This is a genomic window from Reyranella sp., from assembly GCF_017305915.1.
GTDB lineage: Bacteria > Pseudomonadota > Alphaproteobacteria > Reyranellales > Reyranellaceae > Reyranella.
The window spans coordinates 1-56,773 of sequence record NZ_JAFKJN010000014.1 but is presented as its reverse complement, the minus strand read 5'-3'; the positions used below and the strand labels follow the sequence as shown (position 1 = coordinate 56,773).

Annotated in this window: 49 protein-coding genes and 3 pseudogenes (1 of these 52 cut by a window edge); 23 read left to right on the top strand and 29 right to left on the bottom strand. The window is 68.7% G+C overall.

The window, feature by feature from the left end; genetic code table 11:
- The 4 genes from J0J01_RS12685 to J0J01_RS12670 all read left to right on the top strand — a co-directional run.
- Nucleotides 1-1,144: the 3' portion of a flavin-dependent oxidoreductase gene (locus J0J01_RS12685; RefSeq protein ID WP_296381063.1), read on the top strand. Its footprint begins 110 nt before the window's first position; the window shows 1,144 of its 1,254 coding nt (coding positions 111-1,254); the start codon falls outside the window, past its left edge; it ends in the stop codon at nt 1,142-1,144.
- Between the two features lie 194 nt (nt 1,145-1,338).
- A complete protein-coding gene (locus J0J01_RS12680) occupies nt 1,339-2,517 on the top strand; it encodes an acyl-CoA dehydrogenase family protein (protein WP_296381062.1) in 1,179 nt (392 codons plus the stop codon).
- Nucleotides 2,518-2,521: 4 nt separating this feature from the next.
- Nucleotides 2,522-3,523, top strand: coding sequence for a TIGR03619 family F420-dependent LLM class oxidoreductase (locus J0J01_RS12675; protein ID WP_296381061.1), 1,002 nt, complete (start codon nt 2,522-2,524; stop codon nt 3,521-3,523).
- A 195-nt stretch (nt 3,524-3,718) separates the two neighbouring features.
- Entirely contained in the window at nt 3,719-4,591 is an 873-nt protein-coding gene (locus J0J01_RS12670; protein WP_296381060.1) for a FadR/GntR family transcriptional regulator, read from the top strand.
- Here J0J01_RS12670 and J0J01_RS12665 read toward each other — a convergent pair.
- Together J0J01_RS12665 and J0J01_RS12660 are read right to left on the bottom strand one after the other, a co-directional pair.
- Entirely contained in the window at nt 4,512-6,179 is a 1,668-nt protein-coding gene (locus tag J0J01_RS12665) for an AMP-binding protein (RefSeq protein ID WP_296381059.1), read from the bottom strand. The genes J0J01_RS12670 and J0J01_RS12665 overlap by 80 nt on opposite strands.
- A 7-nt stretch (nt 6,180-6,186) precedes the next feature.
- A complete protein-coding gene (locus tag J0J01_RS12660; protein WP_296381057.1) occupies nt 6,187-7,173 on the bottom strand; it encodes a tripartite tricarboxylate transporter substrate binding protein in 987 nt (328 codons plus the stop codon).
- 167 nt (nt 7,174-7,340) lie between these two features.
- On the opposite strand from J0J01_RS12660, the gene J0J01_RS12655 reads away from it, so the two are divergent.
- Both J0J01_RS12655 and J0J01_RS12650 read left to right on the top strand, forming a co-directional pair.
- Nucleotides 7,341-8,165 carry an alpha/beta hydrolase gene (locus tag J0J01_RS12655; protein ID WP_296381055.1) on the top strand — a complete coding sequence of 275 codons (825 nt, stop codon included), beginning with the start codon at nt 7,341-7,343 and terminating at the stop codon, nt 8,163-8,165.
- A complete protein-coding gene (locus J0J01_RS12650; protein ID WP_296381053.1) occupies nt 8,131-8,997 on the top strand; it encodes a TauD/TfdA family dioxygenase in 867 nt (288 codons plus the stop codon). The genes J0J01_RS12655 and J0J01_RS12650 overlap by 35 nt, the downstream gene beginning before the upstream one ends.
- 362 nt (nt 8,998-9,359) lie before the next feature.
- Here the strand turns inward: J0J01_RS12650 and J0J01_RS12645 are convergent, their stop codons facing one another.
- The 14 genes from J0J01_RS12645 to J0J01_RS12580 form a co-directional block, all read right to left on the bottom strand.
- Nucleotides 9,360-10,313, bottom strand: coding sequence for an oligopeptide/dipeptide ABC transporter ATP-binding protein (locus tag J0J01_RS12645; protein WP_296381052.1), 954 nt, complete (start codon nt 10,311-10,313; stop codon nt 9,360-9,362).
- Nucleotides 10,310-11,266 (bottom strand): ABC transporter ATP-binding protein, encoded by a 957-nt coding sequence (locus tag J0J01_RS12640; protein WP_296381050.1) that lies wholly within the window; start codon nt 11,264-11,266, stop codon nt 10,310-10,312. Before J0J01_RS12640 ends, J0J01_RS12645 begins: the two co-directional genes overlap by 4 nt.
- 25 nt (nt 11,267-11,291) lie before the next feature.
- Nucleotides 11,292-12,176 (bottom strand): ABC transporter permease, encoded by an 885-nt coding sequence (locus J0J01_RS12635; protein WP_296381049.1) that lies wholly within the window; start codon nt 12,174-12,176, stop codon nt 11,292-11,294.
- Nucleotides 12,163-13,113: an ABC transporter permease gene (locus J0J01_RS12630; RefSeq protein WP_296381047.1), complete on the bottom strand. Its 951-nt coding sequence runs from the start codon at nt 13,111-13,113 to the stop codon at nt 12,163-12,165. Before J0J01_RS12630 ends, J0J01_RS12635 begins: the two co-directional genes overlap by 14 nt.
- A 127-nt stretch (nt 13,114-13,240) precedes the next feature.
- On the bottom strand, nt 13,241-14,764 hold the full coding sequence (locus J0J01_RS12625) for an ABC transporter substrate-binding protein (RefSeq protein WP_296381046.1): 1,524 nt from the start codon (nt 14,762-14,764) through the stop codon (nt 13,241-13,243).
- A gap of 28 nt (nt 14,765-14,792) precedes the next feature.
- Nucleotides 14,793-15,785, bottom strand: a complete 993-nt coding sequence (locus J0J01_RS12620; protein WP_296381045.1) for an oligopeptide/dipeptide ABC transporter ATP-binding protein — start codon at nt 15,783-15,785, stop codon at nt 14,793-14,795.
- Nucleotides 15,766-16,749, bottom strand: coding sequence for an ABC transporter ATP-binding protein (locus J0J01_RS12615; RefSeq protein WP_296381043.1), 984 nt, complete (start codon nt 16,747-16,749; stop codon nt 15,766-15,768). The genes J0J01_RS12620 and J0J01_RS12615 overlap by 20 nt, the downstream gene beginning before the upstream one ends.
- Before the next feature lie 124 nt (nt 16,750-16,873).
- Nucleotides 16,874-18,562: an ABC transporter substrate-binding protein gene (locus J0J01_RS12610; protein ID WP_296381041.1), complete on the bottom strand. Its 1,689-nt coding sequence runs from the start codon at nt 18,560-18,562 to the stop codon at nt 16,874-16,876.
- A gap of 17 nt (nt 18,563-18,579) precedes the next feature.
- Nucleotides 18,580-19,485: an ABC transporter permease gene (locus tag J0J01_RS12605; RefSeq protein WP_296381039.1), complete on the bottom strand. Its 906-nt coding sequence runs from the start codon at nt 19,483-19,485 to the stop codon at nt 18,580-18,582.
- Nucleotides 19,485-20,441 (bottom strand): ABC transporter permease, encoded by a 957-nt coding sequence (locus J0J01_RS12600; RefSeq protein ID WP_296381037.1) that lies wholly within the window; start codon nt 20,439-20,441, stop codon nt 19,485-19,487. Before J0J01_RS12600 ends, J0J01_RS12605 begins: the two co-directional genes overlap by 1 nt.
- A gap of 1 nt (nt 20,442) precedes the next feature.
- Nucleotides 20,443-21,162, bottom strand: coding sequence for a GntR family transcriptional regulator (locus J0J01_RS12595; protein WP_296381035.1), 720 nt, complete (start codon nt 21,160-21,162; stop codon nt 20,443-20,445).
- A gap of 96 nt (nt 21,163-21,258) precedes the next feature.
- On the bottom strand, nt 21,259-23,031 hold the full coding sequence (locus tag J0J01_RS12590; RefSeq protein ID WP_296381032.1) for an AMP-binding protein: 1,773 nt from the start codon (nt 23,029-23,031) through the stop codon (nt 21,259-21,261).
- Nucleotides 23,032-23,057: 26 nt separating this feature from the next.
- Nucleotides 23,058-24,218, bottom strand: a complete 1,161-nt coding sequence (locus J0J01_RS12585; protein ID WP_296381030.1) for a hypothetical protein — start codon at nt 24,216-24,218, stop codon at nt 23,058-23,060.
- A 33-nt stretch (nt 24,219-24,251) separates the two neighbouring features.
- A complete protein-coding gene (locus J0J01_RS12580; protein WP_296381028.1) occupies nt 24,252-25,451 on the bottom strand; it encodes an LLM class flavin-dependent oxidoreductase in 1,200 nt (399 codons plus the stop codon).
- A 23-nt stretch (nt 25,452-25,474) separates the two neighbouring features.
- On the opposite strand from J0J01_RS12580, the gene J0J01_RS12575 reads away from it, so the two are divergent.
- Entirely contained in the window at nt 25,475-25,834 is a 360-nt protein-coding gene (locus J0J01_RS12575; protein ID WP_296381027.1) for a GFA family protein, read from the top strand.
- Between the two features lie 68 nt (nt 25,835-25,902).
- Here J0J01_RS12575 and J0J01_RS12570 read toward each other — a convergent pair whose 3' ends face one another.
- Nucleotides 25,903-26,082 carry a hypothetical protein gene (locus J0J01_RS12570; RefSeq protein ID WP_296381025.1) on the bottom strand — a complete coding sequence of 60 codons (180 nt, stop codon included), beginning with the start codon at nt 26,080-26,082 and terminating at the stop codon, nt 25,903-25,905.
- Between the two features lie 95 nt (nt 26,083-26,177).
- On the opposite strand from J0J01_RS12570, the gene J0J01_RS12565 reads away from it, so the two are divergent.
- Nucleotides 26,178-27,329 (top strand): LLM class flavin-dependent oxidoreductase, encoded by a 1,152-nt coding sequence (locus J0J01_RS12565; RefSeq protein WP_296381023.1) that lies wholly within the window; start codon nt 26,178-26,180, stop codon nt 27,327-27,329.
- A gap of 105 nt (nt 27,330-27,434) precedes the next feature.
- Nucleotides 27,435-30,176, top strand: coding sequence for an autotransporter outer membrane beta-barrel domain-containing protein (locus J0J01_RS12560; RefSeq protein ID WP_296381021.1), 2,742 nt, complete (start codon nt 27,435-27,437; stop codon nt 30,174-30,176).
- Between the two features lie 4 nt (nt 30,177-30,180).
- On the opposite strand, the gene J0J01_RS12555 is transcribed toward J0J01_RS12560, so the two are convergent.
- The 4 genes from J0J01_RS12555 to J0J01_RS12540 form a co-directional block, all read right to left on the bottom strand.
- Nucleotides 30,181-30,360 carry a hypothetical protein gene (locus J0J01_RS12555; RefSeq protein WP_296381019.1) on the bottom strand — a complete coding sequence of 60 codons (180 nt, stop codon included), beginning with the start codon at nt 30,358-30,360 and terminating at the stop codon, nt 30,181-30,183.
- A gap of 139 nt (nt 30,361-30,499) precedes the next feature.
- Nucleotides 30,500-30,919 carry a GFA family protein gene (locus J0J01_RS12550; protein WP_296381017.1) on the bottom strand — a complete coding sequence of 140 codons (420 nt, stop codon included), beginning with the start codon at nt 30,917-30,919 and terminating at the stop codon, nt 30,500-30,502.
- A gap of 104 nt (nt 30,920-31,023) precedes the next feature.
- Nucleotides 31,024-33,609, bottom strand: a complete 2,586-nt coding sequence (locus J0J01_RS12545; protein ID WP_296381016.1) for an AAA family ATPase — start codon at nt 33,607-33,609, stop codon at nt 31,024-31,026.
- 149 nt (nt 33,610-33,758) lie between these two features.
- Nucleotides 33,759-34,472, bottom strand: coding sequence for an MgtC/SapB family protein (locus J0J01_RS12540; RefSeq protein WP_296381014.1), 714 nt, complete (start codon nt 34,470-34,472; stop codon nt 33,759-33,761).
- 103 nt (nt 34,473-34,575) lie between these two features.
- Between J0J01_RS12540 and J0J01_RS12535 the strand changes: the two genes are divergently transcribed.
- Nucleotides 34,576-34,872: a ribbon-helix-helix protein, CopG family gene (locus J0J01_RS12535; protein ID WP_296381012.1), complete on the top strand. Its 297-nt coding sequence runs from the start codon at nt 34,576-34,578 to the stop codon at nt 34,870-34,872.
- On the top strand, nt 34,860-35,159 hold the full coding sequence (locus J0J01_RS12530) for a type II toxin-antitoxin system RelE/ParE family toxin (protein WP_296381010.1): 300 nt from the start codon (nt 34,860-34,862) through the stop codon (nt 35,157-35,159). Before J0J01_RS12535 ends, J0J01_RS12530 begins: the two co-directional genes overlap by 13 nt.
- On the opposite strand, the gene J0J01_RS12525 is transcribed toward J0J01_RS12530, so the two are convergent.
- Together J0J01_RS12525 and argC are read right to left on the bottom strand one after the other, a co-directional pair.
- Complete coding sequence (locus J0J01_RS12525) at nt 35,141-35,614, bottom strand: GNAT family N-acetyltransferase (protein ID WP_296381009.1); 474 nt, start codon at nt 35,612-35,614, stop codon at nt 35,141-35,143. The genes J0J01_RS12530 and J0J01_RS12525 overlap by 19 nt on opposite strands.
- Nucleotides 35,615-35,617: 3 nt before the next feature.
- Nucleotides 35,618-36,601: an N-acetyl-gamma-glutamyl-phosphate reductase gene (gene argC / locus J0J01_RS12520; RefSeq protein ID WP_296381007.1), complete on the bottom strand. Its 984-nt coding sequence runs from the start codon at nt 36,599-36,601 to the stop codon at nt 35,618-35,620.
- 254 nt (nt 36,602-36,855) lie between these two features.
- On the opposite strand from argC, the gene J0J01_RS12515 reads away from it, so the two are divergent.
- Entirely contained in the window at nt 36,856-37,338 is a 483-nt protein-coding gene (locus tag J0J01_RS12515; protein WP_296381005.1) for an L-2-amino-thiazoline-4-carboxylic acid hydrolase, read from the top strand.
- A 77-nt stretch (nt 37,339-37,415) separates the two neighbouring features.
- Here J0J01_RS12515 and J0J01_RS12510 read toward each other — a convergent pair whose 3' ends face one another.
- Complete coding sequence (locus J0J01_RS12510; protein ID WP_296381004.1) at nt 37,416-38,777, bottom strand: alpha/beta fold hydrolase; 1,362 nt, start codon at nt 38,775-38,777, stop codon at nt 37,416-37,418.
- A gap of 63 nt (nt 38,778-38,840) precedes the next feature.
- Between J0J01_RS12510 and J0J01_RS12505 the strand changes: the two genes are divergently transcribed.
- The 6 genes and pseudogenes from J0J01_RS12505 to J0J01_RS12480 all read left to right on the top strand — a co-directional run bounded on the left by J0J01_RS12505 (nt 38,841) and on the right by J0J01_RS12480 (nt 45,125).
- Nucleotides 38,841-39,311: a methylated-DNA--[protein]-cysteine S-methyltransferase gene (locus tag J0J01_RS12505; RefSeq protein ID WP_296381002.1), complete on the top strand. Its 471-nt coding sequence runs from the start codon at nt 38,841-38,843 to the stop codon at nt 39,309-39,311.
- Between the two features lie 11 nt (nt 39,312-39,322).
- Nucleotides 39,323-41,203 carry a uroporphyrinogen-III synthase gene (locus J0J01_RS12500; RefSeq protein ID WP_296381000.1) on the top strand — a complete coding sequence of 627 codons (1,881 nt, stop codon included), beginning with the start codon at nt 39,323-39,325 and terminating at the stop codon, nt 41,201-41,203.
- 3 nt (nt 41,204-41,206) lie between these two features.
- Nucleotides 41,207-42,574: a heme biosynthesis HemY N-terminal domain-containing protein gene (locus tag J0J01_RS12495; RefSeq protein ID WP_296380997.1), complete on the top strand. Its 1,368-nt coding sequence runs from the start codon at nt 41,207-41,209 to the stop codon at nt 42,572-42,574.
- Between the two features lies 1 nt (nt 42,575).
- Nucleotides 42,576-43,587 (top strand): annotated as a pseudogene (locus tag J0J01_RS12490) (methionine synthase).
- A 13-nt stretch (nt 43,588-43,600) separates the two neighbouring features.
- A complete protein-coding gene (locus J0J01_RS12485; RefSeq protein WP_296380996.1) occupies nt 43,601-44,446 on the top strand; it encodes a hypothetical protein in 846 nt (281 codons plus the stop codon).
- Between the two features lie 40 nt (nt 44,447-44,486).
- A complete protein-coding gene (locus tag J0J01_RS12480) occupies nt 44,487-45,125 on the top strand; it encodes an alkaline phosphatase family protein (RefSeq protein WP_296380994.1) in 639 nt (212 codons plus the stop codon).
- 80 nt (nt 45,126-45,205) lie between these two features.
- Here the strand turns inward: J0J01_RS12480 and mutS are convergent, their stop codons facing one another.
- Nucleotides 45,206-47,899 carry a DNA mismatch repair protein MutS gene (gene mutS, locus J0J01_RS12475; protein ID WP_296380991.1) on the bottom strand — a complete coding sequence of 898 codons (2,694 nt, stop codon included), beginning with the start codon at nt 47,897-47,899 and terminating at the stop codon, nt 45,206-45,208.
- Nucleotides 47,893-48,756 (bottom strand): nucleotidyltransferase domain-containing protein, encoded by an 864-nt coding sequence (locus J0J01_RS12470; protein WP_296380989.1) that lies wholly within the window; start codon nt 48,754-48,756, stop codon nt 47,893-47,895. The genes mutS and J0J01_RS12470 overlap by 7 nt, the downstream gene beginning before the upstream one ends.
- A 34-nt stretch (nt 48,757-48,790) precedes the next feature.
- On the opposite strand from J0J01_RS12470, the gene J0J01_RS12465 reads away from it, so the two are divergent.
- Both J0J01_RS12465 and J0J01_RS12460 read left to right on the top strand, forming a co-directional pair.
- Complete coding sequence (locus J0J01_RS12465; RefSeq protein ID WP_296380987.1) at nt 48,791-49,264, top strand: TRAP transporter small permease subunit; 474 nt, start codon at nt 48,791-48,793, stop codon at nt 49,262-49,264.
- Entirely contained in the window at nt 49,264-50,577 is a 1,314-nt protein-coding gene (locus J0J01_RS12460; RefSeq protein WP_296380986.1) for a TRAP transporter large permease subunit, read from the top strand. Before J0J01_RS12465 ends, J0J01_RS12460 begins: the two co-directional genes overlap by 1 nt.
- 10 nt (nt 50,578-50,587) lie before the next feature.
- Here the strand turns inward: J0J01_RS12460 and J0J01_RS12455 are convergent, their stop codons facing one another.
- A complete protein-coding gene (locus tag J0J01_RS12455) occupies nt 50,588-51,019 on the bottom strand; it encodes a hypothetical protein (RefSeq protein ID WP_296380984.1) in 432 nt (143 codons plus the stop codon).
- Nucleotides 51,020-51,280: 261 nt separating this feature from the next.
- Between J0J01_RS12455 and J0J01_RS12450 the strand changes: the two are divergent.
- A pseudogene (locus J0J01_RS12450) lies at nt 51,281-51,691 on the top strand (adenylate/guanylate cyclase domain-containing protein); the annotation flags it as partial.
- 106 nt (nt 51,692-51,797) lie between these two features.
- Here the strand turns inward: J0J01_RS12450 and J0J01_RS12445 are convergent.
- Nucleotides 51,798-52,478, bottom strand: coding sequence for a hypothetical protein (locus J0J01_RS12445; RefSeq protein ID WP_296380982.1), 681 nt, complete (start codon nt 52,476-52,478; stop codon nt 51,798-51,800).
- 149 nt (nt 52,479-52,627) lie between these two features.
- Between J0J01_RS12445 and J0J01_RS12440 the strand changes: the two genes are divergently transcribed.
- Complete coding sequence (locus J0J01_RS12440) at nt 52,628-54,889, top strand: NADP-dependent malic enzyme (RefSeq protein WP_296381335.1); 2,262 nt, start codon at nt 52,628-52,630, stop codon at nt 54,887-54,889.
- A 3-nt stretch (nt 54,890-54,892) separates the two neighbouring features.
- A complete protein-coding gene (locus tag J0J01_RS12435; protein WP_296380980.1) occupies nt 54,893-56,611 on the top strand; it encodes an amidohydrolase family protein in 1,719 nt (572 codons plus the stop codon).
- 46 nt (nt 56,612-56,657) lie between these two features.
- Here the strand turns inward: J0J01_RS12435 and J0J01_RS12430 are convergent.
- Nucleotides 56,658-56,773 (bottom strand): annotated as a pseudogene (locus J0J01_RS12430) (IS110 family transposase); the annotation flags it as partial.

The following is a 56,773-nucleotide window of genomic DNA, read 5'->3' as shown; positions in this document are numbered from 1 at the left end:
GGCGCCGGAGATCCATCCGCTGGGCGTCGGCATCAACCTCCTGCCGCACGGCATGCGCGAGCTGAGCGAACTCGGCCTCGCCGACAGGCTCGCCGCCAAAGCGATCGAGACTCGCACGCTCTCCTACTACAGCCGCTACGGCCAACCCATCATCAGCGACCTGCGCGGCCGCTATGCCGGCTACGACTGGCCGCAGCTCTCGATCCATAGGGCCGACCTCCACAAAGTCCTGCTCGATACCGTGCGCGAGCGGCTGGGCAGCGACGCCGTGCGGCTCGGCCACAAGGTCACGCGCCTCGACCAGAATGCCGGCCGCGTGACGCTGCATTTCGACAACGGCCACTTCACCCACGGCGCGCTGGCGATCGGCTGCGACGGCATCCATTCGGCGGTGCGCCGCCAGCTCTTCCCCGACGAGGGCCCGCCCAAGTATTCGGGCGTCAACATGTGGCGCGGCGCGGTGCGGTGGCCCGCCTTCCTGGGCGGCGACACCATGCTGTCGTCGGGCTGGATGACGGTCGGCAAGACCGTGATCTACCCGATCCGCCCCGGCACGCCGGAGACCGGCGGCAAGCCGCTGATCAACTGGGTGGCCGAGCTGGAGCGGCCGGACGCCGTGCGCCAGGACTGGACCGGCCGCGGGCGGCTTTCGGACATGATGCCGGCCTTCGCGAACCTCAAGTTCGACTTCCTCGACATCACCGGCATGATCGAGGCGACCGAGGAGATCCTCGAATACCCGATGGTCGACCGCGACCCGCTCGACCGCTGGAGCTTCGGCCGCATCACCCTGCTGGGCGACGCCGCCCACCCGATGTATCCCCGCGGCTCCAACGGCGCGGGCCAGGCGATCGTCGATGCCCGCTTCCTGACCGGCTGCATCAGGAAGCTCGGCGCCACGGCGGCGGCGCTCACCGCCTACGAGGCGGTGCGCGGTCCCGCCACGGCGAAAGTCGTGCTGACCAATCGCAGCGATCCGCCCGACGCCATCCTGCGCGAGGTCTGGACTCGCTCGGGCGGCAAGCCGTTCGCCCGCATCGAGGACGTGGTGCCGACCGCCGAGCTCGAAGGCATCCTCGACCGCTACAAGAAGGTGGCGGGCTTCGACCGCGAGACCCTGCGCAACCGGCCGAGCTTCGTCTGAAAAACGGGGATGCCGCCCAAAACGGAAGAAACGGTCGAAAACCGCCGAAAACGGCGCTCGCGTGCCGGCCGATGAGATTCCCGAAATCAAATGTAAGTTTACGTACATCGATTATTAGTATACCGCAACACGAGAGAACCGGCAAGGCGCCAGCTCTGCACTCTTGCAGGGCCGGCGCGTGCTAGCGTCGGACCATGGACATCAACTTCGCCCCTCCCAAAGAACTCGTCGAGCTCGCCGAGAAGACCAAGGCCTTCGTCGTCGACAAGGTCATCCCCTACGAGAAGGACCCGCGCTGGACGGCGCACGGCCCGACCGACGCGCTGCGCATCGAATTGAACGCGCTCGCCAAGGCCGCCGGCGTGTTCGCGCCGCACGTGCCCCAGGAATATGGCGGCCGGGCCTTGAGCCAGATCGGCCGGGCGCTGGTGTTCGAGGCGGCGGGCTATTCGATCCTGGGGCCGACGGCGATCCATTGCGCCTCGCCGGACGAGGGCAACATCCATCTGCTCGACGTCGTGGCGCGGCCCGACCAGCGCGACCATTTCCTGAAGCCGCTGGCCGAAGGCAAGCTGCGCTCCTGCTTCTGCATGACCGAGCCCGGCGGCGCCGGCTCCGATCCCGGCCTGCTCAAGACCACGGCGCGCCAGGACGGCAACGAATGGGTGATCTCCGGCCGCAAGTGGCTGATCACCGGCGCCGACAATGCCGGCTGGGCGATCATCATGGCCAAGATGGAGGGCGGGCCGATGCACGGCCACGCGACGCTGTTCCTGGCCGACCTGCCCAACCCCAGGATCAGGATCGAGCGCACCCTCGACACCATCGATTCCTCCTTCACCGGCGGCCACGCGGTGATGTCGTTCGACGAGCTGCGCCTGCCGGCCGACGCCGTGCTGGGCGAGATCGGCAAGGGCTTCCGTTACGCCCAGGTGCGGCTGGCGCCGGCGCGGCTCAGCCATTGCATGCGCTGGCTGGGCTCGGCCAACCGGGCGCAGGACATCGCGACGGACTATGCCCGCACGCGCGAGGCCTTCGGCAAGAAGCTCGGCGAGCACGAGGGCGTCAGCTTCATGCTGGCCGACAACATGATGGACATTCACCAGGCGCGGCTGTCGATCTGGCACACCGCCTGGCTGCTCGACCAGGGCAACCGTGCCTCCAACGAAAGCTCGATGAGCAAGGTGATCTGCTCCGAGGCGATCGCCCGCGTCGCCGACCGTTCGCTGCAGATCCTGGGCGGCATGGGCATCACCCGCGACACCGTGGTCGAGCGCATCTTCCGCGACACCCGCGCCTTCCGCATCTACGACGGCCCGTCCGAGGTCCATCGCTGGGCGCTGGGCGCGCGCATCGTCGGAGGCAAGATGTAACCCCATGAGCAATTCCGGCCTCCCCGTCGAGGATCGCCTGCGGATCGGCATTCAAACCATCCATCGTCGCAGCGAGCCGGCGGCCGGCGCCTGGCTGCCGACGATCGACGAGATGTGCACGCTGGTCGAGCTGGTCGATCGCAGCGGTTACGACTCGCTGTGGGTCGGCGACCATATCTCCTTTCACATCTCCATATTCGATCCGCTGCTGCAGCTCGCCCAGGCTGCGGTGATCAGCCGGCGGCTGGTCTTCGGCACGGGTGTCTACCTCGTGCCGCTGCGCCATCCCACGCCGGTGGCCAAGCAGGTTTCGACCCTCGATCACCTGACGGAGGGCAGGTTCATCTTCGGGGTCGGCGTGGGCGGTGAATTCCACAAGGAGTTCGAAGCCTGTGGTGTCCCGGTCGCCGAACGCGGCGCACGGCTGGATGAAAGCCTTACGGTGATGCGCAAGCTGTGGAGCGGGACGCCGGCCACCCATGACGGCCGCTTCTTCAAGTTCGAGGGCGTGACGATGCAGCCGCCGCCGCGCCAGGCGGGCGGTCCCCCGATCTGGTGCGGCGGCCGCTCGGACGCCGCTCTCCGCCGCATCGGCCGCATGACCGACGGTTGGATGTCGTACGTCATCACGCCGGAGATGTTTCGCCAGGGGCTGGAGAAGATCGCCGCCGCCGCCGCGGCGGCCGGTCGGGTCTTCGACCGAGACTTCGGGACGGCCCATCTGCTGTTCACGCGCATTGATGACACCTACGAAAAGGCGCTCGATGCCGCGACCGTTACCCTCAGCCAGCGCTATGGGATGGACTTCCGCAAGGCTGCCGAGCGCTATTGCGCGCTCGGCCCGCCGCAACGCGTCGCGGAAAGCATCGTGCGTTTCCACGACGCGGGGGTCCGCCACGTCATTCTCGATTTCGTCGGACCGTACGAAGAGCGCGACCGTCAGATCGAGCGCTTCGCTTCGGAAGCGCTGCCGCTGCTGGCCGGGCTGCGCGCCGCCGCGGGCTGATCGCCGCCAAATGCCGGTGCGGATTGCCCGACCAACCGGCGTAAGGCCGGGAGACGGCGCTTCGCGCAGCCCTCGGACACCGTCGTCGATCTTCCGAAAGTGGGGCTTGCGACTTCCAGGGCAGCCGTACTCTATGGAGAGTGTCTGACCGGCCGTACTTCAAGGCGCTTGGTTCAGAGGTCTGCGAGTGGAACGATGAACCCACGGAAATCGACCCATGTCCCCGCGCCGCCGTCGGACACGCTTGCCGGGCAGTACGGCATCGAGCCGATCAGCGCCCAGCGCATCTACCAGGAGGTGGCCAGCCGGCTGCGCCGCTCGATCTCCGAAGGCCGGCTGCGGCCCGGCGACAAGCTGCCGCCCGAGCGTAGCCTCGCGGCGATGTTCGGCGTCAGCCGGAACACGGTGCGCGACGCCCTGCGCGCGCTCGAGCTGAGCGGCCTGATCGAGCTCAAGCTCGGCGCGACGGGCGGCGCCTTCGTGCTGCCGGGCAGCTCGAACGCCGTGGTCAACGGCATGCGCGATCTCTACTTCCTCGGCGCCATCACGCCCGATCATCTCAGCGAGGCGCGGCTCGCGCTCAGCGCCGAGGTCATCCGGCTCGCCTGCAAGCGCCTCACCGCGGAGGACCTCGCGCTCCTCGAGGCGAACGTCGCGCGGGCGGCGGACATGCACAGGGCCGGGAACTTCGAGGAGCGCACCAAGTACCACCAGGCCTTCCACGTCCTGCTGGCCAAGACCACGCGCAATCCGATCCTGATCGCCGCCACAGAAGGCGTCATGGAAGTGACGCGCCAGTTCGTGAAGGCGATCGGTCCGACCGACGACCAGAACTACACGCTGCCGTCCCGCCGGCGCCTGCTGGCCCATCTGCGCCACCGCGACGTCGAGAAGGCGGTCGAGGAGATGGCCCGGACGCTGTCGCGGCTGCACCAGAGCTACATGATCAAAGCGCGCGCCGTGCCGCCGGGACAGAAGCTGGCGACCGTTACCGCGCCAGCACCAGGCCCGACGCCTCGCGATCCCAGACCGAGGACAGGTCGCGCTCGAAGTCGGCCCGCAGCCTGAACTTCTCGACCTTCTGGCTGACCGTCGTCGGCAGTGCGTCGCGGAACTGGATGTAACGCGGCACCATGAAGTAGGCCATGTTGCCCTGGCAGTGCTCGATCAGCTCCTTCTCGCCGATCGTCATGTCCGGCCGGCGGACGACCACGACGCCCACTTCCTCGTCGTTCTGCGGGGTCGCCACGGGAAAGGCCGCGACGGTGGCGACGGCCGGATGGAGGGCGATCAGCTGCTCGACCTCGAAGGCGGAGATGTTCTCGCCGCGCCGGCGGATGCAATCCTTCTTGCGGTCGACGAACCAGAAGTAGCCGTCCGCATCGCGCATGCCGCGATCGCCGGTGTGGAACCACTGATTGCGATTTGCGGCCAGGGTGGCTTCCGGCATCTTGTAGTAGCCGTTGGTAGCCCGCCACGGATCCTCGCATTGCGCCACGATCTCGCCGATCTCGCCGTCCGGCCGCTCGAAATCGTCGTCGTCGACGATCTTCACCCGCCAGCCGGGACGCGGCCGGCCGATCGACCCGAGCTTCTCCCGGGGATCGTGCTGGGTGAACGACGTCACCATGCCGAAGTCGGACAGGCCGTAATTGTTCATCGCCCGCAGCCCGAAGCGCTTCTCGAACTCAGCGGCGTATTTCGGCGTCGGCGCCATGCTGACCAGGCGAAGGTCGTTCTCGGCATCCCGCGGCGACGGCGGCTGGCTCCACAGGAAGCTCGACATGGCGCCCAGGAAGTTGGTGATGGTCGCATGATGGTCGCGAATCTCGCCGAGGAATCGCGTGACCGAGAAGCGGCGCGACAGGACCGCAGAGGCACCGCAGACCAGCGCGGCGCCGGTCGCGGCCAGCAGCCCGTTGTTGTGAAACAGCGGCAGGCAGACATAAAAGATGTCCGACTCGCGATAGCCCTGCACCTCGGCGGCGTCGGTGCCGTAGCTGAGGGCCGCGGCGTGCGACAGCATGCTGCCCTTGGACGGGCCGGTGGTGCCCGACGTGTAGGCGAGCATCAGCAGGTCCGAGCATCTGACGTGCTGGCCGCGCGGCGCGTCGCTCGCCGCGGCGACCGCCGGCTCGAAGTGGCTGACCGCATAGGCCGCGCAGCTCGCGAGCGACGTCGACGCGCGGTCCGGCGAGGGAACGAGCATGACGCTCCGGATGTTCGGCAGTTGCGGCAGCACCTCCCGCAGGCGATCGGCCAGCACGTCCTCGACGATGACGGCTTCGCAGTCGGATTGCGCCAGGTAGTAGCGCAGCAGCTCGCCCCGGGCGGCGGTGTTCACCGGGACCGCGACCGCCCCCAGCTTGCCGATGCCGAAATAGACCGCGAGGTGCTCGGCCGAGTTGCCCATGAAGATGCCGGCGTGGCGGCCCTTGGCGATTCCCATGCCGGCCAGCGCGTCGGCGACCTTGTTCGTCCAGGCATCGAAGGTGCGATAGGTGAAGGTTCGCCTGGTGGCGATCTCGGTCAGGAAGACCTTGTCGCCGCGCTCCTTCACCTGGCGCCGCAGCACCTTGGGAAAGGTGAGATCGCGCAGCGCATAAGTATCGCGCTCGACGGCGTTGCGATGGACCTGGGCCTTGATCTGCGTCATGGCGCGCTCAGTTGGACGTGATGTTGTTGCGTTCGATGATGGCGAGCCACTGGCGGTTATGCCGCTCCAGCAAGCTGGCGAACGCCTCGGGCGTGCTACCGGTCGGGCGGATGCCTGCCTTGTCCATGGCCTCGCGGTACGACGGATCGTCGACGGCGCGCACCAGCGCCGCGGAAAGCCTGTCGACGATCGACCGCGGCGTGCCGGCCGGCGCCAGGAGCCCGAAGAAGATCTCGAAGGTCAGCTCGGGCACGCCGGCCTCCTTGACCGTGGGGGTTTCCGGCACGGCCGGATCGCGCGTCGGCGTCGTCACCGCGAGCCCCTTCACCTTGCCGGACCTCATCAGCGACGAGGAGGTCGACGTCGCCCCCATCATCATGTCGACCTGGTCGGCCGCGATCGCGTTCATGCCGTCGATCTCGCCTTTGTAGGGCACATGCAGCATGTCGATGCCGGCGGCGGCCTTGAACACCTCGACCATAAGGTGGGTGGCACTTCCGGTGCCGGCGGACGCGAAGGTGAGCCTGCCGGGCTGCGCCTTGGCGAGCGCGATCAGCTCGGCCACGCTGGAGGCGGGCAGGCCGGGCCGGACCACCATGACCCACGACGAGATCGCCGCGAGACCGATCGGCGCGAAGGCCTTCAGCGGATCGTAGGGCGGGTTCCTCATCAGGTGCGGCGCCACGGACATCGGGCTGTTGCCGCCCCATCCCAGCGTGTAGCCGTCGGGCGCAGCGGTGGCGACGCTCGCCATCCCGATCATGCCGCTCGCCCCGGCGCGGTTCATCACCACGAACGGCTGGCCGAGCTCCTTGGACAGAAGCTGGGCGATGACCCGGGCCGACAGGTCGGTCGCACCGCCCGCCGTGAACGGAACGACAATGGTGACCGGCTTGCCGGGATAGTCCTGCGCCGACGCGCCGTGGGCCGGAAGCAGGCCGGAAACGATCAGGCCGAGCAGTCCGGCGAGCCGGCGGCGATTAAAGCGGGTCATGGAATGCGCTTCTTCTCTGGTCTTTATTGGTCCATCCATTAAACAATTAGACGGATCGCCTGCGCAAGCCCCGCGGCGGATCCCAACAAGGACCGCATCGTGATCGGTCGAGTTCAAAATGAACGCGGTACTCGAATAAGCTGGTCCTGGTCGTTCGGGAGATTTCGATGCCCTTTTGTCAAAATGGCGACGTTCGTATTCGCTATGAGGAGATCGGCTCCGGCTTCCCGCTGCTGGTCACCCCCGGCAGCGGCTTGAACTCGCGCGTCAGCAACTGGCCGACCGCCGTCATCAATGCGATGGAAGAGTTCAAGCACGACTTCCGCTGCATCACCATGGACCAGCGCAATGCCAATGGCGGCGATTCCGCCGGTCCGGTGCCGGTCGAGAACGCGTGGGACGCGTTCGCCGACGACCAGCTTGGCCTGATGGACCATCTCGGGATCGGCGAATTCTTCTACATGGGCTACTGCATCGGCGGCTGCTTCGCCAGCAAGCTGCTGCAGCGCGCGCCTCAACGCGTCGTTGCCGCCGTGTTCTGCCAGACCGTAGGCCACAGGCCCGAAGACCCGGACGTCATGGTTCGACACAGCCGGCAGAATTGGCTCGCGGATTTCCGCGCACGACGACCCGAGGTGTCGGCCGAGACGATCGAGAAATACCTCCACAGCCTGTGGCGCGTGCAGCCCGATTTCCTCTACAGCGTGCCGCGCGAGTTCATCGGCAACTGCCGGACGCCGATCCTGGTCCTGCCGGACGACACGCCGTCGCATCCGCTGCCGACATCGATCGACGTCGCGTCGCTGGCGCCCAATGCCGAGATCACGGTGTTCCCGTGGCGCGAACCGCCGGAACTCAAGGCACGCACGATCGACCGCGTGCGCACGTTCCTCAAGTCGCACATTCCGATGTGCAGCGCAGTGCAGCGCAGTAGCGCATCACGGAGATTCACTCGCCATGTCCCAGCTCCGATACGAAAAGCTGCATCCTGAGTTCGGCGCCAGCCTCCGCGGCATCGATCTTGGCAAGCCGCTCACGCCTGACGTGATCCAGGCGATCGACGCAGCGATCGATCGGTATTCGTTCGTCTGCTTCCCCGATCAGTCGATGGATGACGACCGCCAGCTCGCCCTCACGCGCCAATTCGGCAACCCCGAGCCGAGCCACACCAGTGTCGGCAAGATCGAGTATTTCGGCACCATCGGCAACGTCCAGAAGGACGGCACGGTGCTGGGCAGCTCGCACAAGAAGACCATCTTCCTCACCGGCAACAACATGTGGCACTCGGATGCTTCGTTCAAACCGGTGCCGGCGTTCCTCTCGATCATGTGCGCCTACGAAACGCCGGCCGAGGGCGGCACGACGATGTTCGTCTCGCTGCGCGCCGCCTACGATCGCCTCTCGCCTGAGCGCAAGGCCGAGCTCCATCCCCTGATCGCGATCCACGATTATGTCTATTCGCGCTCGAAGGTCGCCCCCGATGCCGTATCGCCCGAGTTGGCGGCCTCGCTGCCGCCCGTGCGCCAGCGGCTCGTCCGGACCAATCCGGCGACCGGTGCCAGGAACCTGTTCCTCGGCTCCCACGTCCGGGAGATCGAGGGCATGAGTCGGGCCGCCGGCCGCGTCCTGATCGACCAACTGACCGAAGCAGCGATCCAGCCCGAACACATCTACGTCCACGCCTGGCAACCGGGCGACGTCGTCCTCTGGGACAACCGCTGCCTCCTCCACGCCGGAAGCGGCTACGACGCCGACCGTCACCGCCGCTACATGCGCCAGACCCGCGTCAGCGGAACGTGCTCGACGTTGGAGGAGGTTGGTTAGTTGGCTGCATCGCCGAGCGCTCGTGGCGGCCGGAGCAACAACAACCCCGTGCTCTAACATCTAGTTGTGAGCTTGATCCCGGGCGGCGCCCACGCGCCTTCCATCACCGATACGCATCCTCCGGCTCCCTTCCTTGCGCGTTCGGGCTCGTCGCCCAAGCAACCGTTCGGGTTCAGGAAGACACCGGGCCTGTTCCTCGCTCCGTCTCAGAATGCCAACTGCGGGGTCAACGGACTCAGGCCTGGCGGCGGAACGCCATTTAGATCGCCTTCCGCTCCGCCATTCTGCCGGAGATCCAACACACAAGGAGTCATAAGCCCCAGTGACCCCCTCCCCATATGAATGGGGAAGGTTCCGATGCGCTAGTTCGTCAGCGGGTGATGGCAGGCCACGAACTGGCCGGCGTTTATCTCACGCAGCTTCGGGACCTCGGACGCACATCGTGCGTCGGCGCGCGGGCAGCGGGTGCGGAAGCGGCAGCCGGAGGGCGGGTCGAGCGGCGACGGCGGTTCGCCGACCACGAGGTTGGCCGCGGGCCGCACCGTCGGGTCGGGCACCGGGATCGCTTCCAGCAGCAGCGCCGTGTAGGGGTGCGCGGGCCGGCGGAAGAGCTGCTCGGAGGGCGCCACCTCGCAGAGCTTGCCGAGATACATCACGGCGATGCGGTCGCTCACCGCCTTCACCACCGCGAGGTCGTGGGCGATGAACAGCAGGGTGAGGCCGTAGCGCCGCTTCATGTCCTCGAGCAGGTTGAGGATCTGGGCGCGGATCGAGACGTCGAGCGCCGACACCGGCTCGTCGCAGATCACGAATTGCGGCTCGAGGATCAGCGCCCGGGCGATGCTGATGCGCTGGCATTGGCCGCCCGAGAATTCGTGCGGCAGCCGGCCGGTCACCAGGTCGGCGTCGAGGCCGACCGCGGTCAGCACCTCGCGCACCCGGGCAGCCCGCTCGGCCTTGTCCTTGATGCCGGCGATGATCAGCGGCTCGGCGACGATGTCGCCGACGCACCGTCTGGGATTGAGCGAGGCGATCGGGTCCTGGAAGATCAACTGCAGACGGCGGCGCATCCGGCGCATCGCCTCGCCGTCGATCCCGGTGAGCTCGGTGCCGTCGAAGGTGACCTTGCCCGCCGTCGGCCGGCGCAACTGCAGCACGGCGCGGCCGAGCGTGGACTTGCCGCAGCCCGATTCGCCCACCAGCCCCAAGGTCTCGCCGCGGCCGACCTGCAGGCTGACACCGCTCACCGCCGACAGGGTCTTGCCGCCGATCGCGTACTCGACGGTGAGGTTCTCGATCGAAAGCAGCGCGGTCATAGGGGATGCCAGCAGGCGTAGAGGGCGCCGGCGCGCTCGGGATCGGCGAGCGGCGGCTTGGCGCCCTGGCACCGGTCGTCGGCATAGCGGCAGCGCGGGGCGAAGGAGCAGCCGGGCAAGGGCCGCGTCGGATCGGGCGGCCGGCCGGCGATCGCCGGCAGGGTGGTGTGCGGCGGCGCATCGAGCTTGGGGATCGCGGCCAGCAGCGCCTCGGTATAGGGCATGCGCATATGGGCGAAGAGCTGCGGCGTCGGCGCGCGCTCGACGACGCGGCCGGCATACATCACGGCGACCTCGTCGGTGCGGCCGGCGACGACGCCGAGATCGTGGGTGATGATGATCATCGCCATGTGCCGGCGCCTCTGCTCGCGCGCCAGCAGGTCGAGGATCTGCGCCTGCACCGTGACGTCGAGCGCCGTGGTCGGCTCGTCGGCTATGAGAAGTTTGGGCTCGCAGGATAAAGCGATGGCGATCGCCACGCGCTGGCGCATGCCGCCGGAGAGCTGGTGCGGATACTGGCGCAGCCGCTGCTCGGGCGCCGGGATGCCGACCTCGGCCAGCAGCTCGGCGCCGCGTTTGGCTGCGGCGGCCGAGTCGAGGCCGAGATGGGCCTGCATGGTCTCGACGAGCTGCGTGCCGATGGTGAGCACCGGATTGAGCGAGGTCATCGGGTCCTGGAAGACCACGGCGAGCTCGGGCCCGCGCAGTCGGCGCAGCGCCTCGGGCTGGAGCGCGGCGAGGTCGCGGCCGTTGAACATCACGCGGCCATCGAGCTTCGCGCGCTTGGGCAGGAGCTGCAGGATGGCGCGCGACAGCATGGTCTTGCCGCAGCCCGATTCGCCGACGACGCCCAGGGTGCGGCCGGGCGCCAGGCTGAGATCGACCGCATCGACCGCCTTGAGCGGCCCGCGCGGCGTCGGCAGCACGACCGACACGGCTTCGACGGACAGCAACGCTGTATCCACTACAATGCCACCATCACAAAGCTCCGGGCCTCGGATCGGTCAGCGCCCGCAGGGTGTCGCCGATCACGTTGAAGGCGAGCACGGTCAGGAACATGAAGATCGCCGGCAGGAAGGCGAGCCACGGCGCGATGTCGAGGCTCTCGCGGCCCTCGCCGATCATGCTGCCCCAGGACGGCGCCGGCGGCGGCACGCCGAGGCCGAGGAAGGAGAGCGCGCCCTCGACCACGATGGTCACGGCGACGCCCAGCAGGAAGAAGGCGACCAGCGGCAGCGCGACGTTGGGCAGGAGCTCGCGCAGCAGGATGCGGCTGTGGGTGGCGCCGAGCGCCCGCGCCGCGGTCACGAACTCGCGCTCGCTCAGCGACAGCGTCACGGCGCGCGCCACGCGGGTGAAGGCCGGGATGCCGAGGATGCCGATCACCAGGGTGATGTTGAGGATCGACTGGCCGAGATAGGCGGTGACGGCGAGCGCGAACACCAGCGGCGGGAAGGCCAGCAGCACGTCGACGCCGCCGGTGACGATGGTCTCGAAGCGGCCGCGGAAGTAACCCGCCAGCATGCCGAGCGCGCCGCCGACCGTGACGCCGATCACCGGCGCCAGCAGGCCGACGGTGAGCGAGATGCGGCCGCCATAGATCAGCCGCGAGAACACGTCGCGGCCGAGCACGTCGTTGCCCAGCCAGTGCTCGGCGCTGGGCAGCGCGCGCTTGCCCAGCATGTCCATCTCGGTGGGGCTCGGGATCGGCAGCAGGCCGGCGAAGATCGCGCCCAATCCCACCAGCGCGATCCAGATCACCGAGGCGACGAACAGCCCGCCGAGGCGCCGCTGCCGGCGCACCGGCGTCACAGCCGAAGTGTCGACGCCGACGTCGAGCGCGGCCACCTCACGCACGGCCATGGCGAATCCTGGGATCGAGGACGGCGTAGAGCATGTCGACGACGAAGTTCACCATCACGAAGCCGACGGCGACGAACAGCACGGCGCCCTGCAGGATGATGAAATCGCGGGCGTAGATCGCGCCGACCAGCAGCCGGCCGATGCCCGGCAGGGCGAAGATCACCTCGACGATCAGCGCGCCGCCGATCAGGCGGCCGATGTTGATGCCGGTCACCGTCACCAGGGTGAGCGACGAGGGCTTCAGCGCATGCACCAGCAGGATGCGGGCCGGCCGCAGCCCCTTGGCCTTGGCCATGGCGATATAGTCTTCCTGCAGGGTGGCGATCATGTCGGAGCGCAGCACCCGCATCAGCACCGGCCATTCGGCGATCGCCAGCGTCAGCGCCGGCAGCACGAAGCTGCGCAGGTTGGCGATCGGGTCCTCGGCGAACGGGATCCAGCCGGTGGCCGGCAGCAGGTTGAGCGACACCGCGAACAGGTAGATCAGCAGGATCGCCACCATGAACGGCGGCAGCGACAGCTTGCCGAAGGCCAAGCCCGTCAGGAAGCGGTCGGTGGCGCTGCCGCTCTTGACCGCGCACAGGATGGCGAGCGGGATGGCGATCAGCAGCGCCGTCACCTCGGCCATCACCATCAGCTCGAGCGAGACCGGCAGGCGGTCGGCGACGGCGGCGAGCACGGTCTCGCCGGTGCGGAAGGAGCGGCCGAGGTCGCCGTGCAGGACGTCCCACAGCCACAGCAGGTAGCGCTGCCAGATCGGCAGATCGAGGCCCATCTGGGCGCGCAGCGCCTCGACCTTCTCCGGCGTCGCCTGGTCGCCCAGCAGGGTGATGGCGAGATCGCCCGGCAGCAGCGAGGCGATCAGGAAGGTGAGCAGCGTGACGGCGAGCAGGACCGGCAGCAGATAGAGCAGCCGCCGGCCGATGAACTTGGCCATGCGATCACCTCACCCTGAGGAGCCGCGCGTCGCGCGGCGTCTCGAAGGGTGGATACACCGGTGATGTGGCCCATCCTTCGAGATGCGCCCTGCGGGCGCTCCTCAGGATGAGGTGGTGCGCCATCAACTACTCCAGCCAGGCGTGCGAGACGTCGATCACGCCGCCGTAGAGCTTCGGCACGCCCTTCACCTTGGCCTTGGCCATCGCGTAGTAGGTGTTCTGGAAGGTGAAGAACCACGTGGCGTTCTGGTTGATGAGGCGGCTGGCCTCGCAATAGGCTTCGGTGCGCTTGGCCTCGTCGGCCGTCATGCGCGCGGCTTCGAGCGCCTTGTCGAGATCGGCATTGGTGAAGCTCGCCAGGTTGAGCGGGCTCTTGCTGTAGAAGTTGGCGAACATCTGCACGTCGGGATCGGGGAAGTCGACGATGCGCCACGGCGTGACGTCGAACTTGCGCTGGAAGGCGCGCGCCGGGATCGTCGCCTGGTCGACCTGCTCGATCTCCATCTCGGCGCCGACGTTCTTCCAGAGCTGCTGCAGCACCTGGCCGTTGGCGCGGCCGCGCGGCGTCGCGGTGAACAGCATCTTGAACTTGACCGGCTTGCCGTACTCCTTGATCAGCGCCGCGGCCTTCTTCGGGTCCTCCGGCAGCGCGCCGTCGTCCTTGCACTTGACCCACGAGCCGTCGCCGTAGGGGTTGCTGGCCGGACGGGAGAGGCCGTTGGTGATCGCCATCGACATCTTCTTGCGGTCGAGCGCCATCACCAGCGCCTGGCGCACGCGCACGTCGTCGAACGGCTCGACCTTGGTGTTGAAGAGGCTCACCGCCGCGCCAGAGCCGGCATAGGTCAGGACCTGCAGGGCCGGGTCCTTCCTGGCGCGCTCGATGTTGTCGGCCTCGAACTCGTCGGCCCACAGCAGGTCGGTCTCGCCCGACTTGAGGCTGGCGAAGCGCGACTGCGAATCGGGCAGCGGCCGCAGCACGACGCGGTCGAGGGAGATCTTGTCCTTGTCCCAGTAGGTGGGATTGCGCTCGACCACCATGCGGTCGCCGGCGGTCCACGACTTCAGCACGAACGGGCCGGTGCCGACCAGGTTGCGGTTGTAGTCGTCGCCCTTGGCCTGGATCGCCGACGGCGAATGGATGGTACTGTTCTGGTCGGGCCGGCTCAGCAGCACTGGGAAGTTCACCGCCGGGTCCTTGAGCTTGTAGACGACCGTCAGGTCGTCCGGCGCCTCAACGGCCAGCGTGCCGGCGATATAGAAAGCGCAGCGGCAGTTGTTCTTGGGATCCTTCTGGCGGTCGAAGTTCCACTTCACCGCCGCAGCATTGAAGGGCGTGCCGTCGTGGAACTTCACATCGGGCCTGAGCTTGAAGGTCCAGGTCTTGAAGTCGTCGGAATGCGACCAGGATGCCGCGAGGCCGGGCGCCGCCTTGCCGTTCTCGTCGAGCTTGACCAGCGTCTCCAGCAGCAGGGCGGCGGCGATATTCTGCGAGGTGTCGTAGACGCCGACCTTCAGCGGATCGAAGCCCGGGATGTCGAGCTCCAGCCCGACCGTGAGCGTGCCGCCCTTCTTCTGCGCCAGCGCCGGCGCACCGGCGAGGACCGCGGCGGAGGCCGCGAGCGCAATGGCCCTGAACATCGTCTTCATCGTCGTTCCTCCCGTTTTGGCCACTCTATCAGGAATGCAAATGACAGGCGACGGCACGGCCGTCGTCCCTCTCCCTCATCGGCGGGTCGACCGTCTTGCAGACGTCCATCGCCTTGGGGCAGCGAGTGTGAAAGCGGCAGCCGGGCGGCGGGCGGAGCGCGCTCGGGATCTCGCCGGTGATGATCTGCTGCGTGCGCCCGGCCTCGATCTCGGGATCGGCGATCGGCACCGCCGCGAGCAAGGCCTGGGTGTAGGGATGCAGCGGGTCCTTGTAGAGCTGGTCGCGCGTGGCGATCTCGACGATGCGGCCGAGATACATCACCGCGATGCGGTCGCTGATGTGGCGCACCACCGAAAGGTCATGGGCGATGAAGATGTAGGTGAGGCCGAGCCGCTCCTGCAGCTCCATGAACAGGTTCACCACCTGCGCCTGGATCGAGACGTCGAGCGCCGACACAGGTTCGTCACAGATCAGCAATGTCGGCTCGAGCGCAAGCGCACGGGCAATGCCGATGCGCTGACGCTGGCCGCCGGAGAATTCGTGCGGATAGCGCTCGGCCATGTCGGGCAGCAGGCCGACCATCTTCAGCAATTCGGCGACGCGGGCGCGGTACTTGTCCTTGTCGGTCGCAAGGCCATGCACGACCAGGGGCTCGCCGACGATGTCGGCCACCTTCATGCGCGGGTTCAGCGAGCCGTAGGGGTCCTGGTAGACCATCTGCATGCGGGCGCGGATCGGCCGCATGCGGCCGCGGTCGTAGGCAGAGATGTCCTCGCCCTCGAACTCGACCTTGCCCGACGTGATGTCGAGCATGCGCAGGATGGCGAGGCCCGTCGTCGACTTGCCGCAGCCCGACTCGCCGACCAGGCCCAGCGTCTCGCCGCGGCCGACCGAGAAGCTGATGCCGTCGACCGCCTTCACGGTGCCGACCTGCCGCTTCACCACGATCCCCTTGGTGATCGGGAAGTGGACCTTGAGGTCCGCCACGGCGAGCAGGGTCTCAGGCGGCGAGGCGTTCATGATACCAGCAGGCGGAGAAATGATGGCGCGCGCTCTCGACCAGCGGCGGCCGCTCACGATGACAGCGCTCGGTCGCATCCTTGCAGCGCAGGGCGAAGGCGCAGCCGGCGGGCAGGCTCGCGAGATCGGGCGGCTGGCCCTCGATCGGCACCAAGGGCCGGCCGGTGTCGCCGTCGAGCCGCGGCACCGAGGCCATCAGGCCGCGGGTGTAGGGATGGCGCGGGCTCTTGTAGAGCGGGCGCGCCGGCGCGGTCTCGACGATGCGGCCGCCATACATGACGGCGACGCGGTCGGCATAGCGCGCGACGACGCCGAGATCGTGGGTAATCAGGATCATCGCCGAGTTGGCCTCGCGCGTGAGCTCCTTGAGCAACGCCAGGATCTGCGCCTGAACGGTGACGTCGAGCGCCGTGGTCGGTTCGTCGGCGATGATCAATTTGGGCTGGCAGGCGAGCGCCATGGCGATCATCACGCGCTGGCGCATGCCGCCGGAATACTGGTGCGGGTAGGAGTTGAGCCGGCTCTTGCCATCGGGGATGCGCACCTTGCCGAGCAGCTCGGCCGCCTTGTCGAGCGCCTTGGACCACACCGTCTTGCGATGCAGGTTGATCGGCTCGCCGACCTGCAGGCCGACGGTCAGCGCCGGATTGAGCGAGCTCATCGGCTCCTGGAAGATCATGGCGATGCGGTCGCCGCGGATCGCGCGGATGCCGGCGTCGTCGAGCTTCAGGAGGTCCTTGCCCTCGAACAGGATCTCGCCGGATTCGATTTTGCCCGGCGGATCCGGAATGAGACGCAGAATCGACAGAGCGGTCACGCTCTTGCCTGAACCCGACTCACCCACGATCGCCAGCGTCTCGCCCGGCGCCACGTCGAACGAGACATCGTCGACCGCCCGCACCAGCCCGCGGTCGGTGCGGAAGCGCGTCGACAGGTTGCGGACGCTGAGCAGCGGCTGGGTCATGGGGTGCCTCTGTCGTCCCGAGCGTCAGCGAAGGACCTCATCGCCGCTTCAGCAGGCTTGCCGCTGGCAATCGCCATGAGATCCTTCGCTTCGCTCAGGATGACAAGAAGGCGCGCGCCGCCCATCAATGCCCCATCTTCTTCTTGAGCTCCTGGTCGACCCACAGGCGGGCGTAGATCGGGCCCGGCCGCACCGCGCCGGCACGCAGCTCGCCGTTGTAGCCCTTCACCCACGGCCACCACGCCGTATAGATGTACGGCGTCGGCAGCCAGATGTACGGCGCCTTGTCGAGGATCTCGCGCGTCATCTCCTTGATCATGACCTGGCGCTTGGCCTCGTCGCGCTCCCGGTACATGTCGGCGACCTTCTTATCGAGCGCCGGGTCGGCGTATTGCGACGGGTTCCACACCTCCTTGGTGACGAAGCTCTTGCGGATCGTCGTCGTCGGGTTGGTGTGGCCGTTGTTCATGAAGTAGCCGGGCGCCACCGTCTTGGTGGTCATCGCCGACAGGAAGGCGGCGTACTCCATTGGCTGGATCTCGAGCTTGACGCCGACCTGCTCGAGGTAGGCGGCGACCAGCGGCAGCAGGTCCATGTGGTCGGGGCTGCAGGAGCAGACCTGGACCTTGAAGCTGAAGCCCTTCGGGTACCCCGCCTCGGCCAGCAGCTTCTTCGCCTTGTCGGGATCGTAGGTGAACAGCTCCTTCACCGAGTCGGGCATCGCGTCGAGCGGCTCGAAGTAGCCGAGATAGTCGGGATGTTGCGGATAGGCGAACAGCTCGGCGTTGCCGCCGTAGTAGGCCTGCACGATCTCCTTCTTGTTGACCGCCATGTTGAGGGCGCGGCGGACGCGGATGTCGTCGAACGGCTTGGTGTCGACGCGCATCGACAGGAAGGTGCCGGACATCGACAGCCAGCGCGACCATTTGAGCTGCGGCGTGCTCTTCTTGAGGTCGTCGGCGGCGCTCCAGCGGATCGATTCCAGCATGTCGAGCTTGGCGGTGCGCAGCGCCGTCAGGAAGGTCGCCTCGTCCTTGATGGTGCGATAGGTGATCTTGTCGATGAAGGGCAGCTTGTACTCGGTGCCGCCGACCGTCTCCTTGTCCCAGTAGTCGGGGTTCTTGGTGTAGGTGTTCGAGCTGCCCTGGACGAAGTCGGTCAGCATGTACGGGCCGGTGCCGTTGACGTTCTTCCAGTTGGTGGCGCCGGCGTCGGCCACTTCCTTGGGCGTGATCGTCGAGTAGTAGCCCCAGCCGAAGCGGTAGTCCCATTCGGCGTTGTAGTATTTGAAGGTGAACACCACGGTGTGCTTGTCGGTCGCCTCGACCTTCTCGACATGGTCGAAATAGCCCGCGATCTTCTTCGGGCTGGTGCTGAGGCGGGTGTAGGCGAAGACGATGTCGTCGGCCGTCAGCTCGCGCTTCTGCATGACGCCGGGCTTCTCGGGGAACATCACGCCCTGGCGCACCTTCATGGTGACGCGCAGCGGATTCTCGTCCCACTTCCAGCTCTCGACCAGCTCGCCGCGGATCGCGTCGGACGGCAGCCAGGCGTCGGCGTAGAACGGGTGCTTGCCGCCACGCTGCTTGCTCTTGGAGAGGTCGGCGGCGAAGAGCTGCTCGTAGAACAGGCCGGTGTCGTGGTTGAGCTTCCAGTTCCAGTCGGCGGGATCGAACGACAAGGCGGACAGGGTCACATAGACCGTGCCGATCTCGAGCGAGCCGCCGTATTTCGGCTTCTCTTGCGGCGTCTCGGCAAGCGCCGGCGACGCGGCGAGCACCGCGCCCAGCAAGGCGAGCTTCAGTTTGCGCATGATTTCCCTCCCTTTTGTCATCGCGAGTCCCGCATGCGCGGATCGAGCAGGTCGCGCAGCGCGTCGCCGAACATGTTGGTGGCGTAGACCACGACGGTGAGGCAGAGGCCCGGCGCCAGCGCGAGCCACGGCCCCTGCAGCATGTAGGTGCGGCCGCTGCCCGACAGCAGCCCGCCCCAGGTCGGCGCCGGCGGCGGCACGCCGAGGCCGAGGAAAGACAGGCCCGACTCGGCCAGGATCACCGTGCCGACGCGCGTGGTGAAGAGCACGATCACCGGCGCCATGACGTTGGGCAGGATGTGGCGCCACAGCACGCGGAAGGTCGAGGCGCCGGTCGATTGCGCGGCGTGCACGTACATGTTCTCGCGCACCGAGACGACGGCGCCGCGAATGATGCGCGAGCCTGCGATGCCGAGCAGCAGGCCCAGCGTGCAGATGATCTGGACCATGCCCGGCCCGACCACCGAGACCACGACGATCAGGATGATGAGGTCGGGAAAGCTCATCCAGGCATCGACGAAGCGCTGCACGATGAGGTCGAACTTGCCGCCGAGATAGCCCGACACGATGCCGAGCACGATCGAGATGACCGTGGCGATGCCGGCAGCGCAGAAGCCGATGATCACCGAAAGCTGCGCGCCGTAGATGCAGCGCGAGAGCATGTCGCGGCCGAGATTGTCGGTGCCGAACGGCCACTTCATGGATGGCGGCTTGAGCCGGTTGAGCGGGCTGATCTGGTTGTAGCCATAGGGTGCCAGCACGTCGGCGAAGATGCCGCACAGCAGGAACAGCACGAAGATCACCGCGCATACCGCACCCAGCGGCTTCTCGCGGAACAGCCGGCCGATGAAATGCAGCAGGCCGCTCCTGGGCCGGCGCGGGGCCGCGGCGGCGGTGACGGCCGGGTCGGCGATGGTGGCCATCAGCGGTATCTCACCTTGGGATCGAGCAGGCCGTAGCTGAGATCGACGATCAGATTGATGACCATCACCGCCACGCCGACGATCAGGAACACGCCGGTAATGATCGGATAGTCGCGCTGGCTCACCGCATCGAGCAGCAGCAGGCCCATGCCGGGAATGACGAAGATCTGCTCCATGATCAGCGCGCCGCCGATCAGCAGCGGTGCCTGCAGGCCGATCAGCGTCACCACCGGGATGAGGGCGTTGCGCAAGGCATGGCGCATCACCACCAGGTCCTCGCCGAGGCCCTTGGCCCAGGCAGTGCGGATGAAATCCTGGCGCAGCACCTCGAGCATCATGGTGCGCGTGAGACGCATGGTGAGCGCCGACAGGCCGAAGCCCAGGATGATCGCGGGCGTGATCATCTGGCCGAGGTTGCCGAGCGGATCGGCGGCGAACGACACGAACCGCATCGGCGGTGACCAGCCCCACCAGATCGACGGGAACACCATCACCATGGTGCCGATCCAGAACGACGGCACGGCGAGCATGAGGATCGAGAAGGAGCGCGCCAGGTAATCGCCGCCGGTGTCCTGGCGCACCGCCGAATAGACGCCGATCGGGATGGCGATCAGCAGGCCGAACACCAGCGCCATCAGGCCGAGCTCGAAGGTGATCGGCAGACGGGCGAGAAGCTGCTCGCCGACCGGCGTGTTCTGCCACAGCGAGCGGCCGAAATCGCCGTGCACCAGGATGCCGCCGATCCACTTGAAGTACTGGATCCACATCGGCGTATCGAAGCCCAGCGCCTTCTCGAGCTGCTCGCGGCCCATCTTGGCGGCGGCGATGTCGTTCTGGCTGAGCATCAGGTCGATGACGTCGCCCGGGATCATGCGCACGGTGACGAAGACGATGACGCTCGCGAAGAACAGCGTCGGGATCAGCGCCAGCAGGCGGCGGATGATATAGGCCTGCATCTCACTCGGCCGCCGCCGACAGGGCGCGCCGGCTGGCCATGGCGGGGATCATGTGGTCGCGCGAGGCCTCGAGCAGCGCCCGCGCGATGCGCTCGGCCTCGGCGGCGTCGCCTGCCTCGATCGCCTTCAACAGATCGCTCCAGAAGCGCGCCGACTGCCGGCGGCGGGCCTGCGTCTTGAAATCGAGCGGCGTGTCGCGCCAGGCCATGCGCCACAGCGCGCGGCTGGTCATCTCCTCCAGCATCTTCAAGAGCGGCCGATTGGCCGCGAAGCGCGCGATCAGGTGCTGGCTGTCGCCGGCGATGGTGGCGTGCTCGCTCGGACTGATCTCCATGGTCTCGGCCGAGTGCCGAAGCCGCGCGACCTGCGACGCGAGCTGCTCGATCAGCTCGGCCGGCGCGCCCCGCTCGGCGGCCTGGCGCGCAGCCAGCCCGAACAGGACGGCGCGGGTGCTGAACAGGCCGGCGAGATCGGCCGGATCGAACACCCGGACGCGGGCGCCGTGGCGCGGCACGATCTCGACGAAGCCACGGCGCTCGAGCAGGCGGAAGGCCTCGCGGACCGGCCCGCGGCTCACGGTGTAGGTCTCGGCGAATTCCTCTTCTTTCAGGCGGCTGCCCGGCGGCAGCTCGCCATTCATGATGCGATGGCCGAGATGGTCGGCAATCTGCTGCGGCAGCGTGAGCGCGCAAATAGGTCCCTGAGTGGCCGGTTGGTCCACTTGCTTTCCTCCCGATGGGCGCTCTTGTCGGCGCTTCACCTTGGGTGAATTAGCGAGCCAGACCTGAAAACTGTCAACAAAAAACAAACGCCTTTGTCAGGCGATCACGTCTTGATCGGTCGGCTCGGCATAGAGCCGCTCCACATCCGAGGCGCGCCGCTCGATCACGCGGCGCGTGTTGATCGAGCGCTTGTCGGTGATCTCGCCCATCGCCGCATTCGGCGGCTCGGCGAGCGGCAGCAGGCGCCGGATGCGCGTGCTCGAGCCGCCGGGACGATTGTTGAAGCTCGCCAGCAGCCGCTCGAGCGCAGGCCGCCACGCGCGCTCGCCGCCGGCCTCGCGGCAGGCCGTCTCGTCGAGCCAGACCAGCGCGCCGAGCCACGGCTTGTCGGGTGCCGCGATCACCAGGTCGCGCACATAGGGCTGCAGCGCGTCGATCAGCCGCGTGCGCAAGGTCGTGGCGCGCACCCAGGTGCCGGACGCCAGCTTGAACTCCTCCGACAGGCGGCCGGCGAAGGCGACGCCCGCTTCGGGCTTGCTTTCGTCGACCCAGCGCGCGGCGTCGCCGGTCTTGAAGAAGCCTTCCTCGTCGAACGCCGCGGCGGTCGCTTCGGGATCGCGCCAGTAGCCCGGCATGATGTTGGGGCCTTTGACGCGCAGCTCATAGCGGTCGCCGGCCGGCACCAGCTTGGCCAGCATGCCGGGCTGCGGCAAGCCGAGCAGGCCGGCGCGCTCGACGTTCCAGTAGACCATCAGGCCGGTGCTGGTGGTCTCGGTCATGCCCCAGCCGCAGCCGAACGGCAGCCGCTCGCCGAGCTGCTCGGTCGCGATGCCCTCCAGGCGATCGAAGCTCTCCTGCGGCAGCAGCGCGCCGCCATAGCCCAGGCCGCGCAGGTTCTTGAAGAACCTGGCCCGCAGATCGGCATCGCGCTCCAGCGCCTCGAGCAGCATCGGGTAGGCCGCGGGCACCGTGCTGAAGCCCGAGGGCGAGAGCTCGCGCAGGTTCTCCAGCGTCTCCTGGAAGCGCCCCGGCACCGGCCGGCCGCCGTCGATATAGAGAGAGCCCGCCACCCGGACGAGGCTGTTGAGGTTCGAGTTGCCGCCCCAGGTGTGATGCCAGGGCAACCAGTCGAGCGACAGGGCGATGCGCTGGTCGTCGAGCGGCTCGCCGACCATGCGGATCATCTCCGCCGCCGAGGCGAGATTGCCGTGCGTGTTGAGCACGCCCTTGGCCAGGCCGGTCGACCCCGAGGTGAACAGGATCTTGGCCGGCGTGTCGGCCGTGATGTGCGTGCGCCGCTCGGCCACCGCGGCATCGATCGACGAGGAGACGAGCGCGCCGAACGGCAGGCCTCGCTTGCCGTCGACGGTGACGAGGCGCGCGTCGATGCGGTCGAGCGCCTTGCCATACGCGACCGAGTCCTGCGCAAAGACCAGCGCCGGCTGCACCAGCCCGAGCGCGTGATCGAGCCGCGTGAAATCGCCCGATAGCGAATAGTTGGGGGAGATCGGCGCCACCAGCAGGCCCGCGCGCATCGCGCCGAACAGGAACAGCGCGTTCTCCAGGCTGTTGTCGGACAGGATCGCGGCCGGGGCCGAGTCGGGCCCGTAGCCTTGCGCGATCAGCCACGACGCGACCGCGCCGGTCTTCGCCCAGGCCTCGGCATAGGTGAGGCGCTGCCAGGCGCGATCCGGCCCGCGCCGCTCGGCGAGAAAGGGCACGTGCGGCCGCCGCTCGGCAGCCCGCTGCAGCCAGTCGGTCATCAGCGGCAGCCCGTCCGGCAACGCGCGGCCGGCCGAGAGCACGAGCACGCCATCGGCCCGCCGCTCGATACAGACCGTCGGCTTGGGCCGGTTGAGCGAACGCATGGGGGCCCGGTGACTCGCCAAGTAACTCACTGCGTCTGAAAGTACTTCACGAGCGCGTCGGCAACCATGCCGTTCATGCGCGGCGTCGGATGGCCGTCGTGCGGGATGAAGTACGCCCCCCACGTGCTGGGCGGCCCGAGCAGGTTGCGCACCGAGATCACCGGCGCGCCGATCGCCCGCAAGCCATCGAATGCCGGCAGGTACTGCAGGTCGGGCTGGTCGGGCGAGGCCGGCGGCGACGGCTCGGGCCCGTTGCTCAGCAGGATCAGCGACGCGCCGTAACGCTCCCAGACCAGCTCCTTCAGCCGCGCCGTGAGCGCGACGTAGAGCTTCGCCTGCTCGCGCTCCATCGCCTCGTTGGTGAGACGGCGCACGAATCGGAAATGAGTGCGCGCGAGGTAGCCCAGCCCGGCCCAGGGATGGCTCCAGCGATATTCGGTGAAGGTGCCGGAATAGTGCAGCTTGCCGTCCGACCCGAAATCGTAGCGCGGGGCGTTGCCCAGCCACGAGGCATCGCCGGTCACCCGCTCGAGATGCGGCGGCGTCACCCAGACGATCACCGCCGCGACCTTGCCGACCACGGCCTTGTCGAACAGCCCGGTCTCCAGCGCGCGCACCTGGTGGGTAGCGCCCCAGCCCGGCACGCCGAAATTGACGACATGGGCCGCAGGCTTAAGCCTTTGCGCGAACAGCGATGCCGCCGTCTCGTTGTCGTTCACGCCCTCGGAGAAGGCGTAGGAATCGCCCATCACGATGTAGGTCGGCGCCTGGTCGACCGAGCCCGGCGTGACCCGCGCGCCCTGGGCATCGATGGTGTAGGTGACGTCGTAGAGGCGCTGGTCGCCCCAAGTCGCCCGCGCCTTCACCGTGATGTTGGGCTTGAGCTTGTATTGCAGCACCGGATCGTAGGGGTACCAGTCGGGCGGCGTCTGGGTGCGCACCGCGCCGATCTCCTGGCCCGTCGGCTCCAGCAGGTAGAGGCCGAACTCGATGCCGGCGAGGCCGAACAGGAATGCCGCGACGATCAGCGCCGCGTTGCGGCCCAACGCCGACTTCAGCCGCACGATCGAGACCAGACAGACCATGGCCATGACGGCCAGCGCCGCCGCGAACGGCAACACGAGCAGCGAAACGACTGTCACCGCCAACGCCGCCAGCGGCGGCCAGAGCTTTCGCATCACCTTCATTGGCTGCGGCTGTACGGGCTCAGCGGCAAAACCTCAAGCCGCCAGCGCCTCGGCGGCAGGGACGCGCTTGACCTCGTGCGCCTGCAAAATCGGCAGGACCTCCTTCGCGAAGCGCTCGATCTGGTTCATGAACAGGGCGAGCGGCATTGCCCCGCGGTTGAGGCCGATCTGCACCATGTTGGCGCCCGCATGCTCGGCCTGGGCGATGATGCGCTGCGCCACCTCCTCGGCGGTGCCGTAGGGCAGGTTCTGCGCCTGCTTCTCGAAGGCCTCGACGGTCAGGCCGCGGAAGTCCTCGCGCAGCAATGCGGCGGCGCGCTGGTTCTCCGGCCGCACATAGTCGGTCGAATGCTGGCCGACATAGCCTGCCTGCCGCTGCGCCGCGGTCTCGGTGAAGCTGCCGTGGCTGAACAGGGTGCGGTTGAAATAGAGGTGATAGGGCGCGACCTCCTGGATGGCCTGCGCCTTGGAGTCCGCCACATAGGCGTTGAGCGCCAGCGACAGATGATCGGGCGTGATGCGATGGCCCGCCGCCGCCAACGACTTGGCGTAGTGCTTGATGATGTCGTCGCGCAGGCCGCCGCCCGCCAGGCCCGGCGTGATGCCGATATTGTGCTTGCCGGCGAACTCGATCGATTCCTGGCTGCCGACGATCGGGATCATGACCGGCGGATGCGGCCGCTGCACCGGCCGCGGCCACAGCGCCACGTCCTTGTAGGACCAGAACCTGCCCGAATAGGAGAACACGTCCTCGGTCCAGGCGCGCGTCACGATCTCATAGGCCTCCTCGAAGCGGGCGCGCGACTCGGCGAGCGGCACGTTGTGCACCTGGTATTCGCGGGGAATCCCGCGGGCAAAACCCGAGATGATGCGGCCTTCGCTGAGGCAATCGAGCATCGCGAGCTCCTCCGCGAGCCGCAGCGGCTCGTGCAATGGCAGGAGGTTGCCGTAGATCAGGAGCTTCAGCCGCTTGGTGCGCTGCGCCGCCGCCGAGGCCATCAGGTTGGGCGAGTTCATCAGCCCATAGGGCGAGCAGTGATGCTCGTTGAAGCCGACGCCGTCATAGCCCAGCCGATCGAGCGCCTCCCACGCCTCGAGATGCTCGGCGTAGGTCCTGACCGCGACGTCCGCCTTGAAGTGCTGCGGCGGCAGGGGATAGGGCAGCTCCTGTCCCTGTTTGATGTGGTCGAGGTTCTCGCCATAGGCGAGCAGGTCGAAGACGAAGACTTTCATGGGCCGCGAGGCTAGCGTGGCGCATGCTCACCGGACAATGCTTGTGCGGCGCCATCCGCTTCACCGCCGAGGGCCCGCCGAAATGGACCGGCTATTGCCACTGCCGGAGCTGCCGCCGCCAGACCGGCGCGCCGGTCTCGGCCTATGCCGGCTTCGAGACGGCCAAGGTGCGCTTCACGGAAGGCGCGCCGGCCTACTACGTCTCCTCGCGCGGCGTGCGGCGCGGCTTCTGCGCGCGCTGCGGCTCGACGCTCTCGTACGAAGGCGAACGCTGGCCGGGCGAGGTGCATCTGCATATCGGCGCCTTCGACGATTCTTCGGGCCTGGCGCCCAACGGCCAGGCCTTCGCTGACGAGCGGCTGCCCTGGCTGCACCTGACGTAGGGCCGCGGGGCACGGCGAGCAGAGGGCGTCGGGGTGCTGTAGCGGGACGAATACCGTCGCGAGGGGTCTTAACGGACCGCCTCCCGCCAGTTCGGATCGTACGGCGTGGCGGGCAGTCCGGTGCCGCCTTCGCCGCTGCGACCGGGATACATGTGCGCGTAGCGCCCGTCGGCCCCCGGCATGTCCTTGCAGGCGGCCAGGCAGCAGGCGGCGACCAGGACCTGGGCGACGACCTTCAGCTTCCGCATGCGCGCCCTCCTCATGACGTCGAGGCGCGAAAGCATGCTCTTGCCCGGTTGCACCGACAATCTGACAATCCTGTCAAAGCAAACAGGAGGAACGCATGAAGGTCGGGGTCGCCCTGAACATGCTCTACGAGCACGGCAAGCACGACGCCGCGGTGGTGCACGAGCATCTGGCCGAAGGCGACCTGGTCGAGCCGCTGGGCTTCAACTCGCTGTGGGCGCTGGAGCACCACTTCACCGGCTACGCCATGTCGCCGGCGCCGACCCAGACGCTGGCCTACTTCGCCGGCCGCACCAAATGCGTGCAGCTCGGCACCGCGGTGATCGTGCTGCCATGGCACGACCCGGTGCGCGTCGCCGAGCAGATCGCGCTGCTCGACATCATGTGCGGCGGGCGCTGCCTGTTCGGCTTCGGCCGCGGCGCCGCCTCGACCGAGTACGAGGGCTTCCGCATCCCCATGGGCGAGGCGCGGCCGCGCTTCGCCGAGGCGGCGCAGGTCGTGGTCAAGGCGCTCTCGCAGGAAGTGTTCGAGCACCACGGCGAGTTCTTCCAGATCCCGAAGATGTCGATCCGGCCGCGGCCGATCTCCCATCCCGAGCGGCGGTTCTATGCCAGCTCGGTGAGCCCGGAATCGGCGGAGATCATCGCCAAGCTCGGCTTCGGCATGCTCTTCATCATGCAGAACGAATGGAGCAAGTGCCGCGAGGACATCGAGAAGTTCCAGGCGATGAGCACGGCCGCGGGCTTCGATCCCAAGCCGCCGATCATCCTGACCAACATCTCCTGCGCCGAGAGCCGGCAGGAGGCGCAGGAGCGCGCGCACCGGTATCTCGGCCGCAAGTGGCAGTCGATCGACGACCACTATCACTTCTCCGACGGCCACCTAGCGAACGTCAAAGGCTACGAGGCCTACGGCAAGACGGCCAAGACCTACGCCAAGCTCAAGGACCCGGCCAACCTCAAGAAGGCGACCGACTTCTACGTCTCGATCCAGATCGTCGGCACGCCCGACGACTGCCTGCAGCAGCTTGGCCGCCTGCAGCAGGTCACCGGGCTCGAGCACCTGGTCGCCGAGTTCTCGTTCGGCAACCTGCCGCACCACGAGGCCGAGACCAACATGCGCCTGTTTGCCGAGCGCTGCCTGCCGACCCTGCAGAACGACCCGGCCTTCGCGACGCCCAAGCATACGGCGGCTGACACGACCGCACCGCAACGGGCCGCGGGCGAGGGAATCTTCGCGCCGGCCTGACCTCGGCGCGCAAGCGTAAGGCAACTTCCGGCCGGTTGCGCCGTTACTATCGGCGCGCGGCCGAAGTGTGTGCGGCCGCCGGCCACACAGCTACGGAGACTTCACTTGGGGACCGAGCCGTCGAGAAGCCGGCACGCACGGGCTGTCGCCTTCACTCTTTCGTTTCCTTTCTTCGTCGCCTGGGCCTCGGGCGCGGCGGCGCAGACCCCCAACAACAGCTGGTTCGGCGGGACCGACGGCACCTGGTCGAACGGCGGCAATTGGACGGGCAGCACGCCCGTCCCGACGGACACGGTCGGCTTCAACGTCGCGGGCGCCGCCAACCAGCCGACGCTCGACGTCGACCCGACCGTCGCCGGTCTGTTGATGAACGCCACCGGCAACAACACCCTGACCCTGAATGGTCACACGCTGACCATCACCGGGATCGCGACCCAGTCGGGCGGCACCATCACCGGCACGGGCACGGTCGGCCTCACCGGCAGCGGCACCTTCGCCGCCAGCGGCACCGCCGTGCTGGGCAACGGCGTGACGATCTCGACGGCGGGCACCGGCAACACGGTGACGCTGTCCGGCGTCAACTTCGGCGGCACCATCACCGGCTCGGGCGGCCTGATCACCAACGGCTCGGTCATCGTCGGCGGCGGCGCCAGCACCTATACCGGCGGCACCACCATCAACGCCGGCAGCTCGGTGACCCTCGCCGCCACCGACGCCCTGTCGAGCCAGAGCGTGCTCACCAACAACGGCAGCCTCGGCCTCAATGGCTTCGGCCAGACCGTGACTGCGCTCAGCGGCTCGGGCTCGATCGATCTCGGCAGCTTCGGCCTGACCGTCAACGGCAGCGGCAACTCCACCTACTCGGGCACGATCACCGGCAACGGCGACCTGACCAAGGCCGGCACCGGCATCCTCACCCTATCGGGCAACAGCACCTACTTGGGCGGCACCGATCTCAACGGCGGCGCGATCGCCGTCGCCTCCAACACCGCGCTGGGCGGCGGCACGCTCACCATGGCAGCCGGCACGACACTCAGGGCGGCGGGCGGCGTGTCGCTGAGCAATGCCATCTCGCTCGCCGGGAGTGCGACGGTCGATACCAACGGCAACGACATGACGCTGTCGTCCGGGATCACCGGCGCCGGCGCCCTGACCAAGGCCGGCGCCGGCACGCTGACCTTGAGCGGCACCAACAGCTACGGTGGCGGCACCACGGTGGGTGCCGGCACGCTGGCGCTGACCGGCAGCGTCACCGGCAATGCCAGCGTCGCGGCGGGAGCCAGCCTCACCGGCACCGGTACGGTCGGCGGCAACCTCGCGGTCTCCGGCGCCGTCGCGCCCGGCAGCAGCTCGTTCGGCACGCTCAACGTCGGCGGCACCTACACGCAGAACGCGGGCTCCACCTACACCGTGAAGGTCGACAGCGCGGGCCAGAGCGACAAGATCGCCGTCACCGGCGGCGCCACCCTGAACGGCGGCACGGTCAGCGTGCAGGCGGCGAACGGCAGGTATCAGCGGAACACCGCCTACACCATCCTGACCGCCACCGGCGGGGTCTCCGGGGCCTACGCCGGTGTCGCCAGCAATCTCGCCTTCCTGGCGCCGAGCCTGAGCTACGGCAGCAACGCGGTGACGCTCAGCCTGCTGAGCTCAGCCAACTCCTTCCAGTCCGGCGCCCGCACCGCCAACCAGGCGGCGGTTGGCGCCGTGCTCGACCGGGCGAGCCCGACCGCGACCGGGGACTTCGCCACCGTGCTGAACGCGATCTACGGCCTCGACACCGTCCAGGGCCCGCGCGTGCTCGATGCCCTGAGCGGCCAGAACTACGCGGCCTTCGGATCCCTGATGATGCAGGGGTCGCAGGTCTTCATGGACAACTTCCAGGTCCAGGCCGGCGGCGGCCAGAGCGCGGGCGGCTCGGCCGGCCTGTCCGGCAGCAGCAGCTACATGGCACTCAAGGCCGGCGACTGCGACAACGCCAATGCCTGCGATGTCGAGCCGCTGTGGGGCGTGTGGGGCGGCGGCATCGGCGCGCTCGGCACCGTCGCCGGAAGCTCCAACGCGGCCGGCGCCAGCTACAGCCTGGGCGGCTTCATGGCCGGCATCGATCGCAAGTTCGGCAATGGCTTCAGGGCGGGCGTCGCCACCGGCTTCAATGCCGCCAGCATCTACACCCAGGGCATGCCGGGCTACGGCACCTCCAACACGCTGCAGTTCGCGGTGTACGGCGAATACATGGTGGGCGCCTTCTATCTCGACGGCCTGGCCGGCTACGCCCATTCGGAGAACCGCCTCAGCCGGCCGATCGTGATCCCCGGCCTGGCGTTCCGGACGGCGCAGGGCTTCGCCACTGCCAACACCTTCTTCGGCCAGCTCGAGGCCGGCTACAAGATCGTGGTGGCGCCGTCCTTCGGTGGCTTCGTCACGCCGTTCGCGCGCCTGCAGGGCACGACCTCGACCCAGGACGGCTTCACCGAGACCGGCGCCGATTCGCTCAATCTCACGGTCGCGGCGCAGAGCACGAACTCGCTGCGCAGCGTGCTCGGCGCGCAGTTCGGCGCCAGCATCGACACCGGCTGGCGCGAAAAGCTCGCCGTGGTGCTGCGGCTGGGCTGGAGCCACGAGTTCGGCGATGTGAGCCGGCCGGTCAACGCCTCCTTCCTGGGCGCGCCGAGCCTCGGCTTCACCACCTTCGGCAGCACGGCGCCGCGCGACGGCGTGGTATTGGGCCTCGGCGCCAACACCGCCGTCGCCGAACGCACCCGTGTCTACCTGCGCTATGACGGCGATCTTGCCGGCACCAACACCAACCACGTGCTGACGGCCGGCGTGCGCTACGTCTGGTAGCGTGTCAGGTCCGCCACCACGGCCAGCTTGCGGTGGTCGCGGCGCTGTTGCCGGTGCGCTGCTCCAGCTCGAGCACGCGGGCCGCGATCCAGACCCGCACGGCCCGGCTCAGCACCTTCATCCAGCGATGCATTGTCCGGGCGCGGGCGCGCCGGGCGGCGATGACGATCTCGGCATGATCCATGGCCCGTCTCCGTTTCGAGGGAAGGTGTCCCTCTCCGACCGCCCTTGGGGTGTGAAGGGAGGGGGCGGACGGAGAGGGACGAACCCGCACACCGGCGTCGAAACGCCCGTCACGTCGACGCGGTGTGCGGGTGGGTTCGCTATTCGCTGACGATCTCGCCCGAGCCGCCGAACTCCTTGGGGAAGTCCCTGAGCTTGGGCAGCCCGTCCTTCATCGGCAGCACGGCCTCGGCGTAGTTGACGTGCGCGCTGGGCTTGAAGGCGAGGCTCGGCAGCGTGGCGGCAAAGACGTCGACCAGGCTGATCGGCGGATGCAGCGTCAGCAGATGGCCGCCGCACTGCGAGCAGAAGGTACGGTCGCTGAGCGCCGTCTGCTGGAACACCGCGAGCTTGCGCTGGCCCGACTTGACGCGCACCGCGTTGGGCTTCCACAGGCTGAAGGCATTGAGCGGTCCGCCCGACCATGCCCGGCACGCGCGGCAGTGGCAGTAGACCATCGCCTCCGGCTGGCCCGACAGCTCGACAGTGATGGCGCCGCAGCAGCACGATCCGACATGCATTGAGGGGAACTCCCTGGAGGGCCCGAACCGAACGGAAGCTAGGCGACCGCCGCGTGCCGCCGCATCGGAAGGACCTCCCCAATTTGCATTCGATGCTCCCTACCTTAGGCCACGAGCCGTTCGGCGCGGGCAATGCGCGCAGCCTCGCCGCGCGAAGCCGCGCCGAGCTTGGCCAGCACCGACGAGACGTGATGGTCGACCGTCTTGGGCGAGACATGCAGCTTGGCGCCGATGCCGCCGTTGGTCAGGCCGGTCGCGAGGCAGCGCAGGATCTCGAGCTCGCGCACCGTCAGGCCGAACGGGTTGCTGCGCGTCGCCGCGCGCGGTCCTCGCGGGATGTGGCGGATGCCGGCGCCGCGCAAGCGCTGGCGCAGCATCGCCGCCGCCGGCGCCGCGCCAAGCCGCGTGAAGATGTCGAGCGCCTCGATCTGCGCCGGCGGATCGCCGGCGGCCAATGCGCGCGCCTGCTCGTAGGGACAGCCGAGCCGCTGCCATTCGGCCGCCGCGCGCCGCCAATGGCCGCGGCTCTGCAGCAGGAACGGCGGCGCCAGCCACGACGGTGCCGCCATCGGAGAGCCCGCGATCCGGCCCCAGTAGATCAGCTCGCCCGCGAACCACGGATGCTTGCGCCGGATCGCCAGGCCACAGGCGGCGGCCGCTTCGGCGACGGCGCGCTTGCTGTCGCCGCCGAGCCACGCCGCCTCGGCGCGGGCGGCGCGCACCGGCGCCAGCCGCTGCAGGGTGTCGGTCTGCGCCGCCAGCGCCAGCGCCTCGTCGAGCACCGGCCAGGGATCGACGTCGCCGCGCCGCGCCTGGACGCGGCCGAGCGCTGCCAGCGCGACGATGCGGCCGACCGCCGACACGCTCGGCCGCGCCAGCAGATCCGCCGCGACCTCGGCCGCCTCGGTCCAGCGGCCCTGGTAGAGCCGCGTCAGCGCCAGCCAGGCGCGCATGTAATGGTTGGCCGAATCGAGGTCGCGCTCGCAGGTGTAGGCGATGCCCTCGCCGAGATGACGCTCGGCATCGGCCAGGCGATAGATCTCGCCGTAGGACACGCCGATGTTGGTGTGGCCGATGCCGACCAGCGCGTCCATGCCGTGGGCGCGGGCGAGCGCGATGCTGCGCTCGAGATGACCGAGGCCGCTCTCGTCGCCGCTTACCAGCAGGGCCGTGCCGATCACGTTCTCCGCGGCGGCGACGGTGGCGGTGTCGTCGAAGCGTTCGGCGAGCGCGATCGCCTGCCGGCCGAGCGCGATGGCGCCGCCGCAGTCGCGGTCGAGCATCATGAGATGCGCCTGGATGCGATAGGCGTTGGCGAGCTGGCGCGACGGCGGCTCGGCCCTCAGCACCTCGATCGCCAGCCGGCAGGTCTCGTCGGCCGCCGCGTTGCGGCCGCTGCGCACCAGGGGCCAGGCGAGCTCGGCGAGATTCTCGCCCTCCTTCAGCCGGTCGCCGGCCTCGCGTCGCAGCGTTATCGCCTCGCGGCGAGCGGCTTCGGCCTCGGCGAGCCGGTCGACGATGGCCAGTTCCTCGGCATGGGCCTCGCACAGCGCCGCCCGCTCAGGCGCCGCGCGATCGATGGCCTGGCGCAGCATGCGGGCATAGTGCGCCGCCGCTGCGCGATGGGCGCCGACGGAGGACGCCGCGCGCGCCGCGGCCGCGCCGTATTCCAGCACCGCCGCCGCGTCGCCGGCGCCTTCGGCGTATTGCACGAGCTGGGCGAGATCGGCGCGGCGGCCGCTGCCGCTGAGCGCCTTGAGGGCCAGCCGGTTGAGCTCGCGGCGGCGCCCGGGATCGAGATCGACCAGGATGGCCTCGCGCGCCAGCTCGTGCCGGAAGGCGACGCCGTCACCCACCCGCTCGAGCATGCCGACGCGCAGGCACTCGGCGAGGCCGTCGAGCGCGCCGTCCAGCACCTGCTCGAGCAGGCGATGCTCGATGCGGCTGCCGATCACCGCCGCGGCGTCGAGCGCCTTGCGCGCCCGCGGGCAGAGCCGGCCGGCGCGCGCCAGCACCGCGTCGCGCACCGTCGGCGGCAGGCCGACGCCGGACGACAGCACCTCGGTGACGAAGAAGGGATTGCCCGCGGTCTGGCGATGCAGCGAGCCCGCATCCAGAGCGCGATTTCCGACCAGCCGGCGCACCGCGTCGAGCGACAGCCGCGGCAGCTCGAGGCGCACCGTCGCCTTCGACACGGCGAGATCGCCCAGCACCTGGCGCAACGGCGTGTCGGCGACCTCGTCCTCGCGATAGGTCAGCACCAGCAGCGTGCGCGTGCCGGCGATCCGGCGGCCAAGGAACTTCACCAGGTCGAGCGTCGCCTCGTCGGCCCAGTGGATGTCCTCGACCAGCATGAGGTTGGGCGTCTTGTCGCCGCGCATCATGTCGAGCACGGCGGAGAACAGCCCGGCGCGCGGGGCGCCGGCTTCGAGCGCCATCAGCAGATCGGCGCGGGTCTGGCGGGCGATGTCGTAGAGCGGCCCCAGCGGCGTCGGCGTGAACAGGGGATCGCAGTGGCCTGTCAGCACGCACAGCCCCTTGCCGTGCGCCTCGACGAAATGCTCGACGAAGGTGCTCTTGCCGATGCCGGCCTCGCCGCTCACCAGGACGATGCGCCCACGCCCGGCGACGGCGACGGCGAGCGCGGCGGCCAGCACGGCCGTATCCTTTTCCCGTTCCAGCAGGTCCACGAATCACCTCTTCACAGGGTGACGAAGGGAGCCGTGTGACTACGGGTAAATTATTTGCATTCCTAGGAGAATGACGCTGCCGTCAAGCACGATTAGTTGAAGAAAATCAAGGGTTTCGTCTGTTGCGCGAGTGCGGCGGAGGCATGGCATTACTCATCGGGAATCGTGCGATCGACCTGCCAGGTCGCGCCGGTCACCTGCGGCACCAGGCTGAGGCGGCCGACGATCTGCTCCAGCGTCGCGTCGCTGCGCCTGGCGGCCATCGTCTGGGCGGTCACCCGCACATTCGGGCTGTCGTCGAGGTCGCTGCTGTCGATCCGGCGCAGGCCGAGGCCGGCTTCCGCCAACTGGTGCAGCAGCATCGAGCGGATCTGCGCCTCCTCGGTGGCGCGCACGACGATCTCGACGGTGTAGTGCGTCTCGGCGTTGGGCTTGCTGAGCGACAGCCGATTGACCCGCCGCACCAGCGGCCGCAGCAGGAGGTTGGTGCCGACCACGAACGCCCCCGCCAGCAGGGCCGGCGCCCAGTGGCCCGAACCGGCGATCGTGCCGACCATGGCCGAGCACCACAGCGTCGCCGCCGTGTTCAGCCCGTGCACGTTGACGCCGTCGCGCAGGATGATGCCGGCACCGAGGAAGCCGATGCCGCTCACCACCTGTGCCGCGACGCGCGTCGGATCGCCCTGCCCGATCAGACCGGAGAAGATGACGAAGCCCGCGGCACCCAGCGCCACCAGGGCGTTGGTGCGCAGGCCGGCCATTTTCTGATTCCACTGCCGCTCGAACCCGATCATCGAGCCGAGCAGCAGGGCGACCGTCAGCCGAAGCGCCGAGTCGCCGAAGGTAGAGACGTCGAAGGCCATGGCAGTCCGATGCCTGCTGGCCGTTACAGATTCATGACAGCCGGGGTGGGATCACCGGTTCTGGTTTGACTGGCCGGCAAGCAGGTAATACCTAGTAGAGATCATGACTACCCGCCCATCGAAAACAGCGCCCGTATCGCTCAAGCTCGCCCCTGGCGAGCGTGAACGATTGGCCGCGCTTGCGGCGGCGCGGAAGCGGACGTCGCACTATCTGATGCGTGAAGCGGTCAGCGAATATCTCGGCCGGGAGGAGGCGCGCCAGTCGTTCCGCGACGAGGCGGCGCGCGCCTGGCAGGACTACAAGGACACCGGCCTGCACGTCACGCAGGACGAGGTCGATGCATGGGTCGAATCGCTGGGCACCCGTAGGCCCAAGCGCCGGCCCAAATGGCACAAATAGTCTATTCGCGGAACGGCCTCGCCAACCTCGAGCGCCTGTACCGCTTTCTCGCCGACAAGAATCCCGATGCCGCCTCGCGCGCCGTCAGGACGATCCGCGATAAGATCAAGGTCTTATCGCGGCATCCCCGGTTGGGCCGCGTCGATTCCGAACAGTCCGATTGTCGCGAACTGCTGATCCCCTCCGGAAATTCGGGCTACGTCGCGCGCTACCGGCTGGACGGCGGGATCGTGGTGATCCTTGCCATCCGGCACGCGCGCGAGGCCGGCTACGATGTCGAGATGTGACGTCCAGCCGGCTTGCTCATGTAGACGGTGACGCCAAGCGGACCTTCTTCCTTGCGATCGATGCGATAGCCCAACCGGCGGTAGAGCGCGATGTTCTCGGTGAAGCGCGCGTTGGTGTAGAGCCTGATCTCGGCGCGGCCGAGCGCGCGCGCGAGCTGCTCGGCGTGCGCCATCAGCCGGCGGCCGAGACCGCGGCCCTGGAAGGCCGGCGCCACGGCGACGTTCTCGATCAGCAGATGATCGGGCTGGTCGATCGTCTCGATCAGTCCCGCGATCTCGCCGTTCAGCAGCGCGAGGTCGACGCGATGGGCGACGACCGCGTGGTCATAGTCCGCCTGCATCGGCCTGGGCTCGCGGCCGATCAGCGGCACCCACTTGGCGTAGGCATCCCGCGTCAGCGTCCGCACGGCAGCGGCATCAGCCGCCGCCGCACGCCGCAACAGCAGCTCGTTCACCGATCAGGCGACGGTAAGGCCCGTCGCTTCGGCCACGGCAAGACCCGTCGCCTCGTCGACGCCGGTCTTGAGGTTGATGGTCTGCACCGCCGCGCCCGACGCGCCCTTGCCGAGATTGTCGAGCGAGGCGACGACCAGGATCTGCTCCTCGGCCGGGTTGGCGTAGACCGCGATCTCCATCGAGTTGGTGTCGACCAGCCGGTCGGCCCGCAGGAAGCGGTCGCGCTCCAGCCAGCTGCGGTCGGCGAACGGCCGCACCGTGACGAACTTCTCGCCGGCATAGTGCGCTTCCAGCACCTGCTGCACGTCCTTGGCCTCGACCTTCTTCGCGGCGATGTCGCGGGTGATCGGCACGATGACCAGCATGCCCTGGGCGTAGTGGCCGACCGACGGCATGAAGAAGGGCGCGTGCTTGAGGCCCGAGTACTTCTTCATCTCCGGCACGTGCTTGTGGGTGAGCTCCATGCCGTAGAGGCCGAACGGCTCGACGCCCGGGCTCTCGTGCACCGCGATCAGCTCCTTGCCGCCGCCGGTGTAGCCCGAGACGCCGAACACCGCCGGCGTCGAATCGGCGCGCACGATGCCGGCGTCGATCAGCGGCCGCAGGATGCCGATCGCCCCGGTCGGATAGCAGCCGGGGTTGGAGATGCGCGTGCTGTCGTGCAGCTTCTGGCGCTGCTGCTTGTCGAGCTCGGGGAAGCCGTAGGCCCAGCCGTCGGCCACCCGGTGCGCGGTGCTGGCGTCGATCACCACGGTGTCGGAATCGCCCAGGGCACCGACCAGCTCCTTGGCCGCCGCGTCGGGCAGGCAGAGCACGGAGATATCGGAATCGCCGGCGATCTCGGCGCGCTTGGCGAGGTCCTTGCGGTCGGCCATCGGCAGCTCGAGCAGCTCGATGTCCGGGCGGTCCTTCAGCCGGTCCTGGATCTGCAGCCCGGTGGTGCCGTGCTGGCCGTCGATGAAGATTCTGGTCTTGTTGCTGGTCATGGTCTTCTCTCTCGCAAGGTCAGGGCCTCAAAGAGCCGGCTGGAGAAGAGGAAGATGGTGATGGAAGCCGCTCGATCCTCTCCAGCGGCTTCGCGGTACGGCGCGCTTGTTACGCGCGCACATCCATACGCCGCTCGTGGGAGCGGCGGCGTCGCGACCGGAAGGGAGCGAACGTCATCATCGGCGGCGATATTTCATCCGACAGGCGGGATGTCAAGGTGTAGGCTGCCGAATCATCACCGGGAGCGTCCGCCATGAGCCAGTCCGCCCATCCCGAAGGCCTGTCGATGCTGGAAAAGCGCAAGATCGAGGCCGAGATCCTGAAGGAGGTCTACGAGACCCTGAAGGCGAGCCACGGCGAGGAGGTCGCCCGCAAGACGATCGCCGAATCGGTGCGGCGCTCGGCGATCGAGCAGGCCAGGGCGTTCGCCGCGACGGCGCCGGGCGGGACCTCGCTCAAGGCCTTCCAGGACGTGATGCCGCTCTGGACCAAGGGCGGCGCGCTGGAGATCGAGGTCAAGGAGCAGAGCGAATCGAGCTTCCGCTTCAACGTCACGCGCTGCCGCTATGCCGAGACCTACAAGGCGATGGGGCTGGGCGAGATCGGGCACCTGCTGTCGTGCAACCGCGATGGCGCCTTCTGCGAAGGCTACGATCCCAAGCTCAAGCTCGCGCGCAGCCAGACCATCATGCAGGGCGCCAGCCACTGCGACTTCAAGTACACGTACGAGAAGTGACGAGGCCGCAGGCCCTGTCATCCTGAGGCGCAGCCGAAGGATCCTTCGCTACGCTCAGGATGACAGCTCCGCCGCCGTCAGTTCAGGAACTCGGCCACCACGATGTGGTTCTGCTTGGTCGGCCAGGTGCGGGCGACGACGGTCTCGTTGTTGAACACCGCCAGCACCGTGCGTGGACCTGATTCGAACGGCAGGCGCGCGCTCGAGATGGCGGGCACGCCGTCGGTGATGCCGGGCGGCACCTTGCCGTCGAGCGAGAACTTGTCGCGACCGACGCCGAAATAGCCGCGCGGCCGGCTCATCACCACCACGGCGGCGGCGCCCTCGTCGGCTTTCGCGAACGGCTCGGGCCGCAGGTGCACCACGTCGCTCGAGCGCAGGAAGGGCGAGCGATAGGTGTGGGTGATCGGCTGCCCGGCCATCTGCAGCACGAACTCGTAATACGCATCGGAGCTGCCGATGAACGGGCCCCACTGGCCGTCGGCGCCGGTGGTCTTGCGATGGACCGGCTGGTTGGTCTTGCGCTCGCCGGTCTTGGCATCGACCTCGTAGATCTCGACGTCGGCGTCGGCGACCGGCAGGTTGGTGTAGAGGCCGTCGGCCACGCCGGTGACGCGGCCGTTCAGCGTCGGCTTGGGCTCGTGGGTGATGAACAGCGTGCCGGCGGGCTTGCCGGCGATGAACTGGTATTGCGCGGCGAAGGCAAGCTTGTGGAACGCCGTCTCGCGGTGATCGACGCCGTCGAGGATCACGTTGCGCGCGCCGCGCAGCTCCGAGGAATCGAAGCCGACGCCGGTCGGCTTGCCGGGCTGGCCGAGATAGCGGCCGTCGGGCTGCGAGAACTTGTCGTTCTTGTCGGAGCGGATGGCCATCAGCTCGACGCCCGATATGAGATCGTCGGGCCCGCCGTTCAGTCCCTTGAGGAAGGGCGCCGCGCCGTTGAACTCGCTGCCGACCAGGAAGGTCTCAGAATTCACCACGCCCCGGTTGGGCGTGCCGCACAGCACGGCGTGGCTCACCGAATCGGCACCGCCGCCGTTCTTGAGGTAGTTGCGCACCGCGTTGCCGCCGCGGGAGCTCGCGATCAGCGCGACCTTGCGGCGGCGCGTGTCCTTCTTCACCTGGGCGACGAAGGCCGAGAGCTCCTTCAGCGCGTCGGCGGTCGAGGAGCGGAAGGGCTGGACCTTGGAATCGTCGCTGAGCGCGCTCGGAAAGCTGAAGTCGATCGCGAACAGGTGGCTGCGCTTGTAGCCGTTGGCCTCGAAGCGCCACAGGTTGTTGATCCAGAGCGCGCCGGAATCGCCGTTGCCGTGCACGAACACGACCGGCGGCATCGGCTCGTTGGCCGGCGCCTGGCGACGCGGCGCCTGCGGCTGCTGGCCGAGGGTCACGGTCGGCCATAGCGCGGCAGCGCCGACGAGCAGGCTGCGCCTCTTCATTCTCCCCCACGTCTCCATCGCCTCATGTTGGCAAAGGAAGCTTACGAACGCTACGCTCTCACCATGACGAATTGTTGTTATGTCGCGAGCCCGGTCGGCCGGCTGGCGCTGGAGGCGGACGGCGAGGCGCTGACCGGCGTGCGCTGGGCCGGCGCCGGCGAGCGCGCCCGGGACAACAGCAATCTGTCGCCGGTGCTCAAGGAGGCGCGGCACCAGCTCGAGCGCTATTTCGCGCGCAAGCTCAAGGCCTTCGACCTGCCGCTCGCCGCCCGCGGCACCGATTTCCAGAAGAGCGTCTGGAAGATGATGAGCGAGATCCCCTACGGCGAGACCGCGACCTATGGCGGCATGGCGATGGCGCTGGGCTCGGGCCCGCGCGCCGTCGGCATGGCCTGCGGGCGCAATCCGATCCCGATCATCGTGCCCTGCCATCGCGTGCTGGGCAGCGGCGGCAAGGAAGGCGGCTTCTCCGGCGGCCAGGGCCTGCCGACCAAGCGCAAGCTGCTGGCGCTCGAGGGCGTTGTTCTCCTTTAGTATCCGAAATCATGCGTGTGCTGATCACCCGGCCGGAACGCGAGGCGGCCAACCTCGCCCAGGCCTTGCGCGGCCGCCGGCACGAGCCGGTGATCGCACCCTTGTTCCGGCTGCAGATGCTGCATCCGCCCGAGGGTTTCGCCGCCACCCTGGCCGCCGCCCAGGCGATCCTGGTCACCAGCGCCAACGGCGCGCGGGCGCTGGCCGAGGCGACCGCGACGCGCAGCAAGCCCATCCTCGCCGTCGGCGACACCACCGCCGCGACCGCCGAAGGCCTGGGCTTCACCCACGTGACCTCGGCGTCGGGTGACGCGGCAGCCCTGGCCGACCTCGTCCGCCAGCGGCTCGAGCCTGAGGCGGGGCCGCTGCTGCATGTCTCGGGCGCCGACGTCGCCGACACCCCGGCACCCGAAGGCTTCGAGGTACAACGGGTCGTGCTCTACGAGGCGCACGAGGCTGAGGCCCTGCCCGAGTCGGCGCGCGCCGCGCTCGAGGCGCGGGCGGTCGACGTCGCCACCTTCTTCTCGCCCCGGGCGGCGCGGCTCTTCGCCCGGCTGGTGATCGAGGCCAAACTCACCGAGACCTGCCGGCCGGTCACTGCGATCGCCATCAGCCCGGCCGCCGCCCAGCCGCTCGCCGATCTGCCCTTCGCGCGCGCCGTCGCGGCAGAGCGTCCCACCCGCCAGTCGGTGCTGGATGAGATCGACCGCCTGCCCCCACCCGGCGTACAAAGCCCCGAGCCCCTGGAGCCCATGACCGACGCCTCTGCGCCCCCCCACGCCCCTACGGAGCCCAAGACCGTCGACGCCACCGTCGTTCCCACGCCGGCGCCGGCGCGCGGCCTGGGGGTGGTCGGTGCCTTCGTGATCGGCCTGGTCGCGGCCGCGATCGTGCTGGCCGCCGCCGTGCTGTCGCTGCCCTACTGGCCGCAGGAGGCCCGCACCCTGTGGCGCGGCCCGATCGCGCCGCCGCCGGCATCGCTGCCGGCTCCTGTGATGGACACCGCCGCACTGGATGCCGCCAAGCGCGAGCTCGGCGCCCGGCTCGACGATCTCGACAGGCGCGTGCGCGCCGCCGCCGCGGCAGCAGCGCAGGCCGGCCAGACCACCTCTCAACCTGCACCTGCGCTGGCACCCGCAGTTCCCGACCCTGCCATCACCGAACTCCGCCGCAAGCTCGAGGCGCTGGAGAACAGGCCGATCCCCGAGGCCGACACCTCGTCGCTCAAATCGGAGATCGTCGCGCTGCGCGCGGCATTGCAGTCGCTCGACCAGGCGGTCGCGGGCCAGAAAGCCTCCGTCGACAAGGCGGCCGAAGCGGCGCAGGCCAGCGTCAGCGGCGAGCAGAAGGCGATCGCCGCCGCCCGCGGCTCGGCGGTGATCGGCATCGCTGCCCGGATCAGCGCGGCGCTCACCGCCGGCCAGCCCTTCACCCAGGACCTCGCGCTGCTGCAGCCGCTGGCGCAGGGTGACGCCAGGGGCGATACCAAGCTTACCGAGCTGATCGGGGTCCTGCAGCCGCATGCCAAGGGCGTGACCTCGCGCGCGGCACTCGCGGCTGCGTTCCCGGCAATGGCCAAGCGGGCGATGGCCGACGACCTCGCCGACGATTCCTTCTGGCAACGCCTGCTCGGCAAGCTGAAGAGCGTGGTGTCGCTGCGCCGCACCGGCGATGTGCCGGGCGATTCGGTCGAGGCCAAGCTCGCGCGCGCCGAGGCGGCAATCAACGCGGGCGACATCGCCAAGGCCGTCGAGCTGGTGAAGTCGCTGCCGCCGCAGACCTCGCGCGCGACGGCCGACTGGCTGGCGCGGGCCGAGGCGCATCTCGCCGCCCAGCGCGCGGTCGATCAGCTCGCGGCGCAGGCGGTGGCCCTGCTGGGCAGCGCGCGGTAGCCGATGACCTTCATCCGCACGCTGATCTGGTTCGTTTTGGCCGGCGTGGCGATGCTGGGCGCCGTCTGGCTGGCCGAGCGGCCGGGCAATGTCACGGTCCAATGGCGCGGCTGGCGGCTCGACACCAGTGTCGGCGTGCTGCTAGTCGCCGTGCTGATCCTGATCCTGGTCGGCATCGCGCTGTGGTTGGTCTATCGCTGGATCATGGGCGCACCGGGCGCGCTGATGGAGGGCTGGGGCGAGAGCCGCCGCCGCAAGGGCTATCGCGAGCTGACGCAGGGCCTCGCCGCCGTGGCGGCAGGCGACGGCACCGAAGCGCAGCGCCACGCCAGGCGCGCCGAGCAGCTCCTGTCCGAGCCGCCGCTGACGCTGCTGCTGTCGGCGCAGGCGGCGCAGCTCAACGGCGATCGCGACTCGGCAACCCGCGCCTTCAAGGCGATGCTCGAGGACGACGAGATGGCCTTCCTCGGCCTGCGCGGGCTGATCGCCCAGTCGCTGCGCGACGGCAACCAGCAGCAGGCGCTGACCTACGCCCAGCGCGCCTTTGCGCTCAGGCCGCAGACGCCGTGGGTGGTGCATTCGCTGTTCGACATGCAGGCGCAGACCGGCCAGTGGAAAGCCGCGCAGGAGACGCTCGAGACAGGCATGCGGCAGAAGGTTGTGTCCGCCGATCGCGCCCGCACCCTGCGGGCCCTGCTGCTGGTCGAGCGCAGCCGCAGCGGCGAGAACGACGGCAACGATGCGCAGGCACTTGCCTTCGCGCGCGAGGCCTTCGGCCTGGCGCCCGAGCGCATCGCGGTGGCGAGCCGGCTGGCCGAGCTGCAGATCAAATCGGGCGACGGCAAGCGGGCGATGAAGACGCTGGAGAAGACGTGGTCGCTGGCGCCGCATCCCGACCTCGCCGAGCTCTACATAAAGGCGTCGGGCGAGAGCGATCCGCTGAAGCAGGTCGGCATCGTGCGCCGGCTCACCGCGCAAAGACCCGAGGACCTGGAAAGCAACCTGGCGCTCGCCAAGGTGGCGCTCGACGCCGGCCTGTGGGGCGAGGCGCGCCGCTATCTCGACGCGGCCGGCGGCAGCAATCCGACGGTGCGGGTCTGCCGCCTGATGGCCGAGGTCGAGGAGCGCGCGCAATCGGACCAGGCCAAGGTGCACGACTGGCTGTCGCGCGCCGCGCACGCACCGGCCGACAAGGCGTGGCGCTGCTCGGCCTGTCACGCCCATCACGAGAGCTGGCGCTCGGTGTGCGAGAGCTGCGGCGCGTTCGGTACCCTGCACTGGCGGGCGCCCGGCACCTTCGGCCAGGTGCTGCCGCCCGAAGCCAGGCCGGCGCTCGGCATGACGACAATGAATACCGTTTCGGGAGGATAGGATGTTCGAGACCACGCTCGCCGGCAGCTTACCCAAGCCGAGCTGGCTCGCCCAACGTGCTGTGGGCGCCGTGGACGCTCGCCGGATCGCCCTTGCAAGAGGCGAAGGAGGACGCGACCGCGCTCGCCATCAAGCGCCAGGAAGAGGCCGGCATCGACATCGTCAGCGACGGCGAGCAGGCGCGGCAGCATTTCGTGCACGGCTTCCTGGCCGAGGTCGACGGCGTCGACTTCGGCAAGAAGGTGCGCATGGGCATCCGCAACAACCGTTACGACGCCGACTGCCCGACCGTCACCTCGGCGCTGAAGCGGCGCAAGTTCGTGCACGAGAAGGAAGCGCGCGTCGCGAGAGCCGCGACCGCGCGCAAGCTCAAGTTCACCCTGCCCGGGCCGATGACCCTGATCGACACCCTGGCCGACGGCTACTACGGCGACCGGGTGAAGATGGCCTTCGCCTTCGCCGAGCTGTTGAACCAGGAAGCCAAGGACCTCGAGAAGCTCGGCGTCGACGTCGTGCAGTTCGACGAGCCGGCCTTCAACGTCTATCTCGACGAGACCGTGGAATGGGGCGTGCCGGCGCTGGAGAAGGCAGCGGCAGGCCTGAAGTGCACGACCGCCGTGCACATCTGCTACGGCTACGGCATTGAGGCCAACATCAAGTGGAAGGAGACGCTGGGCGAGAGCTGGCGGCAGTACGAGAAGACCTTCCCGGCGCTCGACCGCAGCAGGATCCAGCAGGTCTCGCTGGAATGCCGGCAGAGCCACGTGCCGCCGGAGCTGATGAAGCTGCTGCCCAACAAGACCGTGCTGGTCGGCGCCATCGACGTCGCGTCGGATACAATTGAAACACCCGAAGAGGTCGCGGCGACGCTGAAGCTCGCGACTGAGTTCGTCGACCCCGAACGGATACAGGCCTGCACCAATTGCGGCATGGCGCCAATGACGCTGGCCACCGCCTACGGTAAGCTGCGCGCCCTGGCACAGGGAGCCGCGCTGGCGCGCAAGAGCCTGTAGCCATAGGAGCGCGATGGCCCAGCACCGGGTCGCTGTCGACGAGCGCACGCCGCTCTTCCTGCTGATCATCGACGCGATCGCCTTCTGGCTTCGCAGCCAGGCGCTGTTTTGGCTGCTGGTGCTGCCGATCGTGGGGCTGGCGGCGGCCGGCACCTATCTCGTCGACACGGTGAAGCAGTTCACCTTCCTGCGCCGGCCCGAGGGCTGGCATTTCCTGTTCGCGCTGATCTACGCCCTGTTCCTCGATCGCTGGATCAAGGAATCGCTGCTCGACGATGCGGCGCCCTGCGACGGCGTCGACACGCTGCGCCATGCGCTGGTGCCGGCGCCGTTCCTGATGTTCGCCATCGTCTTCTTCCTGTTCGCCATGGGCTTGAGCTGGCTGCAACTGCAGGGCATCGAACAGGCGCTGGTCGCCCGCGGCCTGCCGTCGGCGATGGTCGTGCCGCTCGGGACCCTGCTCGCCTGGCTGCCGCACCTGCTGGTGTGGGCGACGGTGCTCGCCTTCGTCATCCTGCTGGTGCCGGCGTGGTGCGCCGGCGCCCCCTTGTCGCTCGGCCAAGCGTGGCGCCTGTCGGAGCCGGTGCGGCCCAAGCTGTTCCGCCTGATCGTCGGCGCGGTGCTGCTGTCGATGGCGATCTATGCCGCGACCCAGTGGGGCCTCGAGGTCCTGCCGAAGAAGCCGTGGATGCCGGCCGCCATGGTCGCCGCCCAGCGGCTGGCCGACTGCCTGCTGCTCGCGATCGCCGGCCACGTGCTGGCGTCGCTGTTTCGCGCGCTTGCAGACTGGCAGCAACCGGAGCCCGAGGACCGGCCGTTCCGCAACATGCGACTCCGTCCGCGCGGCACGGCGCGTTAGACTGCGCCCTCCAGGGCTGGGGGGAGTCCGTATGCGTCGGTTGCTGTTCGTCATCGTTCTGGCGCTGGCCTTTCCCGCCGACGCGCAGCAGCAGCCGGCCCGCCCCAACAACATCATCCTGTTCGTCGCCGATGGCCTCAGACCCGGCATGGTCGACGAGCGCACCGCGCCCGCGATGGCCGCGCTGATGCAGCGCGGTGTGCGCTTCAGCAACAGCCATTCGCTGTTCCCGACCTTCACCACCGCCAACGCCTCGGCGATGGCGACCGGCCACTACCTCGGCGACACCGGCGACTTCTCCAACAACATCTATGTCGGCTTCCCGGTGCAGGCGGCACAGCAGAGCCCGGTGGCGCCGCTCGAGAACAACACTGTGCTGGCCGAGGTCGACAGGAAGTTCGGCGACTTCCTCAACGAGGAGACGATCCTCAAGCTCGCCCGCGCTGGTCGGGGCGCTGCCCAACGGCGGAACCATGCCGCTGGTGCAGACCGGCGTGCTGCGCTCCGAGCCCGGCGCGCGGGGCAACGTCACCGTGCTGATGACCAAGCGCGCCGACCAGGCCGTCTACTTCCACGCCACCGGCTACCCCGGCCGCACCTTGGGTCTGCTGCCTTAGAGCACATTCCGTTCGGCTGGAATCGGCCGAGCGGCCGGACGCTCCCGATGTCGATTCCATAAGGGTTTTCCTTGCGAATCCGGGAATCCGGCCCACCCCCCGCACCCAAAATACCCGGGTAAAATTGCGCCGCGGCGGGGATCTACCCTTTGAGGCGGCGCAGCTCGTAGAGCAGCTCGAGCGCCTGCTTGGGCGTGAGCTCATCGGGATTGATCGTGGCCAACCTCTTGTCGGATTCCGATTCGACAGAACGCGTGACGCCGCCCGCCGGCCGCGCCGGTGCTGCCGCGAACAGCGGCAGGTCGTCGGCGAGCCGCGTCACCGCGCCCGACTGCTCGCCCTTCTCCAGCGCCGCCAGCACCTCCTCGGCGCGCGCGACCACGGCGGCGGGCAGGCCGGCGAGCTGCGCGACATGGATGCCGTAGGAGCGGTCGGCCGCGCCGGACGCGACCTCATGCAGGAACACGACCTCGTTCTGCCACTCCTTCACCCGCATGGTGTAGGGCGCCAGCGCCGCCAGCCGCTCCTTGAGCGCGCCGAGCTCGTGATAGTGGGTGGCGAACAGCGCGCGGCACTTGTTGACCTCGTGCAGATGCTCGAGCGCCGCCCAGGCGATCGAGAGACCATCGAAGGTCGCGGTGCCGCGCCCGATCTCGTCGAGGATGACCAGGCTCTTCGCCGTCGCCTGGTTGAGGATCGCCGCGGTCTCGACCATCTCGACCATGAAGGTCGAGCGGCCGCGCGCCAGGTCGTCGGCCGCGCCGACGCGGGAGAACAGGCGATCGACGATGCCGATATGCGCCTGCCTGGCCGGCACGAAGGCGCCCGACTGGGCCAGCACCGCGATCAGCGCGTTCTGGCGCAGGAAGGTCGACTTGCCGGCCATGTTGGGGCCGGTCAGCAGCCACAGCCGCCGCTCGGGTCCCAACGCGCAGTCGTTGGGCACGAAGCCCGCGCCCTGCCGCAACAGCGCCGCCTCGACCACGGGATGGCGGCCGCCGTCGATGCCGAAAGAGGTGTCGTCGCTCAAGAGAGGCCGCACGTAATTCGCGCTGGCCGCCAGCTCAGCCAGCGCCGCCGCGACATCGAGTGCCGCCAGCGCACGGCCAGCAGCGACGACTGCCGTCGACACCGCCATCGCCTCGGCGACCAGCGTGTTGAAGATCGCGAGCTCCAGCGCCAGCGCCTGGTCGGCGGCGCGGCCGATGCGGGTCTCGAGGTCGGCGAGCTCGGCGGTCGAGAAGCGCGTGGCGTTGGACATCGACTGCCGGCGCGTGAAGCCGAGCCCCGCCAGATCGAGCTTGTCGGCGTGCGTCGCCGTCACCTCGATGTGGTAGCCGATCATGTTGTTGTGGCGGATCTTGAGCGAGGCCACGCCGGCCGCCGTTCGGTACTTCGCCTCCAGCGCCGCCACGGTCTTGCGGCTGTCGTCGCGGAGCGTACGCTGCTCGTCGAGCTCGGCGCGATAACCGGCGCGGATGAAACCGCCGTCGCGCGTCAGCAGCGGCGGCTCGTCGGCCAGCGCCGCACCCAGCGAGTCGATCAATGCGCGATGGTTCGACGCGGCCGTCACGATCGCGGCCAGCGGTGCCGGCGCCGGCATCAGCGCCTCGGGCTCGGCGCCCAGCAGCGCGGCCAGCGCCTCGGCCGAGTCGAGCCCGTCGCGCAATGCCGCGAGATCGCGCGGGCCGCCGCGGCCGACCGACAGGCGCTGCAGGGCGCGCTCGACGTCGGGCGTGCGCTTCAGCGCCTCGCGCACCTCGGCGCGCAAGGCCGGCCGCTCGACGAAGAGCTGCACCAGGTCGAGACGCCGCTCGATCTCGGCCTTGTCGGTGAGCGGCGCGGCCAGGCGCTCGGCGAGCAGGCGCGCACCCGGACCGGTGAGCGTGCGGTCGACGGTGGCGAGCAGGCTGCCGTCGCGCCGGCCGTCGAGGCTGCGCACCAGCTCGAGATTGCGCCGCGTCGCCGGGTCGATCTCCATCGTGCCGTCGGCGCGCTCGCGGCGCGGCGGCGTCAGGGCCGGCCGCTTGCCGGCCTGCGTCAGCTCGACATAGTCGAGCAGCGCGCCGCAAGCGGCGACCTCGGCGCGCGAGAAGGCGCCGAAGCTGTCGAGCACCGCGACGTTGAACGCCGCCTGCAGCCGCTTGCGCGCATTGTCGCTATCGAAGCGCGCCGACGGCAGCGGCGTCAGGATGGAATTCCAGTCGTCGAGCGCGGCCTTCAGCGCCTCGCGGCCGAGCAGGCGGTCGGGCACCAGCAATTCGCCGGGCGCGAGCCGCGCAAGCGCGGCGGCAAGCTGCGCGGGCTGCAGCGGCTGGGCGGCGAAGTCCGCGGTCGAGAGATCGAGCCAGGCCAGCGCCAGCTCGCCCTGCGCCTCGGCCAGCGCGCAGAGGTAGTTGTGGCTGCGCGCATCGAGCAGCGCGTCCTCGGTGAGCGTGCCGGGCGTGATGACGCGGACCACGGCGCGCTCGACGACCGACTTGGCGCCGCGCTTCTTGGCCTCGGCCGGGTCCTCGACCTGCTCGCAGACCGCGACCTTGAAGCCCCGCCGGATCAGGCGCGACAGGTAGGCCTCGTGGCTGTGCACCGGCACGCCGCACATCTTGATGTCTTCGCCGAGATGCTGGCCGCGCTTGGTGAGCGCGATATCGAGCGCCGCCGAGGCCTTCACGGCGTCCTCGAAGAACATCTCGTAGAAGTCGCCCATGCGGTAGAAGACGAGATGGTCGGGATGCGCCGCCTTGACCGCCAGGTACTGGCGCATCATCGGCGTGGCGTCCGCCGGTATTGGGGCCGAGATGTTCTGGCTGGTGTCGGGCACGCCCCGGCCTAGCATGCAGCCCCGCCCGACTGCGATGGGGATGGCGATGGGGATAACGTGCACAACGCGGCCGTTTCCTCGACCAGCGTCATCAGCGCCGGCAGGCCCGTAGCACCGGAACCGATCGCCTGCCCGACGCGTGCAGCATAACCGGACGGCCGGCGTGTCAGTTTTTCCGCCGCTTGGGTCGCTCCTTTCTCATTGAGGAGATAGACGCCGTTCAGTGCGAACAGGCTCTGGTTGAGGCAGGCGACGGCGCGGAAGCCGCAGCCCGCGACATAGGCCGGATCGTCGCGGCCGCGGCCGTGCAGGGCGTTCTCGACCGCGAACTTCGCTTCCCACAGGAAGGTGCGGATCAGCGCCTCGCCGAGCGCCAGCGGATAGGGCGCGCAGCGGCGCTGCAGGGGCGCCAGCACCTGGTCGGGGTCCCACAGCACGCGCGCCAGCGCCATCTCGCCCATGTAGATCGCCGACACGAAGGCATGCGGATGGCCGGGCTGGTAGACCCGCTCGATCCGGCCGGCGCAGCAGGCCTCGATCACGCCGCGCACCTTGCCCAGCTCGCGATAGAGCAGGTCCACACGTTGGCCGCCAACCGTCAGCCAAGCACCGCCGTTGATCCACGGACCCCAGTCGCCGATCGCGGTGACCGACGACGACGCGGCGCCGGGCAGCAGCATCGCCGCCTTGGCGAGCCGCCCGGTGTCGATCGGGTTGTCGGCCTCGTAGTAGAGCCCGATGTCGTAGTCGGAGTGCGCCGCCGCCTCGCCGCGCGCCCGCGAGCCGCCGAGCACGATGGCGCGGATACCGGGCACGCCACCCAGCGCGCGCACCAGCCGGCCGATCAGGACATCGTCGTTGGGCTCTCCCATGAGGAACGGGTAGCATGCGGAAGGGGGAGAACGAATGGCCTGGATCGACAGGATCGACCGGACCGTAGGCTACGGTCTCGCGGCCGCGCGCTGGCTGGTGCTGCCGGTGGCGCTGCTCCTGTTCCTGCAATGGCCGCTGCGCGAGTTCGTGCGCGCCGGCAGCCGCGAGGCCAACGATCTCGGGCAGTGGATCTTCGCGCTCTATGTTGGCCTCGCGGTGACCTTCGCCACCCGCGAGCGCGCCCATCTCGCGGTCGACGCCATCGCGCACGACTATCCGGCCCGAGTGCGCGATGCGATCGGCCGCTGGGGCGCGCTGCTCTGCGTGGCGCCGTGGTCGCTGTTCATGCTGTGGGCGACCTGGCCGATCGTTCAGCGCTCGGTGAGGGGGCTCGAGAAGTTCCCCGAGACGACGAACTTCGGCTACTTCCTGATCAAGGTCGCGGCGGCGCTGCTGGCGTTGCTCGCCTTGGTGCAAGCGCTGCTCGATTTGCGGAAACGCAACTGATGGCGACGGCCGGCCTCTGGATGCTGCTGGCGGTGGCGATCGTGCTGCTGGCGACCGGGCTGCCGGCCTTTGCCGTATTGATGGGCGTGTCGGTCGCCTTCGCCGCGATCGGCGTGCTGGCGGGCGGGCTCGAATACGGCCTGCTGACGGCGCTGCCGACGCGCATCGTCGGCCTGCTGGAAACCGATCTGCTGCAGGCGCTGCCGCTCTATGTCTTCATGGGCGCGCTGCTCAACCGCCTGCCGCTCGCGGACCGGCTGTTCCGCTGCGGCGTCGCGCTGGGTGGCAAGAGCGGCGGCGCGCCGGCGATGGCGACCCTGGGTCTCGGCGCGCTGCTGGCGCCGATGAACGGCTCGGTGGGCGCCAGCGTCGCCATGTTGTCGCGCAGCGTCGCGCCCAAGCTCACGGCGCGCGGCACGCCGGTACCGGAGAGCACGGCGCTGGTCTGCGTCGCCTCGACGCTCGGCGTGGTGATCCCGCCGTCGCTGGTCCTGATCCTGCTGGGCGACGCCATGATGCGCGCCCACACCGAGGCGGCCAACGTCACCGGGGCGACGGTGCGCATCGTCAACACCCAGGACATCTTCCGCGGCGCGCTGGTGCCGGCGGCGCTGTTCCTGGTGCTCTGCCTGCTGGTCGCCTGGGCGCTCGGCCGCCGCCATCCGGCGCGTAGCGCGGCCGAGAAGCCCGAGGCCCTGGAATGGCTGACCGGCCTCGTCGCCGCCTTGTTCGTGATCGGCCTGCTGACCGGCGTCGCGGCCGGCTACTTCTATGCCGTCGAGGCGGCGGCGATGGGCGGCACGGCGCTGCTGCTGTTCGGCTGGCTGAGCGGCGGCCTCAAGGGCGGCGCGTTCGGCGCGGTGTTGCGCGATACCATGGCGGTGAGCGGCGCGTTGTTCGCGCTGTTCATCGCCGCCACGACCTTCACCCTGGTCTTTCGCGCCTTCGGCACCGACCGGCTGCTCGATGCCTGGGTCAAGCTGGTGCCGTTCGGCGCCACCGGTGCCGCGATCGCCGTGCTGGCGCTGCTCGCGCTGCAGGCCTCGTTCCTGGTGCCGCCGACCGGCTACGCGGTGATGATGGCGCGGAGCGCCATGAAGCAGAAGACGGCGACGCGCCCGCTGGCCCGCGCGCTCGCCCCCTATCTCGCCGCCCAGCTCGTGGTCTTGGCCCTGGTCGTGGCGCTGCCGGGGACAGCCCATTTCGCCCAGCCCAAGGGCCACGACGCCTCGCCGGTCGAAACCAAGCTGGACGACGACGCGGCGCGCCAGAAATTCAACGATATGCTCAACATACCCGCGCCCGAGGACTAGGCCGTCGGGCTTACCGCGGCCCCAACACCGAGAAGGTGGGGCCGGTCACGGTGGTGCCGCTCGTCGTCAGGACTTTGACCGTTGCCGTCCCGCCGGCCGCAGCGTCACAAGGGACTGTGATTTTCGCCTTCGACGTCGAGATGACGAAGTTGACGATGTAGTTGGGGCTCGGCGGTGTAGACGGCGTGTTCGACGCCGAAGGAGTCGAGCTCGGCAACCGGCATGGCACCGCAAAGCTCAGCGAAACCCGATCGAATGCGCCCGCCGTATCGGCAATCTCGTAACTCCATGTCGCCAAGCCTGGCCCGGGTGGCGTGTAGATCACGCCGACGGTCACCGTGCCAACGGTCGAAACCGGGGACCCTGGAACAATCGGAGCCGCAGCCGGCGTGCAGCCCGTCACGAACGCGAGCACCGATAACCCTGCCAACAGGCGCGTCATAGTCGATGTCATCGTAGCTCCCCCTTGAGATCGAATTCTGGTGCCTCGCCCGACCCCCATACTCGCCACCGACAAACCATCTCGTGAAAGTGCTCGCCTTCCAGTTTCGCGTCAAGGTTGTAGTGGCCCGGCATCCTCCCGTGGCCCATAGCGGATCGGTCGCACAATCTGTGAAATCCACCATGCCGAGCCCTCGACCGAAGGTGCTATCGTCTCGGCTTCTTGGGGGACCAGTGGGACCATGACGATCGACTTGTCCGCCTGGCTCGCTGGCCTGGGCTCGAGAGCGACGCGCCGGCATTCCTCGCCAACGACATCGACAGCGAGGTGCTGGCCGAGCTCACGGCCGAAGACCTGATCGGGTTCGGTGTCACGTCGATCGGGCACCGGCGCAAGCTGCTGGCGGCAATCGCCAGGCTCAAGTCCGGCGAGAATGTCGTCGCGACGCCGCCGCGCGAGACCGCCACGTCGGCCGAGCGCCGCCAGCTGTCGGTGATGTTCTGCGATCTGGTCGGCTCGACGCCGCCCTCGGCGCGGCTCGATGCTCATGGCCAGCCGCTGGCCGTGCGGATCGGCATCGCCACCGGCATTGTCGTGGTCGGCGACCTGGTAGGCCGCGGCGACGCCCAGGAGCGCGGGTTGGTCGGCGAGACGCCCAACCTCGCTGCGCGCGCGCTGCCCTGCAGCAGGCGATCGATCTTGCCCGCGTCCAAGGAGCGAAATCCTTGGAGAGTCGCGCGTCGGACAGCCTTTCCCGCCTCCGCTGATCGCCACCGGATCAGCGAAAGATCTCCTCGCACAGCCGGCGGGCGAGGTCGGCATAGTCCTCCGGCCGGGTGACGTCGCTCATGTCGACGATCTTGGGCTGCACGATCGGCGGCAACCGAGCGATCAGCTCGAGCATCAGAGCCTGCCAGTGCGCGAAGTGGGCAATGGCCGCGTCGTCTCTGCCGAAGCTGTCGAGAAAAGCCGACCACGCCGCGTTGCGATGCGCACGGGTCGATCGGATGCGCTCGGCCAGCACGCCCGCGGGCAGAACGAGCACGATCGTCCGCAGGCCCAAGGCGTCGGCCCGACGGTAAAGGCCTTCGATGGCGGGCGCGTACGCGGCTGGCCAGCGATCCGGTTGCCGGCATTTCATGTTTGCCATGTGACCGAGCAGGAAGCGCTCGATCACGGTGACGACACGGGCCGCCCCCGAGGCAGCCGAAAATCCGGATTGCGACCACAGCCGCTCGAGATGGCTCAGCGGCTGCAGGAGCCCGTCCGGATGGGCGACCACCTCGCCTTCCCCGAGGTCGCCGGCCTTGTGGCGCGCTTCGAGGACACGCTCGGAATAGTGCTCGCTCAGGAAGAGCTTTGTGTTGCTGGCGCGGTTCCGGGCCAGCCACGCCTGTATGGCGTGGAACAGCCGGGTCTTGCCCGCTCCGGTGACCCCTTCGAGGATGAGTCCAGCCATTCGGCACTATTTCACATTTGCGTTGCAGCGCGACATGAGTGTCAGACCGGGGTCTGGCAGGCTCCGACAGTTGTCGCCAATATGGCCGTCAAATCGGGAGTGAAACGCATATGGCAAGCACGGGCGCGGAAGCGGCGGTCAGCAACGAGATGGGCGATCTCGACGGCGACTCGCTGATCATGCATCGCTCGGGACGGCCGGGTAAGATCGAGATCATCGCCACCAAGCCGCTGGTGACGCAGCGCGACCTGGCGCTCGCCTACTCGCCGGGCGTGGCGGCGCCGTGCATCGAGATCGCCAAGAATCCCGACACCGCCTACGACTACACCAGCCGCGGCAACCTGGTCGCCGTGATCTCCAACGGCACCGCGGTGCTGGGGCTGGGCGACATCGGCGCGCTGGCCGGCAAGCCGGTGATGGAGGGCAAGGCGGTGCTGTTCAAGCGCTTCGCCGACGTCGACTGCATGGATCTCGAGGTCGACACCAAGGACGTCGACCAGTTCGTCAATTGCGTGCGCTACCTCGGGCCGACCTTCGGCGGCATCAACCTCGAGGACATCAAGGCGCCGGAGTGCTTCATCATCGAGCAGCGCCTGCGCGAGCTGATGGACATCCCGATCTTCCACGACGACCAGCACGGCACCGCCATCATCTCGGCCGCCGGCCTGATCAACGCGCTGCATCTCACCGGCCGCGACATCAAGGACGTCAAGCTGGTGGTCAACGGCGCCGGCGCCGCCTCGATCGCCTGCATCGAGCTGATCAAGGCGATGGGCCTGCCGCACGAGAACGCCATCCTGGTCGATACCAAGGGCGTGATCTGGCAGGGCCGCACCGAGGGCATGAACCAGTGGAAGAGCGCCCACGCCGTGCGCACCAAGGCGCGCAGCCTGAAGGAGGCGATGGAGGGTGCCGACGTGTTCTTCGGCCTGTCGGTCAAGGGCGCGGTGACCAAGGACATGGTGAAGTCGATGGCCGACAAGCCGATCATCTTCGCCATGGCCAATCCCGATCCCGAGATCACGCCGCAGGACGCGCGCGCGGCGCGGCCCGACGCGATCATCGCCACCGGCCGCAGCGACTATCCCAACCAGATCAACAACGTGCTGGGCTTCCCCTACATCTTCCGCGGCGCGCTCGACGTGCGGGCGCGCACCATCAACGAGGAGATGAAGGTCGCCGCCGCCGAGGCGCTGGCCAAGCTGGCGCGCGAGGACGTGCCCGACGAGGTCGACCGCGCCTACTCCGGCCGCCGGCTGCGCTACGGACCCGACTACATCGTGCCGGTGCCGTTCGACCCGCGCCTGATCTCGGTGGTGTCGTCGGCCGTCGCCCAGGCGGCGATGGATTCCGGCGTGGCGCGGCGCAGGATCCCCGACATGGCGGAGTACCGCCGGGCGCTCGCCGGCCGCCTCGATCCGACCAATCACTGGCTGCAGAGCCTGTTCGAGCAGGTCAAGGCCAACCCGCAGCGCATCGTCTTCGCCGAGGGCGAGGAGGAGCGCACCATCCGCGCCGCCGTCGTGTTCCGCGACAACGGCTACGGCACGCCGATCCTGATCGGCCGCGAGGAGCAGGTGCGCGAGACGATGAAGGGCCTCGGGATCACCGACGACAACGGGCTCGAGATCCACAATGCGCGGCTCAGCACGCGCAACGCGCCCTACGTCGAGCATGTCTACAAGCGCCTGCAGCGCGACGGTTTCCTGCGCCGCGACGTGCAGCGCATGGTCAACCAGGGCCGCAACGTGTTCGGCGCCTGCATGGTGGCGCTGGGCGACGCCGACGGCCTGGTGACCGGCATCACGCGCCGCTTCCCCGAGTGCTACGGCGACGTCAAGCGGGTGATCGAGGTCGAGCCGGGCAAGGTGGCGATGGGCTATTCGATCATCGTCGCCCGCCACGGCACGGTGTTCCTGGCCGACACCGCGGTCAACGAGACGCCGAGTCCCGAGCAGCTCGCCTCGATCGCCAAGCAGATGGCCAAGAACGCCCGCATCATGGGCCACCAGCCGCGCGTCGCCTTCGCCTCGTTCTCCAACTTCGGCAGCCGCGAGATCGAGCGCATCGACCGCATCCGCAAGGCGATCCGCGTGCTCGATGCCGAGGGCGTCGACTTCGAGTACGACGGCGAGATGCAGGCCGACATGGCGCTCGACTACAAGCTGCTGACGTCGACCTATCCCTTCGCCCGCCTGACCGGCCCGGCCAACGTGCTGGTAATGCCGGGCCTGCATTCGGCCCACATCTCGTCGCGCCTGATGCAGAGCCTGGGCGGCGTCACCGTGATCGGCCCGGTGATGGACGGTCTCGCCAAGCCGGCGCAGATCGTCCAGATGGGCGCGACCGTCAGCGATCTCGTCAACCACGCCGCGCTCGCCGCCTACGGCGCGCTCAGCCGCAAGAGGTAAGCCATGAACGATCTCGTCATTCGAGGCGCCACCGTCGTCGACGGCCTGGGCAACGAGCCGCGGCGCGCCGATGTCGCGGTCAAGGACGGCAAGATCGCCGACATCGGCAACATCAGGGGCGGCGACCGGACGATCGATGCCGGCGGGCTGACCCTGTCACCCGGCATCGTCGACGTGCACACGCACTACGACGCGCAGGTGACGTGGGATGCGACGCTCTCGCCCTCGCCGTCGCTCGGTGTCACCACGGCGGTGATGGGCAATTGCGGCTTCGGCATCGTGCCGGCGCCGGCCGATGCCCGCGACCTGGTGATCCGCAACCTCTCGGTGGTCGAGGGCATGGACCTCGACGCGCTGCGCACCGGCATCACGTGGGATTTCGAGAGCTTCAGCGACTACATGGCGATGCTGCGGCGGCGCGCGCCCTACGCCAACGTCGCGGTGCTGGCCGGTCATTCGACCATCCGCACCGCGGTGATGGGCGAGGCGGCGTCGCAGCGCAAGGATGCGACGCCCGAGGAAATCGCCCGGATGAAGGCGATGGTGGCCGACGCCATGGCCAACGGCGCGATCGGCCTCGGCGCCTCCTACTCGCTCAACCATTCGGGCTATGGCGGCGTGCCGATGCCCTCGACGATCGCGCCGATGGAGGAGCTCGATGCGCTGGTCGGCGCCATGGGGCCGCGCGGCAGGGGCGTCGTCGCCATCGCCTCGGGCGTGAAGACGCCGCAGGAGCTGGAGCCGATGGCGGCCAGGCACGGCCGGCCGTTCTTCCAGGGCACCGGCGTCGCCATGTACAACGAGCAGGCGCCCGATCGCGCCATCAAGATCTTCGACGACTGCGCCGCCGCCATCCGGCGCGGCAACGGGCTCTACATCCAGATCCCCTGCCAGCCGCTGTCGTTCGATTTCACGATGGCCAACGCCTACCCGTTCTACAGCCATTCGGCGTTCGACCCGATCAAGGCCTACGCGCCCGAGCAGCTCAAGGCGGTGTTCCGCGACGCCTCGTGGCGCGCCACCTTCCGCGAGAACGCCAAGACCCCGCGGCCGGGCATGATCTTCCAGGGCAACTGGGACCGCGTGATGGTCGCGGTCACGCACAAGCCCGGCAACGCCAGGTACACCAACCGCTACCTGCACGAGATCGCGGCGGCCGAGCATCGCGACCCGCTCGACGTCATGCTCGACCTGGCGCTCGACGAGAACCTCGAGACCGCCTTCCTCGGCCGCTTCCTCAATGTCGGCGACGACGGCGTGGCGCGGCTGCTGAAGCACGAGGCCGGCGTGGTCGCGCTCAGCGACGCGGGCGCCCACCTCATCTATATGTGCGATGCGGGCTTCGGGCTGCACTTCCTGGCGCGCTGGGTGCGCGAGCGCGGCGACTTCGACATCGTCGAGGGCATCCGCCGCCTGACCTCGCATCCCGCCGACCTTTACGGCATCCAGAATCGCGGCCGCATCGCGGTTGGCGCCCAGGCCGACCTGCTGCTGTTCGATCCCGCCACCGTCGGCGTCTCGCCGGCCGAGCGCGTCGCCGACCTGCCGGGCGGCGGCCGCCGCACCATCCGCAAGCCGACCGGCGTGCACGGCGTGTTCTGCAACGGCGTCATGACCTTCGACGGCAAGGGCTACGTCGAGCACGCCAAGGGGCCGGGCCAGGTGCTCGACCGCTTCAACGCCTCGCGCGGCGGCCACAACCTGGCGCTCGCGGCGCAATGACGAGGAAATTCCTCCCCATTCAAATGGGGAGCAACTGTCTTTTGGCCTAAGCGCCGGCAGGCTGCCAAGGGAGGTTGTGTCGGCTCATGGCGTTGAGGGTGACGATGAGCTTACGCATGACGGCGACGATGGCGACCTTGGGCTTCTTGCCGGCAGCGATGA

Bases quoted from the DNA above. Each gene is read 5' to 3' on its own strand.
- J0J01_RS12680 (WP_296381062.1), top strand. From the start codon at position 1,339: ATGGACATCAACTTCGCCCCTCCCAAAGAACTCGTCGAGCTCGCCGAG.
- J0J01_RS12675 (WP_296381061.1), top strand. From the start codon at position 2,522: ATGAGCAATTCCGGCCTCCCCGTCGAGGATCGCCTGCGGATCGGCATT.
- J0J01_RS12670 (WP_296381060.1), top strand. From the start codon at position 3,719: ATGAACCCACGGAAATCGACCCATGTCCCCGCGCCGCCGTCGGACACG.
- J0J01_RS12665 (WP_296381059.1), bottom strand. From the start codon at position 6,179: ATGACGCAGATCAAGGCCCAGGTCCATCGCAACGCCGTCGAGCGCGAT.
- J0J01_RS12660 (WP_296381057.1), bottom strand. From the start codon at position 7,173: ATGACCCGCTTTAATCGCCGCCGGCTCGCCGGACTGCTCGGCCTGATC.
- J0J01_RS12655 (WP_296381055.1), top strand. From the start codon at position 7,341: ATGCCCTTTTGTCAAAATGGCGACGTTCGTATTCGCTATGAGGAGATC.
- J0J01_RS12650 (WP_296381053.1), top strand. From the start codon at position 8,131: ATGTCCCAGCTCCGATACGAAAAGCTGCATCCTGAGTTCGGCGCCAGC.
- J0J01_RS12645 (WP_296381052.1), bottom strand. From the start codon at position 10,313: ATGACCGCGCTGCTTTCGATCGAGAACCTCACCGTCGAGTACGCGATC.
- J0J01_RS12635 (WP_296381049.1), bottom strand. From the start codon at position 12,176: ATGGCCGTGCGTGAGGTGGCCGCGCTCGACGTCGGCGTCGACACTTCG.
- J0J01_RS12630 (WP_296381047.1), bottom strand. From the start codon at position 13,113: ATGGCCAAGTTCATCGGCCGGCGGCTGCTCTATCTGCTGCCGGTCCTG.
- J0J01_RS12625 (WP_296381046.1), bottom strand. From the start codon at position 14,764: ATGAAGACGATGTTCAGGGCCATTGCGCTCGCGGCCTCCGCCGCGGTC.
- J0J01_RS12620 (WP_296381045.1), bottom strand. From the start codon at position 15,785: ATGAACGCCTCGCCGCCTGAGACCCTGCTCGCCGTGGCGGACCTCAAG.
- J0J01_RS12615 (WP_296381043.1), bottom strand. From the start codon at position 16,749: ATGACCCAGCCGCTGCTCAGCGTCCGCAACCTGTCGACGCGCTTCCGC.
- J0J01_RS12610 (WP_296381041.1), bottom strand. From the start codon at position 18,562: ATGCGCAAACTGAAGCTCGCCTTGCTGGGCGCGGTGCTCGCCGCGTCG.
- J0J01_RS12605 (WP_296381039.1), bottom strand. From the start codon at position 19,485: ATGGCCACCATCGCCGACCCGGCCGTCACCGCCGCCGCGGCCCCGCGC.
- J0J01_RS12600 (WP_296381037.1), bottom strand. From the start codon at position 20,441: ATGCAGGCCTATATCATCCGCCGCCTGCTGGCGCTGATCCCGACGCTG.
- J0J01_RS12590 (WP_296381032.1), bottom strand. From the start codon at position 23,031: ATGCGTTCGCTCAACCGGCCCAAGCCGACGGTCTGTATCGAGCGGCGG.
- J0J01_RS12585 (WP_296381030.1), bottom strand. From the start codon at position 24,218: ATGAAGGTGATGCGAAAGCTCTGGCCGCCGCTGGCGGCGTTGGCGGTG.
- J0J01_RS12580 (WP_296381028.1), bottom strand. From the start codon at position 25,451: ATGAAAGTCTTCGTCTTCGACCTGCTCGCCTATGGCGAGAACCTCGAC.
- J0J01_RS12575 (WP_296381027.1), top strand. From the start codon at position 25,475: ATGCTCACCGGACAATGCTTGTGCGGCGCCATCCGCTTCACCGCCGAG.
- J0J01_RS12570 (WP_296381025.1), bottom strand. From the start codon at position 26,082: ATGCGGAAGCTGAAGGTCGTCGCCCAGGTCCTGGTCGCCGCCTGCTGC.
- J0J01_RS12565 (WP_296381023.1), top strand. From the start codon at position 26,178: ATGAAGGTCGGGGTCGCCCTGAACATGCTCTACGAGCACGGCAAGCAC.
- J0J01_RS12555 (WP_296381019.1), bottom strand. From the start codon at position 30,360: ATGGATCATGCCGAGATCGTCATCGCCGCCCGGCGCGCCCGCGCCCGG.
- J0J01_RS12550 (WP_296381017.1), bottom strand. From the start codon at position 30,919: ATGCATGTCGGATCGTGCTGCTGCGGCGCCATCACTGTCGAGCTGTCG.
- J0J01_RS12540 (WP_296381014.1), bottom strand. From the start codon at position 34,472: ATGGCCTTCGACGTCTCTACCTTCGGCGACTCGGCGCTTCGGCTGACG.
- J0J01_RS12535 (WP_296381012.1), top strand. From the start codon at position 34,576: ATGACTACCCGCCCATCGAAAACAGCGCCCGTATCGCTCAAGCTCGCC.
- J0J01_RS12530 (WP_296381010.1), top strand. From the start codon at position 34,860: ATGGCACAAATAGTCTATTCGCGGAACGGCCTCGCCAACCTCGAGCGC.
- argC (WP_296381007.1), bottom strand. From the start codon at position 36,601: ATGACCAGCAACAAGACCAGAATCTTCATCGACGGCCAGCACGGCACC.
- J0J01_RS12515 (WP_296381005.1), top strand. From the start codon at position 36,856: ATGAGCCAGTCCGCCCATCCCGAAGGCCTGTCGATGCTGGAAAAGCGC.
- J0J01_RS12510 (WP_296381004.1), bottom strand. From the start codon at position 38,777: ATGAAGAGGCGCAGCCTGCTCGTCGGCGCTGCCGCGCTATGGCCGACC.
- J0J01_RS12505 (WP_296381002.1), top strand. From the start codon at position 38,841: ATGACGAATTGTTGTTATGTCGCGAGCCCGGTCGGCCGGCTGGCGCTG.
- J0J01_RS12500 (WP_296381000.1), top strand. From the start codon at position 39,323: ATGCGTGTGCTGATCACCCGGCCGGAACGCGAGGCGGCCAACCTCGCC.
- J0J01_RS12495 (WP_296380997.1), top strand. From the start codon at position 41,207: ATGACCTTCATCCGCACGCTGATCTGGTTCGTTTTGGCCGGCGTGGCG.
- J0J01_RS12485 (WP_296380996.1), top strand. From the start codon at position 43,601: ATGGCCCAGCACCGGGTCGCTGTCGACGAGCGCACGCCGCTCTTCCTG.
- mutS (WP_296380991.1), bottom strand. From the start codon at position 47,899: ATGCTAGGCCGGGGCGTGCCCGACACCAGCCAGAACATCTCGGCCCCA.
- J0J01_RS12470 (WP_296380989.1), bottom strand. From the start codon at position 48,756: ATGGGAGAGCCCAACGACGATGTCCTGATCGGCCGGCTGGTGCGCGCG.
- J0J01_RS12465 (WP_296380987.1), top strand. From the start codon at position 48,791: ATGGCCTGGATCGACAGGATCGACCGGACCGTAGGCTACGGTCTCGCG.
- J0J01_RS12460 (WP_296380986.1), top strand. From the start codon at position 49,264: ATGGCGACGGCCGGCCTCTGGATGCTGCTGGCGGTGGCGATCGTGCTG.
- J0J01_RS12455 (WP_296380984.1), bottom strand. From the start codon at position 51,019: ATGACGCGCCTGTTGGCAGGGTTATCGGTGCTCGCGTTCGTGACGGGC.
- J0J01_RS12445 (WP_296380982.1), bottom strand. From the start codon at position 52,478: ATGGCTGGACTCATCCTCGAAGGGGTCACCGGAGCGGGCAAGACCCGG.
- J0J01_RS12440 (WP_296381335.1), top strand. From the start codon at position 52,628: ATGGGCGATCTCGACGGCGACTCGCTGATCATGCATCGCTCGGGACGG.
- J0J01_RS12435 (WP_296380980.1), top strand. From the start codon at position 54,893: ATGAACGATCTCGTCATTCGAGGCGCCACCGTCGTCGACGGCCTGGGC.